Source organism: Pedobacter sp. GQ55 (assembly GCF_059758925.1).
The window spans coordinates 403,701-461,371 of record NZ_JCAXEI010000004.1; the positions used below are offsets into that span (position 1 = coordinate 403,701).

The following is a 57,671-nucleotide window of genomic DNA, read 5'->3' on the forward strand; positions in this document are numbered from 1 at the left end:
CCCGCACCGATACCAATTACAATATTTATATCTGCCTGATCGTCTTTTTCAAGTGTTAAAAATTCATCAATTTTAAAGAAATCTTTAAGGTTAAGGTCAGTTTTAAATCCCCATACATCTTCGGCCCCGCCTAAAAATGGCTTAACCATTTTCTCAACTTCGGCTTCACTTTTAAAATAATCTGCTGTAAAATGCCATTTTACAGAAAAACCGTTCTCTTCAAGTCTTTTCTGTACCTCTTGTTGGATGTCGGTAAAAAACACCCCCCCATACCCATCGATGAGTACATTTTTCTGTTCAATGATCCACGCCACTAAACTACCGAAGCCGCTATATATTTTACCTTTTCCTAATTTGTGATAAGGTATCGAATTGTAATTATTGTCTTCTTTGGAACGCTCATATACGTGTTGCTGCAACAACGGTTGCATACTATTTCTCCATTTATACTCACTCATACTTTTGCCAGTTTGTATTTTTTCATTTTCTGTAGCCCCAGAAGCTTCAATCATAATTTCAACCACCCTTTATTTATTAACAATTAAACACATGTACAAACATAAAAAACCAACCAAAACAACTTAAAAACATCATAAAAGCTGAATAATGGTAAATAACCCTAAACACAAGAATCAAACATGTACAAACATAGTGATTTAATAACCCATTGCAAATATATTTTCATATTATTGCACTTAAGAAAAACAGAATTAAAGGCAACCTTAAAGCCGCATGTAATATGAAATTAGCACTCAACCATAAAAGCCCTATCCCTCTGCATATTCAGGCAGAAGAGTTACTGCGTAAAATGATAGCAGACCCTCAATTTCAAAACGGCAAATTGTTACCGAATGAAATTGATCTTGCCAATCAGCTGGCTATTTCCCGCACTACGCTTCGCCAGGCATTAAACAAGCTTGTTTATGAAGGTTTGTTAATTCGCAAGAAAGGAGTTGGAACCAAGGTAGCGGATGCAATGATCAGCTCCAAATCTGTGAACTGGCTTAGTTTCTCGCAAGAAATGAAAGCCAGAGGCATTCCAATTAAGAACTTTGAGCTACATGTAAGCTGGATTTACCCTGAAGAAATAGTTGCCAATTTTTTCAACATCAAAACCGATCAAAAAATATTAAAACTTGAACGTTTAAGGGGCAAACCTGAAGGGCCTTTTGTATATTTTGTTTCTTATTTTCATCCCCGCACAGGATTAACTGGCGAGGAAGATTTTAAAAGGCCTTTATATGACATATTAGAAGCTGATTACAACATCATTTCAGAATTATCGAAGGAAGAGATCAGCGCAAAAGCCGCCGATAAATTCATTGCATCTAAACTGGAAACAGAACCTGGAAGCCCTATATTATTTCGAAAACGATATGTTTTCGATCAGGCCGACCGTCCTATTGAATACAACCTGGGTTACTATAAAGCCGACAGCTTTGTATATACAGTAGAAAGTAGAAGAAGCTCTTAATTTGGTATTGGAGCCATATATAATTCAAGTACTCCTCCTTTAACTATATCATTAAAACTGATAAAGTTATCTTTCAATAGATTTCCGTTTAGCCTGGCAGATTGGATATAAATATTCACTGCTGAATTATTATGCGTTTTAATTACGAACTCCTTTCCTTTGTAATAAGCGGAGTTTAGTTTAATCTTAACTTCACTAAATATCGGACTGGTCAAATCTATTCTTAAATCCGGCGATGTGCCGCCATTCATTTCAAAAAGACCAATGGAACTTGTAACAAACCAGGCTCCCATTTGGCCTTCATCTTCGTCGCCGTTCCAGCCAACGTATGGAGAATCATCATAAAATGTATTTAACAATTTCCTGGTATAATATTGAGTAAGACTAGGCTTACCCGCATAGTTAAACAAATATGCCGCCTGCATATTTACCTCATTTCCATGATTAATGTAGTATTCAGCTGACTGCCCTTCGGTACGGTCTAATGCATGTGCTGCAAATCTTAAAGGTTCTGATTTTTCAAAACCAGTCTTAATCCTACTGAGGAAATTATCTTTATTAATCAGCTTTACCAGTCCAGGAATATCGTGGGGCACATATAAAGAGTACTGCCAGGAGTTCCCCTCTACAAAGTGTTTTACTGAAAAAAGATCAAAATCAAGATCAAAAGTACCATCCTGTTTTCTTGGTTTTACATATTTAGTAATGGGATCAAATACATTTCTCCAGTTGCCAGACCGCTTCATAAAAAAATTATGGTCTTTCTCTTTTTTAAGAAACTTTGCCATCTGGGCAACGCACCAATCATCGTAAGCATAATCGAGGGTCTTAGAAGTAGCTCCCCTTTCCAGAGGCACATACCCAAATTTTGCATAATCACTTATTCTTGGATTACCCGGATACCCACCACATTGTCCTTCAGGCTCAACTTCTACATTCTTTTTCATTGCCCTAAAAGCAATATCTGCATCTTTTTTAACTATACCTTTTAAATAGGCACTTGTTATTAATGCCATTTCATGAGACCCTTCCATAATTCCGGAGTACTCTATACCCGCTGGTCCTTTTGATAACCATCCGGTTTTTTCATACATTTCGAGCTGTGTATCTACCATTTGACTTACTACATCGGGAGCGCATAATGTCCATAATAAATTTAGGTTCCAGAATGTATTCCAATATGCATCTCCTCCAATCATTGCTTTTCTCGTTCCTGACAGCTGCTGTACATTTTCACAGGCATCGGTATATTTGCCGTTATTGTCGCTCATGATCATCTTACCTGTAAAACACCTATAAAAATTAGTGTAGAATTTTATATGATCTGTTTCTGTTCCACCTTTAACCTCTATTGTCTTTAACACGTTATTCCAGATCGTCCTATTTTCTTTAACCAGTTTATCAAAGTCCCAACCAAAGTCAGAGGATTCTGTGATCAAATTATCTCTTGCCTGATCAATACTTACAAAAGATATCCCTGTTTTAATGACTATCTGCTCTTCCTTTACGGTTGGAAAAGAAAGATATGCTCCTACATCCTTACTCCCCTTCACCACGCCATCACTACCAATTTCTTTGCCATTAACCCACCCATGAAATTTTTGAAAAGGTTTGCTAAACTGCATAACGAAATGAAGCGTATAATCATTGAAATTTGCCGATGCCGATTTCGCATATCCTTGTATTTCTGATTCATTAACCTTCATAATTACTGCGTCTGTTAGGTCATAACCATATTCTGCAGGAATGTTCAGGCTCACCATTACCCTGTTAGTGCTATCTTTTTGAAAAGTATATCGCTGGTAACCAACTCTTTCGGTAGAGGTGAGTTCTGCTTTTACTTTAGGATCTAAAAGGAACACCGAATAATAACCTGGTGAGGAGTGTTCGTCTTCATGCCGAAACCTGGAATGATAGCCTGCTCCAGCCCCCTTAAAAGGATCGTCAGGCAAACCAGCACTTAATGTTAGGTCGCCATTAGCGGGCATGGTAAGTAAACCTGCCATCGTCCATCCATGCAAATGGCTAAAACCATGTATGCTTCCTATTGAATATTCATAACCTCCCTGCCACACTCCCCGCTGATTATCCGGACTTAATTTAACCATCCCATTTGGTCTGGTAACACCAGGAAAAAGCATCCATCTGGAGTTGGATGTACCAATAAATGGGTTCACATAATCCACAGGCTCCTTTTCCTGCGCATATGCTGATACAGAAAAAGCAATCAGCATACCCAACACCTTAAACAATCGACATTTCATACAATGCTAAAGTCCCCAGCTTTTATTTGGTTGAGCGCCCATTTTCAACACCAGCTTACCGCCCTTTAGCAGTTCACTAGCTGGGAATTTAAATGATTCCAATGTTTTTCCATTGAGTGTAGCACTTTGTACATATTTATTTGCCCTGGAAACATTTGGAGCCTCTATAGTAAAACTTTTCCCTCTACCGTATTGTCCACCTAAATCAATGGTTACACTAGAAAAAAGTGGGCTTCCTATTTCATATACGGGATCTACACTGCAGCCTCCATCTGTCTGAAAGAGGCCTAGCGAGACCATAATAAACCAGGCACTCATTTGCCCCTGATCTTCATCTCCCAGATATGCATTTGCCAGTTCATAACCATAATAGCGATCTATTATTGACCTACTCCAATACTGCGTAAGCCATGGTTTCTTTACCCAATTAAAAAGGAAAGCGAAATGCATAGATTGCTGGTTGCCTTGAATCACAGGATAATCCCAATATTGATCGCCCGGCGCGTTATAACGTAGCTTACTACTTTCGCCGAAACCCCATGACAAACGGTCTATAAATTTATCTTCGCCAATTTCTTTGGCCAGGGCAGGCACATCCTGAGGAACAAAATAAGTTAATTGCCATGCATTACCTTCTACATAATGCTTATTCGCTCCAGATTTAAAAGGGTCGAAATCTGGAAACCAACTACCGTCAGACTTGCGAAGACGCGCATATCCTGTTTCTTTATCTATCACATTTCTCCAATAGTTAGACCGTAAGGTAAACTCATCTGCTATATCCTTTTTCCCTAATGCCTTTGCAAATTGTGCAACTGTCCAGTCATCGTACGAATATTCCAGTGTATTAGAGAACCTCCCCTCATCGTAAGGCACGTACTTGTGTTTTAAATAAGTTACCAAATCTCTGTTACCTGCAAAACCAAGTCCTACCTTTTGCGCTGGTGTAGTTTGCATTTTGTATACTGCACTAAAGGCTTTTTGGGCATCGAAATCACGAATTCCCATCTGATACGCTCCAATAATAAGTGGAATCTCGTGCTCAGCTACCATAACGGGCACATAATTCATTCCTGCGGGTCCTTTTGCCAGCCAGCCATTAGCATCATACATTGCCAGCTGAGATTTCACCCATTTGGAAGACCATTCTGGTGTTACCAGATTCCAGAATTGGTTCAGATTCCAAAAGGTGTTCCAAAAGGCATCGCAGCCCAAAGCCAATGCTTCAGGGTCCTTTAACTGTTGAATCTTTTGAGTAGCATCAACCCAACGTCCATCGGTATCACTCCATGTATTGCGACTTGCTAATGCCCTATACATATTACTATAAAACCTTACCTTTTCGCGTCGGTCATTTGTACTGATGGTTAATCTACCCATTAACTTATTCCAGGCATCACGCTGTCCATTGCGCACCCTATCAAAACTCCATCCATATGGCTTAACCACTTCATTTTCCAAATTCTTTGATGCATTTTCTATACTTACCAAAGAGATTCCTGTACGTACCTGCACCACTTGATTAGTTCTGGTATCGAACTCCACATAGGCACCAGCGTCTTTAACCGGGCCAGCATCTATAATGTCTTTGTCGCCTATATTATCATTAAGCCAGCTTCCGAACTTTTTAATTGGCTGATCAAATTCAATAACAAAATGAATCTTATAATCCTGATTAACATCGCCAGACCATGCGTTTGGAGTAAACTGCCTTGTAACACCCTCAATGCGATGATCATTAACCTTTCGGAGGGTAACATCTTTTAATTGATAACCATATTCGGCAGGGATCTGCAAATCAATCATTACTCTCGAATTGGTTGCTTTCGGATAAGTATAGCGTTGAAAACCGCACCTTGTAGTAGCTGTCAATTCTGCTTTAATGTTGTAATCAGTTAACATTACCTTATAATAACCAAGAGGTGCTTCTTCCGTTGATTTATCGATTTGGGAACGATAGCCATCCCCTTTTTTGCGTTGGTCTCCAACCTTAATTTTCAAGGGGCCATTTACAGGCAACATTCCCAACCCTGCCATTGTCCACTCATGAATATGGCTAAAAACACCAACGCTTTCAAAGGTAGGATCATAACCACCTGACCATCCCGCATTCTGATTATCAGGACTTAATTTCACCATACTAAAAGGCATCCATGGGCCGGGCGCTATCATCCATCGTGAATGCGCGGTCCCCATTTTAGTATCTACATAATCAACCGATGTAAACAATTTATGCATAGCTCTGTTAACCGTGCCACGCTCCAATAATATATTATCGCTAAAAATTTCATAGGTACTTGTCTTTTCTGCCTTTACCGCGGGCATGGGCACTTCAAATTGATATCTTGCAGTATCCAAACGTTCCTTAAAAATTTGTTCTCCATCTAACTTAACAGTAAGCACAGGTTGTCCCGATAGATGTTGCGCATCCACCAGCAAGGGCTGAACTCTTTTAGTTCCGTTTTCTATCTCATAATCTGCTGCTTTTACATTTCTTAAAAAAACGTGATTCCCTGAAGTCACTTTTACACTATTTGGCCCCTCTAGTTTAACTTGATCAAACACCATCCATGAACCATCAAGTGAGGTCATAAGAATCTCATTCCCTCCTTTACGTAATATCGTTGATTTAAGTGGAATTTCAATTTTATACTCTTTTGCTGCTTTTAGATCTCCATAAACAACACTGCTTGTCTCATCTTTTGGCAACTGCCTGATAAAGGATTTCCCATTTATAGTAACTTTAAATAGCGGCGGAACATCTCCTTGGTAGCCAACAAGATCGACTACAAATTTCCAGTCGCCTTGTTTGGGCACCTGTTCTAAACCAAAAAGGATATTTGCATTGTTAGTTCTTAGACCGGATGTCCCCCCCGTTCCACCCCAAGCATCTTTGGCTCCGGGTAAAACATAAGGCCAATCTTTTTCAGGACTAGAGAAGCCTACCAGATAGAACCGATCCTCCCATCCAAAATCCTGATCCAGAAAATGTTTGTAACCAGATGGGGCAAGTGCCATTCCCTCGCTTTTGTTATCAGCTTTGCCGATTTCCCAAATCACTTTCCTTTGTGCATTAGCAGCTGTAATTATAAAACAAAGCACAGTTGCCAGAGAACCTTTAATTATTTTCAGTTTATTTATCTTCATATCCATTTTAATTGCATTCACGGAATTAAACCTTGATTTACTTATTGGTTTTATGTTCTAATTCTGTAATGGCCGACCATAAAACCCCTGCCTCCCCTCTAAAACTTGACGACCCTTTAGGTTGGTTATCCGGCGTATACCATTCGTAGAATCCTTTGTTCTTTAACACCCTTTTTAGCATTGGTTCTATCGCCTCTTTTGCTTCATCTAAAAGGTCATACCGGATAAGCTGCGAAACCATTCTTCCGCCAAACCACGTCCAGTCTCCTCCATTCTGATAAGAATATGGCCCCATGCCCCCATTCTTAAAAAAACCTTGCGGATATACAGGATAAAGGGTTAATCCAATTGTAGATGCATTAGCTCTTTTAACATTATCCTGCATCTTATCGTAAGCGGCTTTAACTTCTTTTTTACTTAAAAGGCCAGCTTCAATTGCAATGGCAGTTCCACCATGATAATAAATCTCAGATTCATTAAATGATGCAGGAAACGGAGAGCCATTTAAATAAATATGCGGTATAAATTTCTGCTGCTTAACGTCCCAAAGGTATTTTCTAATATTTTCCACAAAACTGCTTCTAACGCCTTTCCAATACTTTTGATCTTTCGCAGATAAGCTGGCCATATTCAGAAAATCGTTAATGGCAATTACAAACATTGCATTATCATAAATATCTATTGTTCTATGAGAATTGGAATCTAGCACTACTCCCCAATCGTGCTCAGGCTGAACATCTCCCCAGTCTGCAGTCGTGGCACCCCATAACAATCCATATTTCTTTTCAAAGCGCTGTTTAAGCAGAAAATCCATAGCTTGTTCTAAACGTTTTTGAACAGTTACACCATCAATTATTTCAGCAAGTATTGTCTTATCACCAGTGCCCCGAATATATTTAGCTATGGCCTGAATCAACGAGCTTTCCTGATCTGTCTCAACCGTGTTTTTGTGCCCGGCATAGTCAGGAGCTAACTTAGAATGGTAGTAGTTATAGGGTATATTTCCATTTTTAACAGGCACATAACCATCCAAAATGCCCCCATCTGGTTGTTGAAATTGAAAAAAGGTAAGTATGTGTTTTTTGATGATCGTTTTATCATTGACTTTGCAAGACACATCCATAAATGTATTAAAATCACGAATCCATACTTCTCCGTAACCATCGCCGGCGGTAAAACCAGTCTTAATTAAGTTTTCGGCCATTGTCTTTACAGAATCTGCTATTATTTTGACAGACTGGACCTTGCTTATGTTTTGTTTCTTTGACAACTGCTGGCCATATGTATATGGACAACTCATTAAACCTGCAAAGCATATTATTACTATTTTTCTTAAATTCATTAGTAACGGATTTATTATTTGTGTGTAGTATTTAAAGTGTTCAATTTAGTTAGAAATTAATGTTCTTTGGTGTAAAATGTAAATTCACCCAGGGCCTGAAACGGACCATTACCCCAATTTGAAAGCACTTTAATGCGTATAAAGCGAGTTTTTGGAGTTCCATCAGGCATAATAAATTCCTGTCCTACAGCCGCCGCCTCCACATCTTCGTCTGTATTTGTGCCTATCGGTGATCCCGAGGGCTTAATGCTTTCGCAAGTCCTCAGTAATGTCCAGCTTGCCCAACTGCCATCAGCGGCAGGATTGTTACTTCCCCAAATTTCGAATGACTTAACAGCCTCCAAATTAAAAATTCTATCCTGGGGCATCCAATAGCTAAATCTGTTTATTCGGTTAGAAACTCCGGTATCAAACGTAAACCACACAGGTAATGGTTTGCCAGGCTGAGTCGCGAAACCATTGCCGGTATAGGTATCATTCCATAAAGAAGGCATTAGCCAACCAAATCCTCCTTCAAGAACATCTGTTGGAAGAATTTTTTCGGAGAACCCTGATTTTTGCAATTGTCTTTCGTATTCTGGAAGGTCTATGGTTGAGTAATCCTGGGTAAACGTATCGAAAGCACTACTATCTGGCAAAAAAACCGATCGCCATAAAAGCGTGGTCTTACCTTTATAATCAATAATTTCGGTACTCATTGCATTTCCTGAAACCTTCTGCGTTACATCGTCACCTTTACTGTTTTTATATTTCAGTTCTATTTCCTTTTCGCCACTAAGCGGTGAAAGCCAGTTAATCAACACATTTCCATTAGCTGCCTGAGTTAAAGTCTGAATGGTACGGTTAGACAAAGTACTGGCATAATTTTCTCCATAAACATTTCCTGAGCCATGCTTAACTACTGATACGTTATTTTTACTGTTATAAGTATAAACGTCAAAATTATACACACCCTCATTCAGGTTTTCGATAATCATGTCAACAGTATCTACAGGTTGCGTTCTGGTAACGGTTGACTCAGCAGAATCAGCTCGATTATTCCAAAACACTTTCACTCTTGTTATCGAAGGGTCACTCCCCAATGCCAATCTTAGCCGTACCCGCTGATCTCCGGGTTGAACAATTACGGAATCGATTCTTGCCGGATAAGTAATTTCGCCACCCACCGTATATTTCTTATAGTCATCTTCTTTGGTACATGAAATAATAAAGAGACATGTGGCAGCAAAAAAAATACTGGTAAAATATTTTATAGTTTTCATAATTTCCTTAATCATTATTTATAGTTCTGTTCCACCTGCTATTCGGGCGCCCCCCACATATATATCTCATTAAAATTCACATATGTACCATCAGACCAATTCCTTAAAGTTTTAAACCTGATATATCTCACTTTTGGCACCTCTAATGGAAATGTAATTGTTTCCCCTGCAGCCGCAGCTTCATTATCTGCATTTGAAAGCTGTCCATTGGGTAATCCTGATGGTTTTATCTGTTCGTGCGTAGCTATCAACTCCCAGTTACTGAAACTCCCATCCGGACTTGGATTATTTGATCCCCATATCTCCACTTTCCTTGGATTATGCAAATTATAATAGAAGCCTTGCCTCATAAACCAACTCATCCTGCTCAATTTAACAGCTACCCCCATATCATAAGTGAACCACTGAGGCATTTTTGCAGCATCACCCGTATGATAGTACCCCCCATTACCAAGGTCTCCATCGAATAAATAGGAAATAGCTCCGCTATACCCCAAAGGTGCATCCGTAGGCAAACTCACACCTTTCATCTTTGTTCTGTCTAATTTCACCTCGAACAGTGGCTTTAGAGTGGTTATTAATGTGTCTGACACATTGCCCCATCTGTCGCGTATGTAGATGCCGAATTTTGTATCTACCGACTTCAAATCCCTTACACTAAAACTGCTCTGTTTTAAATTCGTATAATTTGTATTTATTGGCGTAAAGTTTCCAAGTGAATCATTCGCAAGAACTACAATCGCAATGTTGTTCTCGGTTTGATTTTTAAAGGACACACTGATACCGCCAAAATCCGACACAACTTGAATACTGTCACGAACAATCAAAAATGGTGCTTTTTTAGGCTCAACGGTAACAGATAGTGGCAGCGACACATTCTCTCCTCTGTCAACCGCATACAATTTTACTTCATAGGCACTGGTATCACCAAATCCCTCAACAGTAAGGTTATTATTATAATAACTGACCTTCGTTTCTCTTACAGCTCCTTGTTTGGACGTATATAAAGCTTTTACATAAAGCAAATCCTGATCTGGAGGTAATTTGTAGGTTATTTTGGCCGCACCGCTGAGATTTTCAACCACAGCATTTGTAATAGGGCCAGGAGCAACACCATCGCTAACAAGTGTGGTAAGCTCAGTTTGTTTGCACCCGGGAACGAAGAAGAAAATCGCTCCTGCAAACCATATGTATATGAATCTTTTCATTAGCTTAACTCTATTTTAAAGTGATCATTTCAATTATTACCACCCAAGGTTTTGTACCAGCTTGGGATTTGCAAGAAAATTGTTTTCGCTAATTGGCCAGAAGTAATCCCTAGGACTAACAAAAGATTGATTAAACAGTAACACCCTCCTGTTATAATCCTCATAACTTGCCCGGATGATATCCCAGCCATATATTGGCTGATTTAACACCTGAGATGCTTTTTTCCATCGTTTTAAATCCCAGAAACGACTACCTTCAAATGCCATTTCGATTAATCGTTCCTGCTGAATGATGTCTCTAAGTCCATTCTTTGTGGTATACTTTGTAGGGTTTTTCGAAAAATTAGCCCAGGAACGCTCAACAGATTTCAGACCCGCCCTCTCTCTGATCAGGTTCATATAATTTAATGCCGTTGTTGGATCATCTGTTTCATTTGCAGCTTCGGCATAAAGCATATAAAGATCCCCTAACCTCATCACCGGCCACGGGTAAGATTCAACATTTACAGCTGTCTGTGTTTCTACCAAATTCCAGTTAACCAGCTTTTTTGTATAGTATCCTGTTACAGAATAAAGCCTGCTTTGTTTTTTACCAGTAGGCTGGTCCGATTTACTCTGAATAAGGTGCATGCCATCCTGCATAAACCATTTTGAGCCATCAAAGGCCATATCTGCATAAAAACGTGGTTCTCTGTCGAAATGCAGACCTACTGTCTGATAATTCTCCTGCAGTGCTTTATCATTTGCAGTGGTTGACCTTAAGTTAAACCTGTTCGCATAATCCCAGGTTTTGTCCTCAGTTATCGGAACTCCATTTTTTGTATAGAACAATTCTGCCATCTTCATCGTGGGCGCCAATTGCCCTTTCAGGCTTAAATTCACGAAGTTGGCTTGCAATTGAGGGCAGGCATATAATTGTAATGAGTTTGTTGGTGTGCCATAAGCGGTATTACCCCAAATCAATTCACTATTCCATTTCTCACATACGGCATTCCTGATGTTCATCTCAATTTTAGTCTCCTCGTCTACAGAAATTGCTCCTGGGACAAACCGATATAAACTAACGCCCGCCGTATTGGAAGCCTCAATTGCTGCTTTACAGGCAGTGGCAGCTTTAACCCATTTATTTTGGTCGAAAGTGGTATTAAACAAAGATGTGCCATCAATATTCTTGAAATTACTAAAATCACTGTTCCCATTAAATAAAGGACTAGCCGCCGTAACTAATAACCTGGCTTTAATGGCAAGTGCTGCAGGTCTGGTTACTCTACCTAATTCCGTCGCCAAACTTGTAATTTTATCAGGCAAGCCTGTATTACCATCGCCTGCAGCCTCGTCCAATAGATTAGAAATATAGTTTACAACAGAATCAACCGGCTGACGCATTACTTTTACTTCATCTATTGAAGCAGTAATTGGTAAATTCTTATCGATTATAGGAATAGGTCCATACATCCTGAATAAATACCAGTGGAAGTATGCTTTAAGGAATTTAGCCTCAGCTATCCATCTTGATTTCACATAAGGTTCAAGATCTACAGGCTTGTCAATATTCTCCAATAGAATATTACAGTTCCTAATTCCCTGCCACATAGACTTACCGTCAAAAGAATCCCAATAATTCATGTTTGGCGACACTTTATTTTGAAGCCCCCGTGCAATATTATACGGATCAAGTGACCAAAAATCCTCACCGCTTATTGGCCAGTAGATCCAAAACTCATCACCTGTATTCATGGCCGGATTAGTTTCCGGATGGCCCTCCTGGGGCAAATTGTTATAAATGGTAAAGAGAAATTTTTCTGCCTCGTTTCGATTGGCAAACGCATTATCAATTGTTGCCACATTATCAGGTACCACATCCAGAAAACTTTTCTTACATGAAGGCACTACAACCATTAAAGCTGCAACTGATAGAATAAGATATATCTTAAATATTTTCATATTGATTCCTTTTAAATTAGAACTGTACATTGAGCCCAAAATTGAATACCTTTTGTACAGGATATCCTAAGCCATTACTTCCCTGTTCCGGATCCCAAAGTTTAAAGCTGCTTTTAACAAACAGATTGCTTCCATTGGCGTACAACCTAATGCCACCAATATGCAACCTACGCAACGCTTTTTCTTGTATGTTATAGCCAATCTCCACAGTTTTCAATCTCAGGAAAGATCCGTTTCTCATCCACCAGTTAGAGACTTGCGTATTATTTAAACTTATATTTTGATCTAACCTTGGCCAGAATGCCTGTATATTTCTGTTATCTTCAGACCAATGATCGTTAGCAATTACTTCCAGCAGCCCATTTTGTGCGCCCGCATTAAAAGCAAATGGAGTAATTTTAGCAGGATCTACCCAAAATGATGACCTTCCGGACCCTTGAAAAAATCCACTGATATCAAAATTTTTATAGCCCATGGATAAACCGAAACCAAAAATAATTTCAGGCGTAGTAGGCAACCCTAACGGCACAACATCCAGAGATGTGATTTGGCCATCGCCATTTACATCGCGATATTTAATATCTCCTCCTTTAACCTCTCCGAAATTTTGATAGGGCGAGTTTTTCACTTCTTCATCATCAACAAACAGACGCTCAGCTATTAAACCGTAAACCTGACTAATTGGGTTTCCTACTTTAGACAAGTAAGAAAGGTTAGCTGAATATTTTGGTTCCTCGTTTACAATAACCTTACTTGTAGCATAAGTAAATGTACCCCGCCCCTGTAACCACATATCACCAAAATTCTTGTTGTAATCTAAGGAAACGTCAATTCCCTGGCCCTTTACCTCTCCAACATTTGCCTGGATACCGGCACTTAAACCCATTGTATTGGGAATATATGCTCTTGTCATTAATATATTTGTGCGGTGCTGTCTATAAACATCTACAATGAGGTTCATACTATTAAACAATCCCACATCCATTCCTAAATTGGTTGTTTTCGCCTGTTCCCAGGTAATGTCATTATTCGCATAACGTGAAATAGAGATCCCATTTCTGTTATAGCCATAATTGGTACCAAACCAGGCTCCCCTGGTTAGATCACTGAGGTTTACATTGGATAAGTAGAAGAACCTGGAGCCGTTGTCTCCGATCTGGTCGTTACCAACCAAACCATAGGTTGCTCTGAATTTAAGCCTGGAAACCACTTTGCTGATTGAAGTCATGAATTTCTCATTAGAAACATTCCATGCTAATCCAATAGAAGGGAAGAAACCATATCTGTGATTGCTGGCAAAACGTTCAGAACCATTGTAACCAAAATTTGCTTCAAGAATATATCTGTCATCATACCCATAGGTAAACCTGCCGGACAGCCCTTGATTTCTAAAAGGGAGTGATTGTTGTAAATCTCCGGCATTGGCATTAAGATAGTTTCTTAAAAGGGTTACTAAAAGGCCTGTAATTGCATGTTTTTGCCCGATTGTTTTACTATAATTTACCGCAGCTTCCATATAGGTTGTTGTATTCAGGACTTTATTTCCTTCACGGTAGTTCAGATACTCGGTTGCATCTTCTTCATTCAGCAAACTGACACTGTAATTTTTACCATCGGCGCTTGTTGGACTTGCGGAATAATAGAAAGGATTATATGCCCTGCTTACATCAAAATAAGAATACCTCTGCGTATAAGCCATTAACCTTGCACTAAGGCCAGAGGTTAAAAACTTAAGATCCTGCTTCACCTCTAATTGTACATTAAGCGTGGAAGTGTTGTACTGCTGAAAACCCGAAACCATTCTTGCATATGGGTTTACATAGCCAGGACCTTCTCCTGAAAGCGTTGCATTACCAAATAATGGGTGGTTTACTTTCGACAAGGCTGATGACGGAAAGATTGCAGGAAAAGATACCGGATTTGAGGCCAGAGCACTTGCAAAAACTACCGAACCACCATTAATCCTGTTGCCTTTTTGGTCATAACCACCAACTGGCCCATTATAGTCATCAAAACTTCCCGATGTCCTCACTATTCCTTCTGTGGTAGGGGTCAATTTTACATTTACATTTGAACGTACTTCATAACTTTTCAGATTTACATTGTTATCAAAATTATTCCCGCTTTCCGATTTCAGTACACCGTTATCCTGATTAAATGTTCCTGCGATATAATATTGGGCAACCTTCCCCCCACCAGTCATGTTCATATTAAACCGTTGGTTCATGGTATAATCCTTTATTAACATATCTATCCAATTGTTACTGGGATACAACATCGGATTCATGCCAGCTGCAGTTCGATCAATTTTGGTTTGAGAATATGGGAGTACCCCCAGAGGGTTCCTTGTCAATACGGCCTCATTGGCCAAATTCATATAAGTAATGTTGTCCGCAAGCTTAAAATTTTGGGTATTGGTAGATAGCGAGTTTTCAAACCTGACATTAAATTTTGTAGAACCATCAATACCAGATTTTGTGGTAACCAGAACCACCCCATTTGCCCCTCTTGCTCCGTATAGTGATGACGCCGCAGCGTCTTTTAGAACAGAAAACCCAGCTATGTCATCCGGCTGTAGCCTGGCTAAGGCATTGGATGTAGATTCCATTCCATCAATCAAAATCAAGGGATCAACCTTGCCAGAACCAAAAGTGGTAATTCCGCGGATAAAAAACTGTGCATTATCAGCACCTGGCTCTCCGCTTCTTTGGTAGGCAACAACACCTGATAATCGTCCTGCAAGCATTGTTGTTAAATTACTGGTTGGGCCTTTTAGCTCTTTCGGATTGATGGCAGTAATAGAACTAACCATACTTTCTTTTTTCTGCTGGCCATATGCCACAACAACAACATCGTCCAAAACGTTGTTGTCTTCCACAAGTGTAACGTTAATTGTTTTTCTTCCATTAATATTAACCTCCTGTTTCTTGTATCCCACAAAAGAGAAAACAAGAATACCCTTTCCTTCATTAACGTTAACAGCGAACACTCCATCTGCTGAAGTTACAACACCATTATTGCTCCCCTTTAACACAACACTTACGCCTGGTAGCGCCCCACCTCCTGCATCTGTTACTTTACCTGTTATCCTTACCACTGATTGCGCCATAGATGAGAAAGTCGCAATTATTAACAATAAGGAACAACAAAGGTATTTCACTTTTAAATAAGTAAAAATTCTTTGATACATAGTAATTGGTTTAGTTTGACTGGTTTTATTTGGTTAAGTATGTTATTTAATACAATGATCAGCATAACACTTGTACATACATAGTTACATATTAATTTTATATAATCAAATTTTTTAAAAAAAAATCTGAAAATCAGGCCAATAGTCTTTAAAAAAGCACAAAAACTGAGATTTGGAACTAGTAAAAACCAAAACGCCACCCACAATGTTAATACATACTTAAAATAAAAAATACATTTTCAAGGAATAAGAGCACGCATAAGTAAATAAAATCAAAAAAAAAATCGTTCCAGGATTCCGAAGTAAACTCAGAATCCTGGAACGATTTTTTTGCTAACCTATTTGATCTATTTCTTCCCCAAAGTGATTTCGGGCCAGTTATCAGTTCTGAATGGCGACGCCGGAAGGTCCGCACCATTTACAAAATTACACTGCGGGTTATCAGCCCAGGCATATCTTACCGAGACAGGGTTAGGTACTTCAGCACTACTAACAATAACCTGATTTCCTTTTATTACAGCCTTAGCCCAATAGAATTTCTGATCGGAACCGGCTACAGCAAAACCCTTTAACTCTGCTCCATCGCTAGCTTTTAAACCGCCATCGGTAGATCCAAAGGTCAGTTCTATTGCATTACCCTCAATTTTTTGTGATTGGTATACTGGGCCGCTATAAGGAATTTTAACTCCATAATCTTTAGCAAGTGCTATAAATGCTAACCGCTTACCAACATCCTGTTTGTTTTTTGGATGAATATCGACGGCATCTCCTATGTCAATAGAGACGGCCATCCCGGTATTTGGAAGCGAAAGTGTTTCACGCTGTGCATCTCTTAACTCTGCCCATTCAGAAGGCTTCGGCTCCCTTACTGCCTGCATAAAATTAGCAAGTTGAACAAAGTAAAACGGAAAGTTTGGTTGATTCCAGCTTTTTCTCCAATCTTTAATCATTGCAGGAAAGAGTTTACGATATTGATTTGCCCGGCCGGCATTACTTTCACCCTGGTACCAAATAGCCCCCTTAATCGGGAATTGCAAATAAGGATTGATCATCGCATTATACAGTACCGTTACTCTGTTAGGGCCATCATTTGAAGCGGGCATAGGTGCCACGTCTTTTAAATTTAACCCCAACTTGTATTGCCAATCTCCATCAAGCGATAAACGCTCTCCATTTGCAGACACCAATGATAATGCATTTTTATCGCCGTAAAGACCACCATCACCGGCACCATCAAACACCCTTACTACCAGAGCAAACGTTCCTGCTTTTACTTTATTTGCAGGGATAGTATAAGTACGTGGCACATTAAATCCTTCTGTTTGACCGATTTTTTCTCCATCAAAAAAAGTAACGTCATTATCATCTATAGTACCCAAATTAATCTTTACCCCTTTACCCGCCCATGATTGAGGGATCGTTATATTTTTTCTAAACCAAACAACTCCATCAAAGTCAGGCATCCCACTCTTCTCCCACAACGAGGGTAAAGCCATGCTTTTCCATGATGCAACGTCAAGTGAAGCATCCAACCATACAGGCTTGCCCTGAGCTATACCAGCGTCTTTATCTAATACCAGCTTTTGCCAGACCTCCAATTTCTGCTTAAAGCTAGAAGCATCATTATCTTTACCGGAAGTTTCAATCTTGTTAACTGCTTCCACAAAATCCGGTATAGTTTTAAGTGTACCTGCGCTAGTCCAGGCCTCCGCAATAGTACCACCCCATGAGGTATTTATCAATCCAATAGGGACACCTGTTTTTTTATTGATCTCGCGGGCAAAAAAGTAGGCTACTGATGAAAAGTTCGCAACATATTTTGGTGTACATGCTTGCCACCCATCATTATACACCTTAGCATCTTCTAACGGCGAATTGCTGGTTACCTGAACAGTGTGCAACAATCTGATATTCGGATAATTTGCATCATTTATTTCCTGTTCATAATTATTGACTTTTCCCCATCCTGCCAATGGCATTTCCATGTTAGATTGCCCTGAGCAAATCCAAACATCACCAATAAGCACATTGCTTAACTTTGTGACGTCTCCATCAGAAATATTAATGTTATATGGACCGCCATAGGAAGGAGTCGGCAACAAAACCTTAAACTTTCCATCACTACCCGCTTTAGCGGTATAAGTTTTATTATTCCAGGTAGCGGTAACTTTGACAGTCTTTCCTGCATCAGTATTTCCCCAGATGGCAACATTGGTTTTTTGTTGAAACACCATGTTATCACTAAATACAGCAGGCAAAGTTACCTTTGCCTGCACTACAGCGCTTAAAAATAATGAGGCAAGCAATAAGCCGCCTTTAAAGAATTTAACGGAATTGAGGTTCAAGATGTTCATTTGTCTAATTTGGATACATAATGCAATACCAGATCGCTATAAACTATTAGAACCGGATACCGCTGTGCACAAACATATTAAATATTAATATATTTTCATTTAACAAAAAGCATCTATTAATCTATGCCACCCACTACCCCCATCTGCTCTAGTTTAGCCTCAGTACCAGAAACATAACGGGAATCTGATTTCTTTTCAGGAGAGAATTCCATCATTAATGACTCTGCAACATGAACCATATGTTCTGAGCCTATAAATATAGCTGTGCGCTGATGCAGTTCTGTTGGTTCTATTTCTAATATCCTGTTAAAACCATCCGAGGCAACTCCTCCGGCTTGTTCAACTATAAAAGCCATTGGATTACATTCATACAATAACCGCAATTTTCCGTTAGGGGATCTGGCAGTTGTGGGATAAATATATATACCCCCCTTTATTAAATTCCGATGAATGTCGCCTACCATCGACCCAATATACCTCGAGGTGTATGGTCTATTGGTAGCCGCATCTTCAACCTGAACATATTTTAGATATTTTTTTACTCCTTCCGGAAAATGGACATAGTTCCCTTCATTTAAGGAATAAATATTTCCATTTGGGGGTATCTTCATATTTGGGTGAGACAAGCAAAACTCTCCGATGGAAGGATCTAAGGTAAAGCCGTTTACCCCTTTACCTGTTGTATACACCAACATGGTTGAGGATCCATAAATTACATAACCAGCGGCCACCTGTTCTGTTCCTTTTTGCAAAACGTCTTGCAAAGTAGCCTCTCCGTTTATTGATTTTCTTCTGTAAATCGAGAAAATAGTTCCTACAGCAACATTACAGTCAATATTAGAAGAACCATCGAGCGGGTCAATGCACACGATGTATTTGGCATTTTTAGATACCGGTGAATCGATTTTCACAAACTCATCCTCTTCTTCGGTTGCAACAATACAACATTCACCACCACTGGTTAGCGCACTTATAAATTGCGTATTGGCATACACATCAAGCTTTTGTTGCCCTTCGCCCTGAATGTTCATGGTTCCGGCAGCTCCCAGTATATCCACCAGACCTGCTTTATTCACCTCCCGGTTAACTATTTTGGAGGCAATACCAATATCCCGCAGCAATCTTGAAAGCTCTCCTTTTGCATAGGGGAAATCGGCCTGTTTTTCTATTATAAATTGACCCAGTGTTTTTATACCTGACATATACTTAGTGTATTTAATACGTTATCTAACGCCTATTTCTATGGCCTCTAAGTTATGTATTTTTTCTTCTGAAACAGAAAATCTGATTAAAGTTTTAACCTTATGCCAGCCCGAATTTCCTGCTGCACCGGGATTTATATGTAAACAATCGATTTTCTTGTCGTACATCACCTTTAAAATATGTGAATGCCCGGTAATAAATAATTTTGGAGGCTTAGTGTATATTTCACTCTTTACCTGCGGAGCATATTTTCCCGGATAACCACCAATATGTGTTATCCATACATCAAGGTTTTCGCAATTAAAACGCAAATGCTCAGGATAAAGGGCTCTAATCTCTTTACCATCAATATTTCCGTAAACACCACGCAGTGGTTTAAAGGCTGCAAGCTCTTCGGCTACATTGGACCCAAAATCTCCCGCATGCCATATTTCATCGCAATCGGCAAAGTGTTTAAAAACCGCTGGATCCAAAAATCCATGTGTATCAGAAATCAGGCCTATCTTAGTCAAAGTATATGTTCTTAATAAGTATCAAACAAAGCTATGCATAATGATATTTATACGACTAAAAAGCCAGCAAGAAATCTTTAAGTAATCTCTTATAGGCTTCGGTATAAATTTTTTCAGATCTGTAAATGAAGAAATCACTAATCTTTGGCGCAACCACTTTCCGTTGAAGACAAATGATATGACGAAAAACAGGTTTGCTTTCATCAGAACAAACATTTATTCTTTCGCCCAGCACCAGATTAAATGCTGCCGCCCGCGCAACCACAAACTCTGCTTGCTTAACCGGGAGTATTAACCAAATACATCCCTCATCAGTTAATAGCCCCGAAGTTTTCATTAACAGCAACTCAAAAAAGTCCTGATCAGCATGTCTTGCAATCCCTTTTCTTTGTTCCGGATTTTTAAGGTCATTAACAAAATAAGGGGGGTTGGAAACAATTAAGTCGTATTTAATATCGGTATTATATGATGCTATAGCACAATGGTGGGCTTTAACTCTTGCAGAAAAATTAGAATTATTAAAATTAGCAGCCGCTGCTAATGCCGCCGATTCATCTATTTCTACAGCATCAACAAGTGCATCCGGAAAACGCTGTGCCAGCATTAAAGCAATAACACCCGTACCGGTTCCAATATCGAGTATTTGTTTAGTGTCATTTTTTTGAACAATAGCACCTAATAACACTCCGTCAGTATTAATTTTCATGGCACAACCCGACTGGTTTACCTCAAACTGCTTAAATTTAAAAATACTTCCCATACGCTTCTGCGAATATATTACATTCTAACCTCGCGGTTTTAAAATTTTAACGCTAAATTTGCGGCTCAAAACACTACAATGATTTATTTCTTCTCCAATCAATCCAATACAGTTTTCGCTTTACAAACCGCGCAAAACTTATCCGATACTGATATTACAAAACTAGAATGGCTGTTTGGCGGTGCAAAATTAAAGCAGGAAACCGTATTAACAGATTTTTTTGTCGGACCTCGAGCAGCAATGATAACTCCATGGAGTACAAATGCGGTAGAGATTACCCAGAATATGGCCATCGAAGGAATCATCAGGATTGAAGAATTTCATAAAGTAGAAGAAGGTTTTTCTGACTTCGATCCAATGTTATCTCAAAAATACAAGGAACTTAATCAGGATATCTATACCATTAATATACAACCGGAACCGATTATTGAGGTTAGCGATATTGCTGCCTATAACAAACAAGAAGGTTTATCACTAAGTGATGAAGAAGTAGAATACCTAAATGGTCTTTCTCAAAGACTTGGAAGAGCACTTACTGATTCAGAAGTATTCGGTTTTTCTCAGGTAAATTCAGAACACTGTCGTCACAAAATCTTTAACGGTAAATTCGTTATTGATGGCGTGGAACACCCAACATCTCTTTTCAAACTGATCCGTAAAACATCAGAAGAAAATCCAAATGATATTGTTTCTGCATACAAAGACAATGTTGCCTTTATTAAAGGCCCGGTAGTTCAGCAGTTTGCACCTAAACGTGCAGATGAGCCTGACTATTATGCAATCAGCGACTTTGAATCGGTAATTTCAGTAAAAGCAGAAACACACAATTTCCCAACAACTGTAGAACCATTTAATGGTGCAGCAACCGGATCAGGCGGTGAAATCAGAGACAGGCTTGCAGGTGGACAAGGCTCACTACCTTTGGCTGGTACTGCAGTTTATATGACTGCCTTATCAAGATTGGAAGAAAATCGCCCTTGGGAAAACGGTGTTGAAGAAAGAAAATGGTTATACCAAACTCCAATGGACATCCTAATCAAAGCTTCTAATGGAGCAACTGATTTTGGAAATAAATTTGGCCAACCGCTAATCACCGGTTCTGTTCTTACATTCGAACATGAAGAAGGCGGACGCAAACTTGGTTTCGATAAAGTAATCATGCTTGCCGGTGGTGTTGGTTATGGTAAGGCCAGCCAGGCTAAAAAGCAAAAACCTTCTGAAGGCGATAAAATTGTTGTCCTTGGAGGAGAAAATTATAGAATTGGTATGGGTGGCGCTGCAGTATCATCTGCAGATACCGGTGCTCTTGGGAGTGGAATTGAATTAAATGCCATTCAGAGATCTAATCCTGAAATGCAAAAAAGGGCAGCCAACGCTGTACGTGGCATGGTAGAGAGCGATCATAACAGCATCGTATCAATACATGATCATGGTGCCGGTGGTCACTTAAACTGCCTTTCTGAACTGGTTGAAGAGACCGGTGGAAAAATAGACCTTGATAAATTACCTGTCGGTGATCCTACCCTTTCAGCTAAAGAGATTATTGGCAACGAATCTCAGGAGCGTATGGGTCTGGTAATCGGACAAGAACATATAGAAACGCTTCAAAAAATTGCGGATCGTGAGCGTTCTCCAATGTACACTGTAGGTACAGTTACAGGCAATCACCGCTTTACATTTGAATCTGCAACTACCGGCGCTAAACCTATGGACCTTGAACTGAAAGACATGTTCGGCAGTTCTCCAAAGGTGATCATGGAAGACAAAACCATCGATAGAAAATACGAGCCGGTTACCTACGATAAAACCCAGTTAAATGTTTATCTGGAACAAGTATTACAACTTGAAGCGGTTGCCTCTAAAGACTGGTTAACCAACAAGGTTGACCGTTGTGTGGGTGGCCGCGTTGCCAAACAACAATGTGCAGGCCCACTACAATTGCCACTTAACAACTGTGGTGTTATGGCATTAGATTTTCAGGGAAAAGAAGGTATTGCAACTTCAGTAGGCCACGCTCCTCTCTCTGCATTAATTGATCCGGCAGCCGGAAGTCGTATTGCTATTGCCGAATCTCTTTCTAATATTCTGTGGGCACCATTAAAAGATGGGCTTAAAAGCGTTTCTCTTTCAGCCAACTGGATGTGGGCATGTAAAAACGAAGGTGAAGATGCCAGATTATACGAAGCTGTAAAAGCTTGTTCTGATTTTGCAATCAGCTTAGGAATCAATATCCCAACAGGTAAAGATTCCCTGTCGATGAAACAAAAATATAAGGGCGATGAGGTGATTGCACCTGGTACTGTGATTATCTCTGCAGCAGGAAATTGCAACGACATCACTAAAGTTGTTGAGCCGGTTTTACAAAAAGATGGTGGTTCAATTTACTACATCAACCTATCTAACGACTCGTATAAACTTGGGGGTTCTTCATTTGCACAGATCTTAAACAGAATTGGCAATGAAACACCTGATGTTAAAAATGCAGATCAACTTAAAAATGCTTTCAACACACTTCAGGAATTAATAAAAGCGGACAAAATACAAGCAGGACATGATATAGGTAGCGGCGGTTTAATAACTACTTTACTGGAACTTTGCTTTGCTGATCGTAATCTTGGCGCATCATTAGATCTTTCTTCTTTAGGTGAGCAAGACATTATTAAGTTACTTTTTGCTGAAAACATAGGTATTGTATTCCAGGCAACCGAGGATGTTGAGGCTACCCTTTCTGCAAATGGCGTTACTTATCATAAACTTGGTGAAGTTACTTCAACTGCCAGCTTACAAGTAAAAAATAATTCAGATACATTATCTTTTGACATTGATCACTTACGTGATGTATGGTTCAAAACTTCTTATCTGCTAGATAAAAGACAAAGTGGACCTGTAAAAGCAAAAGAACGCTTTGACAACTACAAAAACCACGTACTTAAATACAACTTCCCTGCTCAGTTTGACGGAAAGAAACCGGTTATTGATGTTTCAAAACCAAGACCAAAGGCAGCTGTTATTCGTGAAAAAGGAAGCAACTCTGAACGCGAACTTGCTAATGCCATGTACCTTGCAGGTTTTGACGTAAAAGATGTTCACATGACCGACCTTATTGCAGGCAGAGAGACTTTAGAAGATATACAGTTCATTGGCGCGGTTGGTGGTTTCTCTAACTCCGATGTTTTAGGATCAGCCAAAGGATGGGCAGGAGCTTTTATGTACAATGAAAAGGCTAAAATTGCACTTGAAAACTTCTTTAGCAGACCAGATACATTATCTGTAGGAATCTGTAATGGCTGTCAGCTTTTTGTTGAGCTTGGCTTAATCAATAAAGACCATGCAGAAAAACCAAAAATGCTGCATAACGAAAGTGGCAAACACGAAAGTATATTCACCTCGTTAACCCTACAAGAAAACAGTTCAGTTATGCTTTCTACATTGGCAGGAACTACATTGGGTGTATGGGTTTCCCATGGTGAAGGCAGGTTCCAGTTGCCTTACTCAGAAGACAAATATCAAATCATAGCAAAGTATGCTTATGAAACTTATCCTGCAAGTCCGAACGGTTCAGATTACAACACAGCAATGATGTGCGATGAGTCTGGTCGTCACCTGGTGATGATGCCACACATTGAGCGTTCATTATTCCAATGGCATTGGGCAAATTATCCTAAAGAACGTAAAGATGAAGTTACACCTTGGATGGAAGCCTTTGTAAACGCCCGTAAATGGGTTGAAACGCATAAAGGATAAGAGCTCAGCCCCTTCCATTATTGCATTTATCTAAAAAATAATTAGATTTGGTTACAACAGATGTGTAGCAATAGCTTGCATCCTTCTTAACCAAATCTAATCCAATGTTTAGATAACCATGTTATCCTACCAATCTTATACCGATAATGAATTGGTTCTTTTATTTAAAAAGGATGACCACGCTGCCTTCACGGAAATATATATTCGCTATTCCTCTGCATTATATAATAGTGCGTACAAAATACTTCAAGATAGAGATGAGGTTAAAGATTTAGTCCATGATGTATTTACCACGCTCTGGAACAGGAGATCGGATTTCACCTTAAATACAAATCTTGCCGGATACTTGTATGTAGCAGTTCGTAACAAGGCCCTAAAGATTATCTCCCACCAACAGGTTAAATCAAAATATTCTACGCGCTTACAACAGAACAACGTAACTGAAATGCAAATAGTTACAGACCATGCAATCAGAGAAAAACAACTTGTAGAAATCATTGATAGCCATATCAATGAGCTTCCTGCCAAAATGCGGCAGATCCTGAATATGAGCCGAAAATCTTACCTCACACATAAAGAGATAGCCAGTGAGCTAAACCTGTCGGAGAGTACTGTAAAAAAACAGGTGAATAATGCCCTAAAAATTTTAAGACTTAAACTAGAGGCCTTTCTTGTGCTATTTACATTGCTAATATTAATGCTTCTTTAAGCTACCCAAACAAATTTTCATTTTTTTCTACGCCCTGGACATTTCTTAAAGGTCTTTAGATTAATAAGGACAATTATACGATCCGTCAGTATGGAAAAAAAGAAAATAGAAGAGCTATTGAATAGGTATCAGACAGGACAATGTACTGAGGAAGAAATAGCCTGGATAGAATCTGTCTATAATAAAATTCAAAAAGAAGCTAAAGTTGAACTGACAGACGATATCATAACAAAAGACCTTTATGATGTCTACCATACCTTGCCACAGCCACATAAAACAAAAACCACACACCTATGGCAGCGGATTGCCGCTTCTGTAATCCTTGTATTGTCAGCATCTGCTGCCTTGTATTTCTATTTTAAAAAGCCTGCCCCAGCTAATTATATAGCACAGGCTCCAGCAAAAACCAGTCAAAAAGATTTCGCGCCAGGTATCAATAAAACCTTTTTGACTTTAGCAGATGGTTCTAAAATATATCTGGAAACCGCACCCATTGGAAAAGTAACTGATCAGGGAGGCATGAGAATTACCAAAATCAAAGAAGGCGTAATTTCATACTCCCGAATTTCTAATCAAACCAACCAAATAAATCCCAAAAATATAAATACCATAACAACTTCAAAAGGCGGACAATATCAAATTATCCTTCCTGATGGTTCACATGTTTGGTTAAATGCACTTTCATCCTTAAAGTTCCCTACGTCCTTCAATGGAAAAAAAAGAGAAGTCGAATTAAAAGGAGAAGGATACTTTGAGGTTGCAAAAAATAAAGTCCTCCCATTTAAAGTATTAACCCAGGATCAGGAAGTGGAGGTAATTGGAACTCATTTCAATATCAATAGCTATGAAGACGAGCCTACTACTGAAACAACGCTACTAGAAGGAAGTGTCAGGATCTTACATCGTAAAGGCAACAAATCAGCCCTACTTAAACCAGGCCAGCAATCTAACTTAAAAGACAATGGTATTATACAAGTTAATCGCGTTAAAACAGAAAACGTTATCGCCTGGAAAAACGGGTTATTCCAATTTCAAAATTCCGACATCAAGAATGTGATCCGTCAAATGGCACGCTGGTACGATGTTGACTTCGAGTTTAAGGGCCCAATACCAAACATCAAACTTTGGGGTGAAATTCATCGAAACACAAACGCATTAAATGCTTTAGAAATTCTGAGCTATTTCGATCTGAAGTATACCATTGTAAACGCACAAAACAGAAAAAAAATAATTATAACTAAATAGAAACCTTAAATAACCAATGAAAAGGTTTAACATATAGAAACCTTTAATCATCCCTTTTCCGAAAATCGGAACCGCAGTTTTTTACTACTAACCAAGTATTAACTTAATCCAAATGAAGCTAAACCAGTATGAAACGGTATTTACTATACCGCTACTTAAATTTTCAGTAAATTTTAGTGCTATCTTAACAATTCTCTTTCTTTTCCTCACCTGTTTGCAAGCATCTGCAAAACCAATACAAAGAATTACTATAGCTAAAAAAAACTCACCAATAGTACAGATTTTTGATGCTATTAAACAACAATCGGGATATTCCGTAGTGTACAACAGTGATGACCTAAAAGAAAAAAGCGTCAGTTTAAATGTAAAAAATTCTACAATTGAAGAGGCAATGGAGGAAAGTCTCAAAGACAGCCCATATGCATTTAAAATTGTAAATAAAAACATCCTTATCAAAAAGAAGGAAAGGCGGTCCGGACTTCCTCCTTCTACAATTAAGCCCCAGGCTAAAGAAATAAAAGGAAAAGTTGTAGATAAACAGAATATCTCCATCCCCGGCGTAAGTATTAAACTAAAAGGAACCTCCATAGGAACCGTTACGAATGGAGAAGGGCTGTATGCCATTTCAATACCAGACAACACTGGCACGCTTGTCTTTAGCATGGTTGGTTATACAACTAAAGAAGTAACTATTGGTAGTAATCAAACCATAAACGTGACCCTGCTAGAAGAAACTTCGGCACTTAACGAGGTAGTCGTTATCGGCTATGGTACCCAGAAAAAATCAGACGTTACTACCGCAGTATCATCTGTCTCAGCAGAAAGCATAAAAGAGCGGCCGGCTTTAAACTTTGGCGAGGCCATTGCAGGTCAAATGGCGGGCGTTCAGGTTCAGCAAACCGGTGGTGCCCCCGGTGGAGAAGGACTAGCTATAAGAGTTAGAGGAGTTGGCTCAATTACTCAATCTAATGACCCTTTATATGTTGTAGATGGCTATCCGATGGAAGGTAATGCTTTCAGGTTATTGAACACTTCAGATATTGAGAGTATTCAGGTTTTAAAAGACGCCTCATCTACAGCCATTTATGGTTCAAGAGGTGCAAACGGTGTTGTTATTGTAACCACCAAGAAGGGAAAAGTTGGCCCGCCAGCAATAAATGCCAGCACTTTTATAGGATTTCAGGAACTGGGTAAAGAAATGGAGATGATGAACAGAGATCAATACATCCAGTGGTTTATTGATGGCAGAAACCAGGCTTGGTTAGATGCACAAGTTATCACATCAGATCCAAACCAACAAGCCCATTCCATTACAGACCCCAACTCACGTCGTAGCCTGTACTCTGGCGCAAACACTCAATATATGATTCCTGATGGTACAGGAGGATATAAATACAACTTTATGGACCCGACCTCAGTAGCACAAATGCCCGATAACAATTGGCAAGATCTTTTATACAGAAAAGCTTTAACTCAAAAAAGTGAACTATCGGTTTCGGGAGGAACAGAACATACCCAATATATGTTTTCCGGAAGTTATGCCAAGCAGGAAGGTATAGTTCTAGGCACAAACTATGACCGTTTTAACTTTCGCTCCGCCATCAACTCTAAGGTCACCAAGAGCCTGAGCCTTGGAATGAATATATTAGCCTTCTCAGCAAAAGGCAGAGAGCAGGAAAGCGGCAAATACTCCCCGGTAATGTTTGCACTGCAGTTGCCTCCAATTTTTCCGGTAAGAAATGATGATGGAACATATGGCTCGATGGTTCGAAATCCGGAAATTCTTGCCGGTGATGTTGCCAGCCCAATCGGTGTGGCAGAGCAGGTTCAAAATTCCAGAAATCGATACGGTTGGCTGGGTACCGTTTTTGCCGAATGGGAAATTATTAAGGATTTAAAATATAAGATCAATATTAATGGAGGAATTCAGGACAACCAGCAAAAGATCTTTGAAGCTTCTTTTATAGACTTTGACGCTTCTAAAGGCCCACGCCCCGCTAAAGGTATAAATCAGCGGGCATCAGATTATGACTGGGTAATTGAAAACACCTTAAACTACTCCCGTACTTTTTCTGATAAGCATGTATTATCTGCCCTTGTAGGTTATACCACCCAAAAACATAATCTGAAAAACATGTACGGTGAAGCCCGTGGTTTTGCTAACGACCAGATTACAACGCTCAATGCAGGCACTATGTACGCGCTATCTAGCGATGAGTCAGAATATTCGATGATTTCCTACCTGGGCAGGATCAACTATGCATACGATAATAAATACTTATTTACAGCCACCTTTCGTGGTGATGGCTCTTCCCGTTTTGGTATGAACAAAAAATGGGGAACCTTCCCTTCTCTGTCTGCAGGATGGAAAGTTTCTGAAGAGAAATTTATGGAGAACATAAAGGCCATAAGCGACCTTAAGATTCGTGCAGGTTTCGGTATTTCAGGTAACAACAGAATTGGCGATTACTCCGCAATTGGACTCCTAACATCAGGCTTCTATCCAACCGGGGGAACACTTCAAAATACTACAAACCCAAGTACAATGTCGAATGTTGATCTAGGATGGGAAAAAACAAGACAATATAACCTTGGGTTTGAACTTGGATTAATAAATGACAGGATAAGAATTGAAGGTGATTTTTACGACAGCCAGTCTATTGACCTCTTGCTAAATGTTCCTGTCCCGGTAATTACAGGATATTCTACCCAGATTCAGAACATCGGAAAAGTGCAAAACAGGGGTATGGAATTCTTGGTTACTACCAGAAACCTGCTGGGCGACTTTAAGTGGAATACTAATTTTAATATTTCGTTTAATAAAAATAAAGTATTGGAAGTTGGAGCAGATAACCGTCCTATTTATGGTAGCGCTCCTAATGCAAATAATGCATTCATTACAACTGTTGGCTCTCCTATTGCGAGTTTTTATGGATACAAATATGAAGGCGTATTCCTTACCCAGGACGAATTAAACAAATATCCGCACTTAAGTGCAGATAAAATAGGCGATGGCAGATACGCTGACATCAATAAGGATGGCATTTTAGATCAAAATGATAAAACAATTTTGGGCAACAATAATCCCGATTTTACCACCGGTCTAACCAATAACTTTTCATATAAGAATTTCTCTTTGGGGGTTCAGTTTACGGCATCATATGGAGCAGAATTGTTTAGTTTCTATAAAAGAATGGTTGGAATATATCATGGGGATAGAAATGGGATGATAGAACAGGTTGGTAGATGGAGATCCGCAGATGAACCCGGAGATGGGATTCACTTTAAAGCAACGAGAACTCCTTCGGGTTGGCAAAGGGACCCTTCATCGGCATGGGTTCAGGATGCATCCTATTTAAGACTTAGGAATGTAAATTTTGCATATAATTTCAGTGAAGATTTTACCAAAAAGATTAAGGTAAAGGCTTTAAGTGTCTACGTAACCGGAAGCAATTTATTTACAATAACCAATTATTCAGGATATGATCCGGAAACGAGCAGCGAAGGAGCCGGACTTACTAAAGGTGGTGATTACCTGGGCTATCCAACTGCAAGGACATTTATCCTTGGACTTAATTTGACATTTTAACATTCATTAATGCTTATATTTTAAATATATGAAAAAGATAAATTTATTATTCATTGCAGTCTTCTTTCTGGCATCATGCAGTGATGACTTTATTGACCTGAATCCGAAATCAAATTTAAATGCAAATTCGTTCTATAAAACACAACAGGACATCAATCAGGCAACCCTTTCTGCTTATGGCAACTTGCGTTCACTATACAATTCAACATATGTAAGGCTTGGCGAAATCCGTTCAGACAATACTACCTATTCCTGGCTGTCTGGAAACCCTGCAAATGAAAAAGGTATAGATGAATTTGCCTCTCCCTTACTTCCTGAAAACAACTTTATAACAGACATGTGGGATGACAGCTACAAAACAATACTAAGATGTAACATTGTTCTTGGTCGCAGCGATGCAGCCACCTTCAGTGATGAAAAATTAAGAAGTCAGTATAAAGCAGAAGCCAGTTTCTTAAGGGCACTTGTTTATTTCTGGCTCAATAGGGCGTTTGGTGGGCCAGCTCTAAATGGCCAGCTTTTAGGAGTAATCAAAGCAGATAAAGAACTAACTCAAACTGAAGCATATGCACTTGGGCGCGCACCTTTGCAAGAAATGTATGATTTCATCATTGCAGACCTAAAATATGCCGAAGCTAATCTTCCTCAGTCATACGGAGGAACAGACAAAGGTAGGGTAACCAAGGCCGGAGCCTCAGCGTTGCTTGGTAAAGTTTATTTAACCATGGCAGGCTATCCGCTTAATAAGGGAGGCGAATATTACAATCTTGCCAGTCAAAAACTTGCAGAAGTAGTAAATAATTCTGCTTATTCCTTAGTTCCAAGCTATAAAGACCTGTTTGATGTGTCTAAAAAGAATAGCACTGAATCCCTTTTTGAAGTTCAGTATATGAAAGGTGCACCAAATGGAGCAACAGGCAGTCCATGGAATAACAATTTCGCTCCAAGGTTTTCAGATAAAGAGGTTGTTTTGGTGGGCGACAAAGGAGGCGAAAACTCCCCTACTCAATACATGTCAAATGCTTATGAAACCGGGGATCCCAGAAAATTTGTATCCATGCGAGATGGCTGGATCAATGCTAAAACCGGAGCCTTACAAACAGAGAAATATGTGCGTAAATATTATGATGTTTCCACAAGCGGTTCAGACAACGGCAACAATTGGATAGAATTACGCCTTGGGGATGTGTATTTACTTTATGCTGAGGCGCTGATTCGTGGCGGTGGCGACAAAGGAACTGCCTTAACTTATTTAAACAAAATTCGTGAACGGGCAAGAAAAACGCCTGGCGATCCGAACATTCAGCCAGCACCGAATTTATTACACGAGTATCAATTGGGTGAATTCAGCGGCGATCAGGCCTTCCTATTAGCTATTGAAAATGAGCGCCGTGTTGAGCTGGCATTTGAGAATCATCGTTGGTTTGACCTAGTAAGGACAGGACGAGCAAAAGATGTGATGATTGCAGAGCAAAAGTTTGATGGCTACAATAGCTTTACCTGGAGCGATAATGCATTAACTTATCCAATCCCAATGACAGTGATGCAATCAAATCCACAAAAGATAATACAAAACAAAGGATATACTCAGATGTAACATGTTTATACATGTTGCATTAATCAACTATCGTTAACAATTGTTTCGTTAAATTTATTTATTATGAACTCAAAAATAAGCACTGTTTTACTTATGATGTTCCTTCTTACAGGGACGTCATTCGCTCAGAACAAAGACAATTCCCTTACCAAACAGGAAATCAAACAAGGCTGGAAACTTCTTTTTGATGGTCAAAGCCTTAACGGCTGGACATCTGTTGGGAAAGATAGGCCACCAGCAACAGGATGGAAAATAGAAAATGGCATTTTATCGGCAAAAAAGGAAGGAGACAAAGGAGGTGGTGATATTATTACAAAAGATGAATATGCTGATTTTGATCTCTCTGTTGACTTTAAGCTTTCCGAAGGAGGAAACAGTGGAATAAAATATTTCTTCACTAAGTATACTAAAGGCGGTTGGCTCGGATTAGAATACCAGATATTGGACAATGCAAAACACCCTGATGCCAAACTAGGACGAAATGGCAACCGTTTACAAGCCGGTCTGTACGACATGTTACCTTTAGATGCTGTGCAAGAGAATAGAACCGGCGAGTGGAACCGCGCAAGAATCGTAGCCAAGGGCACTAAAGTAACTCATTATTTAAATGGGAAAAAAACACTTTCCTTTGACCGCAGCAGTGATTCCTACAAAGAAGCCTGGAAGCTAAGTAAGTTTAAAGAGTCAGATCCACCGTTTGGCCAGGTAAAAAAGGGCCATATTCTGCTTCAAGACCATGGTGATGAAGTTTCATTCAAAAACGTTAAAATCAGAATTTTATAGAATTCAAAAACAAACAACCAAAAACCAAATTATGAGCAACAATTCAAGAAGAAATTTTATAAAAAAAATAGGTATCGGAACAGCAGCTTTATCTGTTGGAAATAGCGTATTTGGCGGAACTGCCTCTGGGTTTAGTGCCAAAAGCTATAGAAATATTATCGGAGCAAATGACAGAATAAACATCGCAACTATTGGTGTTAATAGTCGTGGGAATAGCATGGGAGGCACTATTGCCAAACAAAAAAACACGCAAATAGTTACAGTTTGCGATGTAGATTCAAGGGCCATTCCTAAGGCAATAAACACTATTGTAAAAGCAGGTCAAGCAACCGCGCCAAAATCTGAAAAAGACCTACGTAAGGTTCTGGAAGATAAAACTATTGATGCAATATACACGGCAACTCCTGATCATTGGCACGCCCCGTTAACCATTATGGCTTGCCAGGCCGGGAAACATGTATATGTTGAAAAACCCTTAAGCCATAATCCAAGAGAAGGTGAAATGGCGGTGGCAGTCGCCAGAAAATACAATCGAATAGTACAAATGGGCGCGCAGCGCCGGTCTGCTCCTACGCTAACCAAAGGAATCCAGCTACTCCATGAAGGGGTAATTGGTCGTGTATATATGGCAAAAACATGGTATACGAACACGAGGAAAGAAACCTTTTTAAAGCCAGGAAATGTACCCGACTGGTTGGATTATGATTTATGGCAGGGACCAGCACCACGTGTTAAATATAAAGATGGCTTAATCCATTACAATTGGCACTGGTTCTGGAACTGGGGAACCGGCGAAGCGCTAAATAATGGAACGCACGAGGTAGATGTAGCCCGTTGGGGTCTGGGAGTAGATTTCCCAACTCGCGTTAGCTCTTCTGGTGGAAGATATCATTTTAATGATGACTGGGAAACCCCAGACACACAGGTAGTAACAATAGATTACCCTGGCAAAGTTACCTTGCTTTGGGAAAACAGAAGCTGTAACGGAAGAAAAGTTGAAGGACAGGAAAGAGGAATTATCTTTTATGGTGAAAAAGGAAGTCTGGATACCGGAGATGATGCTTATAAAATATATGATCTTCAAGGAAAGCTAATTCAAGATGTGACACCAAAATCTGGCGGAGAGTCTTTAGAGGGAAGAAATACAGCGAGCCCAAGTTTAGGGATGGATAGTTTGCATATGGCAGATTTTCTTGATGCGATTAGAAATAACAGGCGTCCGAACTGCGATGTTGAACTCGGTTACAAAAGCTGTGTAGCCATGCAGTTAGGCAATATATCATGGAGAGTTGGCCGCGACTTAAAAATTGATCCTAAAAACGGTCACATTGTTGGCGACAAAGAAGCTCAGAAACTATGGGGCCGTTCGTATGAAAAGGGCTGGGAACCGAAAATTTAAAAATAAACTTTTATGAATATATCCAGATTATGCTTCAATATTATATTACTGCAGGGAATATGCATTTTTGGTGCCATTGCTCAATCTCCTAATACCTTAACCAGGCAAGAGAAAGCATTAGGATGGAGTTTGCTTTTTGATGGAAAAACATTTAACGGATGGAAAAAAATAGCAGATGGAGGATGGGAAATTAAAAATGGGGAGTTGCTTGCAGTAAAACCGTCAAATGGCAAGCAAATGGATATTATAACCAATGCTCAATTCGACAACTTTGAACTTACCTTTGAATTTAAAATCTCGAAAGAAACAAACAGCGGGGTTAAATATCTGGTAACAAATGATTACGAAGCACAAAAAGGTACTTTCTTAGGCCTTGAATATCAAATATTAGATGATGTTAATTTTAAATATCCTGAGCGAGGTGAACTTCGTTCACTTGCATCATTGTATGATCTGATAGCTGCTGATAAGAAAAATCCAGTATTGCTTGAACACTGGAATACAGCCAGAATCATTGTAAACAAGAATCATATTCAGCATTGGTTAAATGGACAGAAAGCTGTAGCGTATGACAGGAATGCCGAATCTTTTGAATCTCTGGTACAGAAAAGCAAGTATAAATCCCTTAAAAATTTCGGACAATCGAAAAAGGGATTTATACTGTTGCAAAATGAAGGTTCGCCTATTGCATTCCGTAGTATAAAGATCAAGCGTATTTAATCAGCTGTTAAAGCCACTTTACATCTTTCATCCTTAAGTGTAATCAAACAACTCTCATTATTGTAGTTTTCTTTCAGGCTTGCTTCGTTCTTTTTATATTCGGTTTTAAGATTCTTTCTATTTAATCCCTGTGCAAATCGTCTAACATCTTCTTCACTTTTCAATATCAATCCTGGCACCTGTTTAGGCCTGTGATTATCGCCTATGGCTACCATTGTAAAATAACTGGTGTTGGTATGCTTGATTGTCTGCGTTTTAAAATTTTCTGAAACCACCTTTATTCCTATTATCATAGAGGTGTTACCAACATAGTTTACTGATGCCATCAAAGAAACCAGTTCCCCCACTTCAACGGGTGCCAAAAAATCAACAACATCAATTGAAGCTGTGATACAGTAGCCATCAGAATGTTTTGCCGCACATACATAAGCAACTTTATCCATTAAGCTTAAAATAATACCTCCATGTATTTTTCCTCCAAAATTAGAGTAAGAAGGAATCATAAGTTCAGTTAGGGTAGTTTGAGAATATTCTACTGGTTTAAAATCTTGCATAAATTGGTCTTTTTATGTGCAATTTAGTTTTTTATCATAAAAATAGCACAAAAAAGAGGCTATAAACTTAATTACAGCCTCTAACCCTATCACAAAACCCGAGAGCGTACCGAATATCTACGAAAACTACTTGTTTATTGTAAAAGAAAGCGGCATGTTATACCTAACCCTAACGTTTTGATCGTTTTGCCTGCCGGGTTTCCATTTAGGCGACTTACTAATTACCCTTACAGCCTCTTCATCACATCCATACCCTATACCTTTCAAAACCGTAACATTAGAAACAGAACCATCTTTCTCTATTACAAAGCTAATAAACACCTTACCCTGGGCGTCAACTTCTTGTGCCGCATTCGGATATCTTAGATTCCTCTGTATAAATTTAGCCCAGGCTTTCATTCCCCCTTCAAATTCAGGATAGGCTTGTATGTCTCCTATTTCATGAATCCCTGTATCTTCCGTCTCACCATCTCCTACACCATTGCCTGTAGCTATTCCATTACCATTGCCCTCAACAGGAACCGAGCCAAGTGAGGTTTCCACTCCCGACTGCGTCACAGGCCCTACTGCCGCATGATCCATTTGCTCTAAAGTCGGCGGATCGGTAATCAATGGCCTATCCACAACTATTGGATTTGAAACGGGTTTTACAGTTTTAATTTTTTCTTTTATTGGTTCGGTTTTGGGCATTTCTGTCTTTTCCTGAAGTTTTGGTTTCTCTATAGGCTGATCAGCAATAATTATGATCCGATCAGGTTTCAAAGGTTCACTCAGCGCATCAGCGTCTTTACTAATAAAATGTTTGTAAATCATTGGACCAGCAAAAAACAGAACAAAAAGCGGAGCAGCAATAAATAGAGCACGTGCTGTAGTACCTGATGATTGAGATCTTAGTGCATAAGCACCATAATTTTTATTTCTGTTTCTAAACACAAGGTCGAGCCACTCTGTCTTGTGTAAATTGGATGAGATGTTAAACATAATTTTAAGTATTAGTTTTAAACAGGATGTAAAACATCCATATATTCCATAACACTTTAAAAAAAACTTAAATCAAGATGCTTTTTCATCAAAACAGAGAAAAACGCTTTCTGCACCAAAAATTATAAAAAATGGCGATTTTATAGATTTTTATCACTTTTACAACGAAAATGAGAAAATTTTCAGACAAAAAACAGTAAAAACAAAAAAATAGCACCAAAAAATATAAAAATAAATGAACAAACTGTATATTTACTCTTCGAGAGACAGACTTAACCTTCCAACTAAACAAGCCGCCTCTTCAACTTATTTTTCTTCTTAAAAACTGGTTTTCATCTAAAAAGCGTAAATTTTATGTTTAAATTTGCTAACATTTGTATTTTTACACACAATTTGATGGAAATTATTAATTAAATATCCTATTTTTGATAAAATTTTAAACAAATAAATGAAAAGCTTAAGAACAATTGCATTAAAAGAAGCACAGACAAGAATTTCACCAGAGGTAAAGTCACCTTCGACTAAAATTTCTGATTTTTTTGGCGTTAATGTTTTTGACAAAAGAAAAATGAAAGATTTCTTGTCAAAAGAGGTTTATCAGAAATTAGTGGCGTCCATTGAATCGGGCGAACTAATTAATCATGAAGATGCCAACCACATCGCAACGGCTATGAAAGGCTGGGCAATGGCTAAAGGCGCTACTCACTATACCCACTGGTTTCAACCATTAACCGGTACTACAGCTGAGAAACATGATTCATTTTTTGAGCCTAGCAGCGATGGCGCAATTGAGAATTTCGCAGGGAGCGCACTAGTTCAACAAGAACCGGATGCATCAAGCTTCCCTAATGGTGGTATCCGTAATACTTTCGAAGCACGCGGATATACTGCATGGGATCCTTCTTCTCCAGCATTCATTATGGAAAGCAAAGCTGGTAAAACGCTTTGTATCCCAACTGTATTTGTTTCTTATACCGGTGAAGCATTAGATTACAAAGCTCCTTTATTAAAAGCACTTGCTGCTATGGATAAAGCTGCTGTTGACGTTTGTCAGTATTTCGATAAAAGCATCACTAAAGTAAATGCATCTTTAGGTATTGAACAAGAATATTTCCTTGTTGACCTTGCATTATATAATGCTCGTCCGGATTTAGCATTAACTGGCCGTACTTTATTCGGCCATATGTCTGCAAAAGGACAGCAACTAGAAGATCATTATTTCGGATCTATTCCTGAGCGTGTATTCACTTACATGGTTGATTTCGAAAATGAAGCTTTAAAATTAGGTATTCCTTTGAAAACCCGTCATAATGAGGTTGCTCCTTCTCAATTTGAATGTGCTCCTATTTATGAAGAAATCAACCTTGCAATTGATCATAACCAATTGTTAATGGACTTAATGGAGAAAGTTGCTTTAAGACATAACTTTAAAGTTCTTTTACATGAAAAACCATATGCTGGTATCAATGGATCAGGTAAACACAACAACTGGTCATTAATTACTGACACGGGTAAAAACTTATTATCTCCAGGAAAAACTCCAAAAAACAACTTGATGTTCTTAACATTCTTTGTTAACACCATCAAAGCTGTTCATGAGCATGCTGATTTATTAAGAGCAAGTATTGCTTCAGTAAGCAACGATCACCGTTTAGGTGCTAACGAAGCTCCGCCTGCAATCATCTCTATCTTCCTTGGTTCTCAATTAGCGGAGGTATTAGACGAGATCGAATCGTCAAGAAGCATCATTAAAAAAGTTAAAAATGAAGATTCTTTGTGGTTAGGTATTCCTAAGATCCCTCAGATCTTGTTAGACAATACTGACCGTAACCGTACTTCTCCTTTTGCCTTCACAGGCAATAAATTTGAGTTAAGAGCGGTAGGTTCTTCTGCTAACTCTTCTGCTCCTATGACTGTGTTAAACACAATCGTAGCTGATCAATTGACCAAATTCAAAATTGAAGTTGATAAACTGATCAAAAAAGGCGAGAAAAAAGATGTTGCATTGTTAACCATTCTTAAAAAATACATCAAAGAATCCAAAGATATCCGTTTTGAAGGAAATGGTTACAGTGAGGAGTGGGCTGAAGAAGCTGCTAAACGCGGTTTATCAAACATCAAAACTACTCCAGTTGCTCTGGACGCTTATGTAAGTGAAAAATCTACTGAGTTATTTACTAAACTCAATATCTTTAATGAGCGTGAGTTACATGCCCGTCATGAGATCTTGTTAGAAAGCTATTACAAAAAACTTCAAATCGAAGCTAGAGTAATGGGTGAAGTAACAAACAGTATGATCATTCCTGCTGCTATTGCTTACCAAAATTCATTAATCGAAAATGCTAAAGGATTAAAAGAACTTGGCTTATCAGGTGATGCATTAGCAACTCCACTTTCTATCATTAACAAAGTATCTGAGCACTTAAATATCGTTAAAACCAGCATTGACGCAATGCTTGAGCAACGTAAAAAAGTAAATGCAATTGAAGATTCACGTGAGAAAGCGATCAGTTATGATGAGAAAGTAAAATCTTACTTCGATACTATTCGTTACCATACAGATAAATTAGAACAAATTGTAGATGACAGCGTATGGCCTCTACCTAAGTTCAGGGAATTATTGTTTATAAAATAAACTAAACTCCTAATAACCAACTATTTTTTAGTTTTATAACCTCCGCTTTAATTAGTGGGGGTTATTTTTTTATTAGTTAGCGCGTTTTTTTTCTACATTAAAGTTTTAACATTAAGGGGTTTCCCTATCTTTGCAACAACATGAGTGATAACAGGTACAACCAGCGCGGCGTTTCTGCCTCGAAAGAAGATGTGCACCAAGCCATCAAAAACATAGATAAAGGTATTTTTCCGCAGGCTTTCTGTAAGATCATCCCTGATATTTTAGGCAACGATGAGGCTTTTTGCAACATAATGCATGCTGATGGCGCAGGTACAAAATCTTCATTGGCTTATGTTTACTGGAAAGAAACCGGTGATATTTCTGTTTGGAAAGGCATTGCTCAGGATGCAATCATTATGAATATTGATGATTTGATCTGTGTTGGAGCTACCGACAACATTTTATTGTCATCAACAATTGGTCGTAATAAAAACCTGATCCCTGGTGAAGTAATTGCTGCCATTATTAATGGCACTGAAGAAATCTTGGCTGAGCTTAGGTCTCAGGGCATCTCTATCTACTCAACTGGCGGTGAAACTGCCGATGTAGGCGACCTGGTACGTACAATTATTGTTGATTCAACAGTAACATGTCGTATTGAACGTGAAAAAATTATTAGCAACGACAAAATACAGGCAGGTGATGTAATCGTTGGTCTATCTTCATATGGACAAGCCAGCTATGAAACAGAATATAATGGTGGTATGGGCTCTAACGGACTGACTTCTGCTCGTCATGATGTATTCGATAAGTCTGTAGCAAACAGTTACCCTGAAAGTTTTGACCCTGCTGTTCCTTTTGATCTGGTATTTTCCGGTGGAAAGAAATTAACCGATCCGGTTAAAATTGATGAGCAAACGGAAGTAACTGCAGGCAAGTTGGTATTATCACCTACGCGTACTTATGCTCCTGTTATAAAAAAGGTATTAGAAAGTCACAGATCTCAAATTCATGGTATCGTTCATTGCAGTGGTGGCGCACAAACTAAAGTGCTTCACTTTGTTAATAACGATGTTCACATTATAAAAGATAATTTATTCCCAATTCCTCCCCTGTTCCGTTTAATACAGGAACAGTCCGGTACAGATTGGAAAGAAATGTATAAGGTATTTAATATGGGGCATCGCATGGAATTATATGTTCCGGCTGAAATAGCTGAAGATATCATTGCCATCTCTAAACGCTTTAATATTGATGCTCAGATTATTGGTCACGTGGAGGGTTCTACCCAAAAACAAGTAACAATTGTTTCGGAAAATGGCGAGTTTGTTTATAATTAACTGAATAATCGACTTAGAACAAGAATCAAACAATTCAATTACCGTAAGTTTTGTAAAACTGATTATTAAAAACTTCTTGCGGATCATAAGTTTTTTTGAACTGAAAAAATGCTGATGCTTGGGGGTATGCCTCAAGCATTTGTGATTTTGTAGCATGTAAACGATAAGGTAGGTAGTAAGCCCCATTTAGAGAAACAGCAACATCAATTAATTCACGAGTTAAGTTCCTCATTTCAGCTTCGGCAGCCTTATTTCTTCCTTGATTAAACAACATCACAAAACCAAATACTTCTGTTTTAGCATAATTTAAATAGGTATCATTATCCTTTTTCACATTCCTGACCGTGATATTTAACAGGTCGACTTCATGTTTCGGTATTATTTGCTGAACCCTACTAATAAAGGCAGGAACGGCTTCTTTTGGTATAAAATATTCATGAAGAATGTCCGTAAACTCAGTGTTGGTATTTTCAAAGACCTCTACCCCCTCATTTAACAACCTGTTTCTGGTAAATTGTTTTCCGTTGACAACATTTACTACACCCTTTTCCATCTGCCACCGCAGATTCTTACCATAATTACTATTAGCCGATCCTCTAAACAAAGTTCTTCTAAAAGCGGAGTAAGTGTTTTCTTTTTTAAGCTTTGTTGGCGCTCCTTCGTCGATAAAATATGCGGAAAGAATTGCTTCTTCCATAAAGTGATCAGGATTAATATTTATCCGACCATAGGCCAAACCAATATTACCATTATTCTTGGTTAGTTTTTCAAATTCAACAACATAATCTTTGCTTTTTATAACGGATTGCTGTGCTATGTAAGTTTTATTATCAACCACCTTTAATTTTAAGTCCAATATCACTCCGAATAGGCCATACCCTCCTAAAACAAGTGAGAAAAGCTCCTTATTCTCCGTTCTGCTGCAGTTAATAACTTCACCGTTTGCATTGATCAACCTTAAAGAGATCACTGTTGAGGATATTGGCGGGGAATTTAGTTGCCAACCATGGCAATTAACACTAACAGAGCCTCCAACGGAGAAAGAATTGTTTGATTGCATTACTGACACAGACTTCCCGTAATGATCTAAATAAGGTATAATTTTCTCCCATAGTGATCCGGAGCCAACTAATAACTCATTACTTGAGCTACCAATTCCATATAATTAAAAGACTTCATATCTAACAATATTCCATTTGGATAAATGGTATGTCCACCCATACTATGCTGGGCTCCTGCAATCGAAATCCTCTTTCCTGAAGCTTTTGCTTGTTTTATTAGTTTTGATATCTGGTCAATGGCTTCATTAATTTGTTTAGAAGGCTTTACAACAGTATCAATCTTTGTTTCATTAAGGTTACTTGCATCTCTGGTTGCCCCTACATATACATTTAGCAAGGGTTTTTTATCCTCAAAATATGTATATGTAAGAAAACCAATTGGCCTGGCAATTAATATCATTAGGATTATAAAAATCGTAAGGACAAACCTCTTAAAAGTAAACCTGAGTTTCATGACGAATAATTGCCGGTAAAACTATTAGGCTTATTTCTTTTGCTTTAGCGCTTTTGCAATAGCTTGCTCAACGAGCGGCTCCATAATAGCGTATCCAGCTTTATTAGGATGAATACCATCTTTAGCTAAGCTTTTCGGCAAGCCATTTCTTTCATCTTTCATCGCAGAGAAGTAATCTACATAAATGAATTCATTTTTTTCAGCATAAGCTTTAATCCATTTATTCAATGCAATTACTTTATCAGCAGGCTCCACTCCCGGTTTCCATGGGAAGGCGAAAGCAGGTAACACAGAAGAAAGTACCACCTTAATCTTATTTGCTCGTGCAATTTCGGCCATAGCGGTGATGTTGTCTTCAATCATTTCCAGTGTCGATGGACCGGTATTACCTGCGATGTCATTGATTCCACAGAGCATCACAACTACTTTAGGTTTTAGCGCAACCACATCCTGATGAAACCTGACAAGCATCTGTGGTGTAGTCTGTCCACTAATCCCACGACCAATATAAGGTCTGCTGGAAAAAAAATCAGGACGATTGTTCTTCCATCCCTCAGTAATAGAATTACCCATAAAAACGACTCTATTTTCATTTTTAGCGGGTTCGCTGAGTTTCGAATTCTCTTCCTGATACCTTTTTAGATTAGCCCAGTCTTGTCCCTGAGAAAATTGAACGGAGAGTAAAATGGCTGGAATGATCAGCCATTTTTTAGAAATTATTTTCATACTTTTCATTTGGTTAAAATTATTTTCTAGTGTTTTACCTTATAGAATTTATAAGCAAACATAAAGATCACAATATAACAGATTATTGGTGTATAATATGCATGTGCTATTCCTGCACTGTCAGCCACTGCTCCCATTATAAAAGGAAAAAATGCACCACCAACAACTCCCATTGATATAAATGAAGAAGCTTGTTGTGTACGTGCACCAAGATTTTTAAGGCCAAGACTAAAAATAGTAGGGAACATGATACTAAAGAAAAAGTTGATCATAAGAAGCGCAACAAAAGATACCCATCCAAAGCTTTGAGCAACGATAACGCACATTAGAATATTACCTATAGCAAATATTGCAAGCAACTTATTAGGTGCAATTATTCGCATTAAAAAAGTACCCAAAATACGACCTGTAAGCATCATCCCCATAAATACTACCATATAATAACCTGCTTCAGAATCTGTAAAGCCCATTTTTTCGTGTCCGTAATTAATAAAGAACGCCCATGTTCCGGCCTGAGCTGCAACATTAAAAAATTGTGCTATTACTGCCCAAACAAAATGTTTATGATCAAATAGCTTCTTATCAGGAGCGGTATCAACATTTACAGCATTCTCATCTACTGCGGTAACATGTGGATCGATTAAAGCTGGTATTTTAACAAAAGAGAACGCAACTGCAACAAGTAGAATAACAGTTCCAATAACAGCATATAATATTTTTACCGAGGTAAGATCTGTACTACCCTCAACATTATTACTGAGTAAAAAGTAACTCCCTATTGCTGGGCCCAACATAGTCCCAACGGCATTAAACGTTTGGGCAAAATTGATACGAAGATCACTTGTACGTTGATCTCCTAGAGAAGCAACAAATGGGTGGGCAACTGTTTCTAGTGTAGATAAACCGCAGCCCACAATGAATAAGGCAATACCAAAGAAAGCAAAGGAAGAAATATTAGCTGCAGGCACAAACAAGAAAGCTCCTGCCGCGAAAAGAGATAACCCTAAAAGCACTCCTTTCTTATATCCGAAACGTTTCATAAACAATCCTGCAGGTATCCCCATCACTGCATATGCACCAAATACAGCAAACTGCACAAAGGCAGACTGAAACTTGGAAAGACTCATCGTATGCTGAAAATGTTTATTCAACACATCAGCCATTGTAATTGCAATACCCCAGAACATAAAAAGGGAGGTTACAAATATTATTGTCACCAGGAATTTCTTCTCAGTAAAGGCTGCTTTAACTTTTAATTCGCTCATAATTTTGTTATAAATGGTTAATTTATTGTTTTTTATCTACTCCCCAGGTCTTGTTTGGCTTAGGTCCCATTTCAAGTTCCAATTTGCCGCCCGCAACTAACTGCTCGTGAGTAAACCATGGTGTATTTAGCACTTGTCCGTTGAACTTAGCACTTTGAATATATTTATTTACAACCGAGCAGTTGTTTGCTATCAGCTGAAATTTCTTTCCGTTAGAAAGGTCTATTGTAACATTCTGAAATACCGGACTTCCGATTGTATATACGGGAATACCTGGCGTAACAGGATAAAATCCCATCGACGAGAATACCACAAAAGCGGTCATACCACCACCATCTTCATCACCAGGAATACCGAACACATTATCTTTAAACCAGGTGTCTAAAAGAAACCTGATGCGTTTTTGAGTTTTCCATGGCGAAGCCGTGTAATTAAATAAATAAGGAATATGAAAGCTTGGCTCATTACCCATAGAGAACTGACCAACCATGCCCGTTGCATCCGGGAACTTAGCCCAGTTTTCATATTTACTTCTGCCAAGCGGTTCTCTATAAAGCTGATCTAATTTATTCTCGAAGCTTTTTGCACCACCAAACAATCCTATAAGGCCTTTAACATCTTGTTGCACTTGCCATAAATAAGTCCAGCCATTATTTTCATCATAGTAGTCTCTGCCGCCCATACCGCCATCAAACTTAGGATCTATATCTACCCAGTTACCATCTTTGTCCTTTGGCAAAAACATATGAGTTTTGCTATCCCATAAGTTCTTATAGTTACTACTTCTGGCAATAAACTTGGTGTAATCCTGATCCTTTCCAAGCTCTTTGGCCATTTGCGCAACTGCCCAGTCATCATAGCTATGCCCTAAGGTTACCGCTACTGCCTGCCGTTTTTCCCAACTATGCACATTAGCAACAGTTTCTTTTTCATCTTTTTTCAGGGATGGAAAATATCCTTTTTCATAATAAAAATCTTCGAGTTCACCTTTTGGACCATTTTTCCATGGTAGCATTGTTGCTTCATTTGCATTTTTAAGCATTCCTTCATAAGCTTGATTAACATCAAAGCTTTTTATTCCTTTACGGTAAGCATCAAGAAAGGTAATTGAGGAGTGAAATCCATTCATACAGGGGTTATCGCCAAACAATAATGGAAATGTAGGTACCCATCCACTCTGCGTATACATGTTCACATAAGAATTCATCATGTCGCCTTCCTGTTCAGGGTTAAGGATTGTTCGAAGGGGGTGATGTGCAAGATAAGTGTCCCACGACCAGTCGTCTACATAAAACGGACGTGTAGTCTTGTGAACCTGCTTATCATAACCACTATAATATTGGCCATCCTCGGTAATATCAACCATACGCTCATAACAACGATATAAAGCAGTATAGAACGAACGCTTTTGCGCTTCTGTCCCTCCTACTGTTTTAATCTGGTTGATTACCTTCGACCACGCTTCTTCTCCCTTTTTAATTTGCTGCTCAAAGGTTGAGTTTTTCAACTCATTGTCGAAATTCTTCTTAGCCTGCTCTGCACTGACATAAGAAATGGCATATTTAAATTCAATATTTTTTGGTGCATTTTTCGGAAAACTGACCCATGCTTTTAAGTCCTTTTCATCTACCAAATTGGCCACTACAGCTTTGCGATCCTTCAAACCACCCAATACCACATCCGTATTAAAAGCGCCATACATGTACACTTTAATATTTCCATTGTAAGTTTCTATACCACTTATTTCTTTTTTTGAAATCGATTTATATTCATGTTCGCCACCATTGTATACACTAAGTAACAATCCCTTTTCACTGTTTTCAGGGTATTCAAATCTGAATATACCAGTCTTTTTTCCTGGGCTAAACTCAACTTTCACTTCTTCATCAATCAACCAGGTAGTATAATACCAGGGACGGTTTATCTCCAGATCATGATCGTAAGTCATCTTTTTGTTCCAATCAGATGCCTCTATAACCTTTACAGTTGGTTTAATCGCAAAAACCTGCCCCATTCTATGTGAAACAACATTTAAAGGAAAACTGGAAATCTGATCCGACATGTAATCAGGTCTTTGAGCAAACATCCTTATCATTTGATTAGGAAGTTGTACGGTTGGTCTGGTAGGTTCTAAAAGTTGACCTACGTTACCAATTATTGGATCCACATATTTTAGGTTACCAGTTCCCTCATACTGGTTCGTCTGGGCCATGGCAATACCCTGACCAAAAAACAAAGCTGCTGAAAAAGCAATCTTGAGTTTGGACGTAATTGTTCTATTAAAGGTTAAGGACATAATACTGATTAGTTTATAAGTTTGGTTCTTAAGTTTTCACAATGTGTGCAATGCTAAAGATATAAAACTCATTCCATAAAAAACAGCATTATTTATGTTACTAAACCCTTATAGCAAACCAATAAACCGCAATTAAAAAGGGCCGGTTGCAAATGCAAACCGACCCTTTTTAAGAAAATCTCTTCCCTAACCCACTTCCCTGATCCTCTTTGAACACATGCGAATTTTTACCCTTCAGCAAAGATTCTAGGAGGAAAAGAGTGTATCATTTTTTCCTGTTACTTTTTCAAATCTAATTCTTCAATCAAATTCTTAGCACCGCCAAGCACATCAATACACCATAAAACATAGCGTACATCCACACATATGGTACGTTTGAACTGTTTATCAAAAGCGATATCACCGCTCATGGCTTCCCAATTACCATCAAAGGCTAAACCGATCAATTCACCATTACCATTAATAACAGGCGACCCCGAATTACCTCCGGTGATGTCGTTATTGGTAATAAAACCAACGGTTAAAGTTCCGTCATTACCATACTGACCAAAGTTCTTTTTATTATAATTCTCGATCAGGTTAGCTGGCAAATCAAACTCACTATCGCCAGGAATATATTTTTGCATAACCCCGTCAATGGTAGTCGTGGTTTTATATACAATACCATCTTTTGGAGAATAGTCCTGTACATTACCATAGCTAAGGCGCATGGTCGAATTTGCATCAGGGTACATTATTTTACCTGCATTTTTCTCTAAAATCGCTTTCAGATATAGGTTATCCAATTCCTCTTTTTTACTTTCAAAATCAGCAACTACCGACCCAAAGTTGGCCTTAACATAGTCTGCCGGATAAAGGTTTACTGCATACTTGTACCCAGGATCATTTTTAATGGCATCAAGGGAAGGATTAGAGGCCATAAATGCCTTTAATTTCTCTGGCTTAATAAAATTACTATTCTCCCAAAGGTAATCCGCGTACTTCTGGAAAGTAGCTTCCGGATTTCCCGCCCAGTATTTCTCAGCAATTTCGCTAAAGAACTTTGGCTGTGATTTTACTGGAACATCACTATAAAAAGACGCAAGAATTTGTGCAAAAATCTTCTTATCTGCAGTTTCATTATAGGTTTCCTGATAAGTTCCAATAGCTTTGTCAACTCCTCCTTTTACCTGAGTTGCAAAAGCATCATCACCTTTCTTTTGATCCATTGCATTCCATGCTCTGCCAATTGAAATGGCATTTGGAACCCACCCAGAGGCTAAGAAACCCTCATTGATATAAGTACGTTGAACAGCTATCGGATCAATACTTTTATAAATCTGATCATATTGCTCCATTAAACCGGCAAATTCAGTTTTCTGGGCTGCCCATTCAGTAAATGCCTTTTCTTCTTTTCTCTTAGATTCGGAAACTTTTAAGCGCTTTAACTGCTCAGTCTGGCCGATATAATATTTCCAATAGTTTGCAATATTGGCATATTTAGAAGACAGCTTTAAGCGTGTTTCAACACTTTTATCCATCTCCGCTTTCCATGCTTTCAAACGAATATCACGTAGCTTCACAATAGTGGGACTTACTTTTTCGGTAGCCAGATCAACTCCATAAGAAGTTAAGTACCTGTCTGTACGACCAGGGTATCCGTAAACAATGGAAAAATCACCATTCTTTACCCCTTTAATAGATACCGGCAAGAATTTCTTTGGTTTAAAAGGAACATTCTCTGCTGAATATTTTGCAGGAGCATTATCTTTAGCAGCATATACTCTGAAAACAGAAAAGTCTCCTGTTTGGCGGGGCCATTCCCAATTGTCAGTATCACCACCATATTTACCAATATTTTGAGGTGGTGCACCTACTAAACGAACATCATCAAAACGTTCGTAAACAAAAAGAATGAACTGATTAGATTTATAAAAATCCTTTACATTAGCTTCTATTGTTGGCCCAGTAATAGCTGCTTTTGAAATGGTATTGAATACCTCAAGCATTTTAGCAGCTTTCTCTGCTCCTTTTAAGCCTTTTGTTGCTTCATTAACCTGAGGAGTTACATCTTCCATTCTTTGAAGAAAACGCACAAACAAACCATCAATTGGTTTCTCTTCACCATAGTTTTTGGCGTAAAACCCGTTATCAAGGATATTGTTTTGAGCAGTTGAGTTCGATGCAATGGCATCATAACCACAGTGGTGATTGGTAAAGATCAAACCTTTATCAGATACGATCTCACCTGTACAGAAACCACCAAAATGAACAATGGCGTCCTTTAAACTCGATCCATTTGCATTATACAGGTCTTTTGCTGTTAATTTAAAGCCCTGTTTCTTCATTTGCTCATAGTTTTTACCTATCAGCATAGGGATCCACATCCCTTCATCTGCTTTTACGGTGTTTACAAAGGAAAATACCATTGCACACAACAGCAGATATACTGTTTTCTTCATGATGAAATAATTAGTTAGTTATGCTGTAAAGTTAATGAATAACTGGGTTAATCAATAAAGAAAAAACCCACTGAATAAGTTTTAGCCGTTCCGCTAATCAATACCCTGTCTCCCGCATTTACACATTGAAGTTTTCCTATTCTATCTGACAACTGCAGGGCGTTCATCTCTGTTTTCTCCAATTTTTCGGCCCAATAAGGAATTAATGAACAATGTGCTGATCCGGTTACCGGATCTTCAAATATACTTGCCTGAGGAACAAAGAAACGGGATACAAAGTCTGCCTTATCACCTTTTGCCGTTACAATTATTCCCCCTGGCTCAAGGTTTATTTTATTCAGAATCTCTCTATCGGGCGCTAAATCCCTAATATCCTGCTCACGATCATACACCAATACATAGTCTCTTGATTTAAGTACTTCCTTAGGCTGTTTATTTAAAGACTTGGAAATGATTTCAGGTAACGCTGCCGGCTCGGGCTTTCTTGATGGAAAATTTAACGTGTACTGATCATCAACTATCGTAACCTCCAATGGTCCGCTTTTAGAATTGAAGATAATCTTGTCGTTCGGGTAATTCAGTATCGTTTTTAAAACATGGACGCTAGCCAGAGTTGCATGACCACACAAATCCATCTCATGCTCTGGGGTAAACCACCTTAAACTGAAGGCCTCTCCATCTGGCACAAAAAAGGCAGTTTCAGGAACGGCATTTTCTTTAGTAATCTTTAAAAGGAGGCTATCCGGCAGCCACGACTCAAGAGGAACCACACATGCAGGATTACCACCAAAAAGCTGGTCGGTAAATGCATCGATCTGATAAAGTTCTATTTTTTTCATCTTATGTTTAGGTTTAGATTTACAATTTAATTTCGAACAGGTTAAGGCTCCCACCCCTGTAATGAACCGGCAATTCTTCTTCAAACCCAATCAGCGTAATCCCCTTATCAGCAAAACCACAGTTAAAATAATAGTTATTTAACTTGTCGTTACCACTGGTAGTATCCATTCTTATAAATTCCTTACCGGTTTCTTTTGCATGTGCTTTAGCCCATTCTACAATCTGCTTCACGAAAGAACTGCCCCTAAACGCCGGATTGGTTGCAATACGATGGATGTAAATAGAGGGATCTGCATTTCTTTCTTTCCAGATCAGCGGATCATCATAATTGATCACAAAAACACAAGCTATTTCACCATTCTCCATAATTTTATACTGTCTCCTTTCTTCAATCTCTTTTTTAACAAGTGATCTTTCGAAGCCTTTCCAATAATTAATGGTTTGTTTCTTTTGATACTCAGTAGCATCATCATAAATTTTAAAAATAGAATCTAGGTCTTCCTGGGTGCTATGTAAAATGGTCATATCGGTACTGTTAAAATAATAGCACAAAATTCAACAATATAATTACACCAACACAGATACAATTTTATTAAATTTGACCAATACAGTTTTAAACTATGGAATTAAAGCAAGCCCCCAGATCAGCGCCATACTTATATCTTCAAATTGCAGCCCGCATCGAAAAGCAAATTATGAACGAGGTGTTAAAAGCAGGAGATAAGCTGCCGTCCGTAAGAATGCTCTGCAGAGAACTGGGCCATAATATGAGTACCGTTACTCAGGCTTATTACGAATTGGAAAGCAGATCCCTTATTGAAACAAGACCGAGGTCAGGGTATTATGTTTGCGTACCTCCTAAAAAACGTTTGGCTGTACCGGAAACAAGTAAGCCTTCTTCCGGATCAGCCCTTCATAGCCAGGACGATCTTATTACCCGCGTTCACCAGGACAGTGCAAACCCAAAAATAACACTGCTTTCGTTAGGGGTGCCTCATAAAAGCCTTCTCCCTATCGCAAAATTAAACAAGGGGATGATACAAGCCATGAGAACACTGGATGGCAGTGGCACAGCTTACGATCAGGTACAAGGAAATGATAAGCTTAGAAGAGAGGTTGCCAAATGGTCTCTTTCATGGGGTGGCGATTTAGATGATACAGAGATTATAACAACCGCCGGCTGTATGAATGCTGTTGCTTACTGTTTACTGGCCACAACCAAGCCCGGAGATACGGTAGCAATTGAAAGTCCCGCTTATTTCGGCATCCTTCAGCTCACCCAAACCATGGGGTTAAATGTACTGGAACTCCCTACAAATGCCACTACCGGGATAGAACTTGAAGCTTTAAAAAAAGCGCTCACGATGAACAAAATCAAGGTTTGTCTATTGGTTAGCAACTTTAACAACCCTTGCGGCTCTTCTATGCCTGCCGAGCATAAAAAAGAGGTGGTTAAATTACTGGAGCACTTTAATGTACCTTTAATTGAAGACGATCTGTATGGCGATCTTTACTTTGGAGCCAACAGACCAACTACCTGCAAAACATACGACGAGAGTGGATTAGTGCTTTATTGTAATTCTGTTTCCAAAACGCTTGCGCCAGGCTATAGAGTAGGCTGGGTTGCCCCCGGAAAATTTAAAGACCAGGTGATGAAGTTAAAGTCAAGTCACGCACTTTCCTCTACCACAATCACTTCAGAAGTTGTTGCAGATTTTCTAAAGAATGGACGTTACGAGAATCATTTAAGAAAGATACGCCAGATACTTTATAACAACAGCCTGAAGTATAGTAGCGCTATAGCCAATTATTTCCCCGAAAACACACGGGTAAGCAGACCAGATGGCGGATATTTCCTATGGGTAGAACTGAATAAAGATGTAAGTACACTCGATTTGTATGAACGCGCAATAAAACACAACGTAAGTATTGCTCCCGGTCGGATGTTTAGTTTAAAACAACAATTCGACAATTGCTTAAGATTAGGCTTTAGTCTCCAATGGAGTGACGAGGTGGAAAAGAAAATCAAGCTGTTGGGGATGCTGGTCAATAAGGGTTAAATCGAGTATTACGACGAAATGGTTTGTCCTTCAAGCCAGGCCTTAAAACCATTTACCCTTTCCCTGCTTATAATTGCTTCAACCTCAACAGCGGGCAACAACTGCAAAATAAACCGGCTATTGTAATAGGTCGTAATTTTTTTTATCGCATCAATATGAATAATCAGTTTCCTGTTGATTCTGAAAAACAGGTTCTTATCAAGTAATTTCTCAATCTGATCTAAAGAATAGTCCAACGGGATCTTTTGATCAGTCATGGTAGTGGCCCAGGTTAACCCATCAGCAAAGTAAATATGGGCAATATCCTTAGCCTTCACATAAATAAGCTGATTGTTAATTTTGCCTATAAAACGTGTATTTTCCCGCTTAGAAAACTCCTCGGCAATTTTAGAAATGTTAACTCCTGAGTTTGCCGGAAGCTTAAAGTATTCATACTTTTCTATTGCCCGCTTAAGGTCTTTTACATCAATTGGTTTCATCAAATAATCAACACTATAAACCTTAAATGCCTGCAAAGCAAAACTGTCGTACGCCGTTGTAAAAATAATAGGAATTTGAACATCCCTCCTTTCAAACAGTTCAAAGCAATTGCCATCCGATAGCTGGATATCCATAAATATCAAATCAGCGGTATTAGCCTGATTATCGAACCATTTAACCCCATCCTCAACAGATTCAATAATAGCTGCCACATCAATCACAGGCAAACATTTTTGCAGCAGCTGAATCAACCTTTCGGCATTATGCCTTTCATCCTCAAATATTATAATCTTCATAACTATGTATTATTGGTACACGTACTGTAAATGTATTATCTGTTTCGGTTATGGTAATTCTTTTATCACTTGTTAACTCATACCTTTTACTGATGTTATCCAAACCAACACCAATAGAATTCTGAACACTTGCACGTTTTCTCAGGTCGTTTGCAATAATAAGATATTCACCTTCATCTTTTATACAAATGCGTAGAGGATCATTGGCCGAAAAGCGATTATGTTTTACTGCATTTTCGACCAGCATTTGCAAAGTTGCCGGCGGTACCATGCCTGTACATTTTACCTCTTCACTAATGTTTATATGGAATTCTATGCTGCTCTGATGTCTTATCCTGATCAGGAAAGAATAAGATTCTAAAAACTCCAGTTCTGTTTTAATGGTTACCAGATTTTCAAATTTCTTATCCAGTATATACCTGTAACTCTTAGCCAACTGCGTAATATACTCTGCCGATAAATCCGGACTTTTATACACCAGATTAGTAAGCACGCTTAGTGAGTTAAAGAAAAAATGAGGGTCTATCTGACTTTTGAGCACATCATACTTTGCCTGGATATTCTCACGCATTAACCGTTCTGCATTCAGCTGCGATTCCTTCCAGTTCTTATAATAAAGAACCACACCATTGTAGGCAAGTATTAAAAGGTAGAAAATGAAAGTGCCAAAATTTAAATCATAGCTGAAAGCCACAAAATGATTCCAGGCTTCATACTGTTTAAACAATACAATATCAAATACAGAATAGCATAACCCAAACAAATAAGCTATAAGCAAACCATATAGCAAAAGGCTAACGCATAAAAGCAGCAGCTTAGATGAAACACTATTATTAAAAATATTCTTATCTATATATTTCGATAGCCTGGCCGCCCCCTCCCACGAAATTAAGCCGAAAATGATATACAGCAAACTAAAAGCCTGCCCCCTTAATAAGAATGAACCAACTTCGTGCGGAAACGTAAGATCAAAAGATTTAAATATCAAGCTAAAAACATATAGCACCAATACCCTTAAACCGTATTTAAAATATTTGTTCTGAAAAATCTGTTCAACTTTGGCAGGATTCATCCTTATCAGCATTATTAAAAAACCAATCAACATAGTACTCAACAGTAATTATTTTCTTTGAACCATGTTAATGCACTACCTATGGCCTTGTCTATCGGAGTGTATTTTACCAATAGTTCCCGTTCAGATTTTTTGCCCGAATAGTAGTTGTATAAACACAGCATATAGGCCGAAGAATACGTCAGCTTACCAGATGTTTTGCTAAATACTCCAACCAATGTACCCATTATTCCTATCATTTTTAAAACGAATTGAGGGATGCGTACCATTGCAGGATCCTGCCCGGCTACCCCATTCAATAATTTAAAGAACTCTTTATAAGTTAAATTTTCTCCGGCTAACAAGTAGCAATCGCCTATTTTCCCTATCTCTAATGCATTCGCAATACCTGTGCATACATCATTAATGTGTACAAAATTCTTACCCCCTGGGGGATAGAAAACCAATCGCTTATTTATACCATGCAGTATGATTTTACCCGAACTGGGTTTTACATCAAATTGCCCGATCATGAATGTTGGATTTACAATTATTGCCTGAAGGTTTTTACGTTCTACCTGTTCCAAAACATATTGCTGGGCAATGTATTTACTATTGATGTAACCAGAATTTACATGCAGCAGCGTAAAAGAGTTCAATTCATTAGCAGGCCTAATTTTATTACCCGGTCCAATAGTATTTGCAGTACTAATGTGGATTAGTTTTTTAACATTATGTTCCAGACAAGCATTAACTACATTTATAGTCCCTCTAACATTAATTAACTCATACTCTTTAAAAGTTACCGCCCACTGTTGGGTTATAGATGCCGTATGCACTACATAATCGCAACCCTTTACAGCCATAGATACCTCATCCTGATTACTGATATCTCCGTGATAGATTTCGCATGGCACATCAGAAATTACGGTAGCATCCGAGGTGCCCCTCATCATCAGCTTAACCTCATAACCTCGTCTGAATAATTCACGAGCAACATTAGAGCCTAAAAAGCCATTACCACCGGTTATTAAAACTTTCATTATTCTTTTGGATATTATTTAATTGCAATTTCTTTCTTTACCGCACGCGATACGATTCTAAGCTTCATCTCCATGGGTAAAAGCCCCATTAACCTATGATTTATCTTATTCCATAAACCCGGAATAATTACCGCTTTATTAAGCATGGTTTGCTTTAGCGAAATGCGAACAATCTCTGAGGTTGTCAATAAGCCAATCCTTCCTTTTGTGCCCTGCCCCATTATCCTTATGGACACCCCTGAATTTGTCATTATTGGCCCCGGATAAACCACACTAACCGACAAATTGGTATCATGCAGTTCCTCTCTTAACCCCAAGGAAAATGAAGAAATAAACGCTTTTGAGGCAGGGTATACTGTTTTATAAGCTATCGGTGTAAAAGCAGCCATACTGGAGATATTCATGATATGGCTTTTTTGGTGTTTTAACAAATGAGGCAATAGCATTTGAGTAATTGAAACCATACTTCTGATGTTTACCTGCAAAATTCTATCCATTGCTTCTAACGAACTTTCTGTTATAGAAGCCGTACCACCAATGCCAGCGTTATTAATTAAAAAGTCGACCTCAAAATTTTCTATAATGTAATTCAACCTTTCTATGAGCAATATGCTGTCGGTTATATCAAATTCAAACACTTTAGCTTCTATTTGATATTCAAGTGCAAGGTTTTCGGCAATAGAGGTCATATTGCTTCCCGGAAGGGCAACCATAATAATATTCATTCCCATAGCTGCACACTGAATAGAAAACTCTTTCCCTAAACCTGAACTGGCGCCGGTAATTAATGTATATCTAATGCTTTTCATAGGTATGTTTTCTATTTATTATGCAGTCAAACCTTTTAATGAATTGTTTAATGTTCACGCATAAAAATTCCTGTTCTATATAATTATTAAGCCCTAAATACTCCTGCTCGTTTGCAGGCGAGATTGTTTTTCCGATAATATATTCAAGAAGGAGCATATTGATTTCGTCCAGTTCATCCGTTACCACATAGCCAGATAATAGCCTTAGCAGGCGACTGACGATTAGCAACTCTGTCCATGAGCTTTCAAAACCATCAGAAATAGTCTGATTTCTATGAATTGTTTTTTCAATGTTCTCCAAAAAATCTACAAGTAGATTGGAAACGTTGGTATCCTTGAGTTCATAATCAACTATTACCACTGTTATTTTGCGCACAGTTTTGTGCAGCGAAATCAAATCCGAAGTACCTCCTAGTATCCTGACACCTACTCTATTTTCAAAAAGACATCCTGTTAACATATCACTATTAGCTTATTTCTTGTACAAAGCTGTAGATCTGTTAAACAGGAAAAGACAAATAGTTGATGAAGCGTAGATATTTCGCTTTGAATTGTACTTATTTACTGCCGAGCCAAATTAAGCTGTTCATGACCAGTTTGTTTTGAACTTCGTTATCAAAAGTAAATGATAAATCTCTGTTATGCGGAGGGTGTTCATAGTCAATATCATTATGGCCCATATTCATATATACCATTTTATAGTTCTTATTTGCCCACGCTACAGGATAATAGCCACTATGCCATATTTCGTAAGGCTTAGGCCCTGTACCCAGAGGGAAACTGCTGGTGTCAATTGACAATAGTATTTGAATATTAGGGTTCTTTGTTAGGTCATTTGTCCATTTATACCACTCATTGGGAGCCGATTTAAATGTGCCAGGTAAGTTTTTTGTGGTGGGATGCTTTTTATCTTCGACCTTGAGAATGGCAGACGTTGGTCGCCAGGTATTGCTTCCATAAGATCCGGAACCAAGAAATTCATTATGATACCAATCCCAGTTTTGTGGAAAGTCTGACGGAGTTAATGCAAAGGCCGAAAAGTGAAAGCCTATCCACGCCCCGCCATGTTTCATATAATTTTCAAATGCTTGCCTTTGTGCTGGTTTATCTGGTCTTGTATCCAAGAAAATTACAACCTGGTATTTAGAAAGAAAGTTTGCATTAAGATTGTCCCAGTTACTGGTTGAATCATACGTGAAATTATGCCCCGTTGCCATTTTTGGGAACCATCTATTGGCTTCATGAATAAAGCTAATGTGAGCCTGATCATTTTTACCGGTATAAAATGCAATTACTTTAAATTTGCGATGCTTATTTTGAGCATTAGCAGCGGAAAAAAGAAAACAAAACACACCACATATCAGCAGGCATTTTAATAAGACTTCGGTAAGTAAAAAGGCATGTATTCGATTCACAGTCTGGAGGCGTTCGTTCTTACCTTTATTGAAAAGAACAAGCTTGTAAATCCAAATTACTAATTTTAATTACAAATAACTATCAGCGGATGATATCCCTAATTGCTTTCTTCAATTTTCTCGAAGAACTGTTTTAATTCGTCAAAAAATATTAGTGTTTTAAGTCGCTCTTCAGTTTCAACCTGAACAGCGGCATGACCTGCCCATCCACTATACAACCTATCGAGCATTTCATGGATTTCTTCAAAAGAATGTTCATTCAAAAACTCTTTTGTAGTCATTTGCAGTTTTTCTGATTCTATTGTTTCTAAAGGCATTGTTAACTCCTCCTAATATTTGTTGCTCCCTACTGTAACTTAATTGTTATATAACGTATAAAAAAGAGAAATGATATAATCAAATGTCATTTGATTGAAATTTAACTATTAGCCCAAAGTGGCTGCTATCTAAAAGCAAAAATTTAAATCATCTGTAAATCATGATGTTTAAAAAAGCTATAGTTTATTTTTTATAAACAGGGAGATAACAGGGATTAAATCCTTTTGAAATCCTTTTAACATTCCTGTTTAGTTTGAATAAAATCTTGATATAAAAAATATTAATAGATTATTTATCAGTTTTTTCACCAATTACAGGTTATGGCAATTATAAAAAATGGAATTTTGGGAGAATTAAAGAGATTGGCATATAAAGCGTTATTAGACAAAAAAGGCTCCCAAATTGGAAGCCTTTTTTGTTTATGATTATAATTCTTAGTTAAAAGAATAACGTACACCAACTTGTACCTGATATCTAGATGCTATAGAAGTATTGTCTCTAAATGTTTTAGATAAAGTCTTATCTACAGTGTATTTCGGTACACCATTAGTTACTGAACGAAGTTGCATAAAGTTGTTTAAGTTAGGTGTTTTTGTAAGTCCCCAATCTTTGTTAAGCAAGTTTCCGAAGTTTACAAAATCAACAGAGATTTGGAAACGGCTTTTGTTTTCTTCTTGCCATTTGGTAAAGAAATCCTGAGTAATTCTTAAGTCAAAACGATTGGACCATGCATATTCTGCACCATTACGTTCAGCATACTGTCCTCTTCTTGTACTTAAATATTTGTCCTGACTGATGTAAGCATCTAATCTTGCCCATTGTGAATCCGCGCTTTCAGCAGCAAAGACTACAGCACCTCTGCTTAGAACATCTCCAGTTTCAAAATTGATATCGTTCTTATCTTTAGGAACATAGATAAGGTCATTATTAGTACCATTATCGTTGTTTATGTTACCAGACGCAACATAAGAGAAACGTGTATTTCCGAAACTATCACCATAAGGAGAGCCTTCATAAATAACACCTATTGAAGTTGGTAATTTTGGCGCTATTTCGAAATTGAAGTTAACTGCCGCAACGATTCTGTTTTTAACAACATAACTGCTATAAGCAAGAATTGGGTTATTTGGATCATTAACAATTTGATTTCCTGTAAACGCAGAGTTAGCTTGTGAACC

Annotated in this window: 42 protein-coding genes (2 of these 42 cut by a window edge); 12 read left to right on the plus strand and 30 right to left on the minus strand. The window is 38.5% G+C overall.

Features of this window, described 5'->3' with window-relative positions:
- On the minus strand, nucleotides 1–512 hold the start of the coding sequence (locus AC6CH7_RS14345; RefSeq protein ID WP_498263400.1) for a class I mannose-6-phosphate isomerase. Its footprint begins 1,333 nt before the window's first position; 512 of the gene's 1,845 nt are visible here — the first part of the coding sequence; its start codon is at nucleotides 510–512; its stop codon lies off the left edge, out of view.
- Nucleotides 513–739: 227 nt separating this feature from the next.
- On the opposite strand from AC6CH7_RS14345, the gene AC6CH7_RS14350 reads away from it, so the two are divergent.
- Nucleotides 740–1,474 carry a GntR family transcriptional regulator gene (locus AC6CH7_RS14350; RefSeq protein ID WP_498263401.1) on the plus strand — a complete coding sequence of 245 codons (735 nt, stop codon included), beginning with the start codon at nucleotides 740–742 and terminating at the stop codon, nucleotides 1,472–1,474.
- Here the strand turns inward: AC6CH7_RS14350 and AC6CH7_RS14355 are convergent.
- The 11 genes from AC6CH7_RS14355 to AC6CH7_RS14405 form a co-directional block, all read right to left on the minus strand.
- Nucleotides 1,471–3,708, minus strand: a complete 2,238-nt coding sequence (locus AC6CH7_RS14355; RefSeq protein ID WP_498263402.1) for a GH92 family glycosyl hydrolase — start codon at nucleotides 3,706–3,708, stop codon at nucleotides 1,471–1,473. The two genes, AC6CH7_RS14350 and AC6CH7_RS14355, sit on opposite strands and share 4 nt — an antisense overlap.
- Nucleotides 3,709–3,744: 36 nt before the next feature.
- On the minus strand, nucleotides 3,745–6,885 hold the full coding sequence (locus AC6CH7_RS14360; RefSeq protein ID WP_498263403.1) for a GH92 family glycosyl hydrolase: 3,141 nt from the start codon (nucleotides 6,883–6,885) through the stop codon (nucleotides 3,745–3,747).
- Nucleotides 6,886–6,922: 37 nt separating this feature from the next.
- Nucleotides 6,923–8,227, minus strand: coding sequence for a GH36-type glycosyl hydrolase domain-containing protein (locus tag AC6CH7_RS14365; protein ID WP_498263404.1), 1,305 nt, complete (start codon nucleotides 8,225–8,227; stop codon nucleotides 6,923–6,925).
- 56 nt (nucleotides 8,228–8,283) lie between these two features.
- Nucleotides 8,284–9,489, minus strand: a complete 1,206-nt coding sequence (locus AC6CH7_RS14370; protein ID WP_498263405.1) for a DUF4998 domain-containing protein — start codon at nucleotides 9,487–9,489, stop codon at nucleotides 8,284–8,286.
- A gap of 38 nt (nucleotides 9,490–9,527) precedes the next feature.
- A complete protein-coding gene (locus AC6CH7_RS14375) occupies nucleotides 9,528–10,697 on the minus strand; it encodes a DUF5000 domain-containing lipoprotein (RefSeq protein ID WP_498263406.1) in 1,170 nt (389 codons plus the stop codon).
- Between the two features lie 36 nt (nucleotides 10,698–10,733).
- Nucleotides 10,734–12,641: a RagB/SusD family nutrient uptake outer membrane protein gene (locus AC6CH7_RS14380; protein WP_498263407.1), complete on the minus strand. Its 1,908-nt coding sequence runs from the start codon at nucleotides 12,639–12,641 to the stop codon at nucleotides 10,734–10,736.
- Nucleotides 12,642–12,657: 16 nt separating this feature from the next.
- On the minus strand, nucleotides 12,658–15,831 hold the full coding sequence (locus AC6CH7_RS14385; protein ID WP_498263408.1) for a SusC/RagA family TonB-linked outer membrane protein: 3,174 nt from the start codon (nucleotides 15,829–15,831) through the stop codon (nucleotides 12,658–12,660).
- Between the two features lie 347 nt (nucleotides 15,832–16,178).
- Nucleotides 16,179–18,185: a sialate O-acetylesterase gene (locus tag AC6CH7_RS14390; RefSeq protein WP_498263409.1), complete on the minus strand. Its 2,007-nt coding sequence runs from the start codon at nucleotides 18,183–18,185 to the stop codon at nucleotides 16,179–16,181.
- A gap of 116 nt (nucleotides 18,186–18,301) precedes the next feature.
- Entirely contained in the window at nucleotides 18,302–19,387 is a 1,086-nt protein-coding gene (gene fbp, locus AC6CH7_RS14395) for a class 1 fructose-bisphosphatase (RefSeq protein WP_498263410.1), read from the minus strand.
- A 21-nt stretch (nucleotides 19,388–19,408) separates the two neighbouring features.
- Nucleotides 19,409–19,900 carry a metallophosphoesterase family protein gene (locus tag AC6CH7_RS14400; RefSeq protein ID WP_498263411.1) on the minus strand — a complete coding sequence of 164 codons (492 nt, stop codon included), beginning with the start codon at nucleotides 19,898–19,900 and terminating at the stop codon, nucleotides 19,409–19,411.
- Nucleotides 19,901–19,955: 55 nt separating this feature from the next.
- A complete protein-coding gene (locus tag AC6CH7_RS14405; RefSeq protein ID WP_498263412.1) occupies nucleotides 19,956–20,660 on the minus strand; it encodes a tRNA1(Val) (adenine(37)-N6)-methyltransferase in 705 nt (234 codons plus the stop codon).
- A gap of 78 nt (nucleotides 20,661–20,738) precedes the next feature.
- Here AC6CH7_RS14405 and purL point away from each other — a divergent pair, with 78 nt between their 5' ends.
- From purL to AC6CH7_RS14445, 8 genes are all read left to right on the plus strand, one after another.
- Nucleotides 20,739–24,404 (plus strand): phosphoribosylformylglycinamidine synthase, encoded by a 3,666-nt coding sequence (gene purL, locus AC6CH7_RS14410; protein ID WP_498263413.1) that lies wholly within the window; start codon nucleotides 20,739–20,741, stop codon nucleotides 24,402–24,404.
- A 118-nt stretch (nucleotides 24,405–24,522) separates the two neighbouring features.
- Nucleotides 24,523–25,113: an RNA polymerase sigma-70 factor gene (locus AC6CH7_RS14415; protein WP_498263414.1), complete on the plus strand. Its 591-nt coding sequence runs from the start codon at nucleotides 24,523–24,525 to the stop codon at nucleotides 25,111–25,113.
- 90 nt (nucleotides 25,114–25,203) lie between these two features.
- Nucleotides 25,204–26,358: a FecR family protein gene (locus tag AC6CH7_RS14420; protein WP_498263415.1), complete on the plus strand. Its 1,155-nt coding sequence runs from the start codon at nucleotides 25,204–25,206 to the stop codon at nucleotides 26,356–26,358.
- A 112-nt stretch (nucleotides 26,359–26,470) separates the two neighbouring features.
- Complete coding sequence (locus tag AC6CH7_RS14425; protein ID WP_498263416.1) at nucleotides 26,471–29,947, plus strand: TonB-dependent receptor; 3,477 nt, start codon at nucleotides 26,471–26,473, stop codon at nucleotides 29,945–29,947.
- Between the two features lie 28 nt (nucleotides 29,948–29,975).
- On the plus strand, nucleotides 29,976–31,544 hold the full coding sequence (locus AC6CH7_RS14430) for a RagB/SusD family nutrient uptake outer membrane protein (RefSeq protein WP_498263417.1): 1,569 nt from the start codon (nucleotides 29,976–29,978) through the stop codon (nucleotides 31,542–31,544).
- Between the two features lie 63 nt (nucleotides 31,545–31,607).
- Complete coding sequence (locus tag AC6CH7_RS14435; protein WP_498263418.1) at nucleotides 31,608–32,327, plus strand: 3-keto-disaccharide hydrolase; 720 nt, start codon at nucleotides 31,608–31,610, stop codon at nucleotides 32,325–32,327.
- Nucleotides 32,328–32,358: 31 nt separating this feature from the next.
- On the plus strand, nucleotides 32,359–33,726 hold the full coding sequence (locus tag AC6CH7_RS14440; protein WP_498263419.1) for a Gfo/Idh/MocA family protein: 1,368 nt from the start codon (nucleotides 32,359–32,361) through the stop codon (nucleotides 33,724–33,726).
- A gap of 12 nt (nucleotides 33,727–33,738) precedes the next feature.
- The gene (locus AC6CH7_RS14445) at nucleotides 33,739–34,446 is read left to right on the plus strand and encodes a 3-keto-disaccharide hydrolase (protein ID WP_498263420.1); all 708 of its coding nucleotides are present in this window, start codon (nucleotides 33,739–33,741) and stop codon (nucleotides 34,444–34,446) included.
- Here AC6CH7_RS14445 and AC6CH7_RS14450 read toward each other — a convergent pair.
- Together AC6CH7_RS14450 and AC6CH7_RS14455 are read right to left on the minus strand one after the other, a co-directional pair.
- Entirely contained in the window at nucleotides 34,443–35,000 is a 558-nt protein-coding gene (locus tag AC6CH7_RS14450; protein ID WP_498263421.1) for an acyl-CoA thioesterase, read from the minus strand. The genes AC6CH7_RS14445 and AC6CH7_RS14450 overlap by 4 nt on opposite strands.
- Before the next feature lie 126 nt (nucleotides 35,001–35,126).
- Nucleotides 35,127–35,981 (minus strand): energy transducer TonB, encoded by an 855-nt coding sequence (locus tag AC6CH7_RS14455; RefSeq protein WP_498263422.1) that lies wholly within the window; start codon nucleotides 35,979–35,981, stop codon nucleotides 35,127–35,129.
- Between the two features lie 448 nt (nucleotides 35,982–36,429).
- Between AC6CH7_RS14455 and AC6CH7_RS14460 the strand changes: the two genes are divergently transcribed.
- Nucleotides 36,430–38,616: a glutamine synthetase III family protein gene (locus tag AC6CH7_RS14460; protein WP_498263423.1), complete on the plus strand. Its 2,187-nt coding sequence runs from the start codon at nucleotides 36,430–36,432 to the stop codon at nucleotides 38,614–38,616.
- Nucleotides 38,617–38,756: 140 nt separating this feature from the next.
- Nucleotides 38,757–39,938, plus strand: a complete 1,182-nt coding sequence (locus AC6CH7_RS14465) for an AIR synthase related protein (RefSeq protein WP_498263424.1) — start codon at nucleotides 38,757–38,759, stop codon at nucleotides 39,936–39,938.
- 34 nt (nucleotides 39,939–39,972) lie between these two features.
- On the opposite strand, the gene AC6CH7_RS14470 is transcribed toward AC6CH7_RS14465, so the two are convergent.
- The 8 genes from AC6CH7_RS14470 to AC6CH7_RS14505 all read right to left on the minus strand — a co-directional run bounded on the left by AC6CH7_RS14470 (nucleotide 39,973) and on the right by AC6CH7_RS14505 (nucleotide 49,546).
- Nucleotides 39,973–41,094 carry a D-arabinono-1,4-lactone oxidase gene (locus AC6CH7_RS14470; protein WP_498263444.1) on the minus strand — a complete coding sequence of 374 codons (1,122 nt, stop codon included), beginning with the start codon at nucleotides 41,092–41,094 and terminating at the stop codon, nucleotides 39,973–39,975.
- Nucleotides 41,067–41,399, minus strand: a complete 333-nt coding sequence (locus AC6CH7_RS14475; protein ID WP_498263425.1) for a hypothetical protein — start codon at nucleotides 41,397–41,399, stop codon at nucleotides 41,067–41,069. The genes AC6CH7_RS14470 and AC6CH7_RS14475 overlap by 28 nt, the downstream gene beginning before the upstream one ends.
- An 84-nt stretch (nucleotides 41,400–41,483) precedes the next feature.
- Complete coding sequence (locus tag AC6CH7_RS14480) at nucleotides 41,484–42,179, minus strand: SGNH/GDSL hydrolase family protein (RefSeq protein ID WP_498263426.1); 696 nt, start codon at nucleotides 42,177–42,179, stop codon at nucleotides 41,484–41,486.
- Nucleotides 42,180–42,205: 26 nt separating this feature from the next.
- A complete protein-coding gene (fucP, locus tag AC6CH7_RS14485; protein WP_498263427.1) occupies nucleotides 42,206–43,444 on the minus strand; it encodes an L-fucose:H+ symporter permease in 1,239 nt (412 codons plus the stop codon).
- Nucleotides 43,445–43,466: 22 nt separating this feature from the next.
- Nucleotides 43,467–45,740, minus strand: a complete 2,274-nt coding sequence (locus tag AC6CH7_RS14490; RefSeq protein WP_498263428.1) for a GH92 family glycosyl hydrolase — start codon at nucleotides 45,738–45,740, stop codon at nucleotides 43,467–43,469.
- Between the two features lie 278 nt (nucleotides 45,741–46,018).
- The gene (locus tag AC6CH7_RS14495) at nucleotides 46,019–48,181 is read right to left on the minus strand and encodes a S46 family peptidase (RefSeq protein WP_498263429.1); all 2,163 of its coding nucleotides are present in this window, start codon (nucleotides 48,179–48,181) and stop codon (nucleotides 46,019–46,021) included.
- A 47-nt stretch (nucleotides 48,182–48,228) separates the two neighbouring features.
- The gene (locus AC6CH7_RS14500; RefSeq protein ID WP_498263430.1) at nucleotides 48,229–49,020 is read right to left on the minus strand and encodes a PhzF family phenazine biosynthesis protein; all 792 of its coding nucleotides are present in this window, start codon (nucleotides 49,018–49,020) and stop codon (nucleotides 48,229–48,231) included.
- A gap of 19 nt (nucleotides 49,021–49,039) precedes the next feature.
- Complete coding sequence (locus tag AC6CH7_RS14505) at nucleotides 49,040–49,546, minus strand: GNAT family N-acetyltransferase (RefSeq protein WP_498263431.1); 507 nt, start codon at nucleotides 49,544–49,546, stop codon at nucleotides 49,040–49,042.
- Between the two features lie 95 nt (nucleotides 49,547–49,641).
- On the opposite strand from AC6CH7_RS14505, the gene AC6CH7_RS14510 reads away from it, so the two are divergent.
- On the plus strand, nucleotides 49,642–51,081 hold the full coding sequence (locus AC6CH7_RS14510; RefSeq protein ID WP_498263432.1) for an aminotransferase-like domain-containing protein: 1,440 nt from the start codon (nucleotides 49,642–49,644) through the stop codon (nucleotides 51,079–51,081).
- A gap of 8 nt (nucleotides 51,082–51,089) precedes the next feature.
- On the opposite strand, the gene AC6CH7_RS14515 is transcribed toward AC6CH7_RS14510, so the two are convergent.
- From AC6CH7_RS14515 to AC6CH7_RS14550, 8 genes are all read right to left on the minus strand, one after another.
- Nucleotides 51,090–51,857 carry a LytR/AlgR family response regulator transcription factor gene (locus AC6CH7_RS14515; RefSeq protein WP_498263433.1) on the minus strand — a complete coding sequence of 256 codons (768 nt, stop codon included), beginning with the start codon at nucleotides 51,855–51,857 and terminating at the stop codon, nucleotides 51,090–51,092.
- Nucleotides 51,838–52,929: a sensor histidine kinase gene (locus tag AC6CH7_RS14520; protein ID WP_498263434.1), complete on the minus strand. Its 1,092-nt coding sequence runs from the start codon at nucleotides 52,927–52,929 to the stop codon at nucleotides 51,838–51,840. The genes AC6CH7_RS14515 and AC6CH7_RS14520 overlap by 20 nt, the downstream gene beginning before the upstream one ends.
- 38 nt (nucleotides 52,930–52,967) lie before the next feature.
- Nucleotides 52,968–53,951 (minus strand): NAD-dependent epimerase/dehydratase family protein, encoded by a 984-nt coding sequence (locus tag AC6CH7_RS14525; RefSeq protein WP_498263435.1) that lies wholly within the window; start codon nucleotides 53,949–53,951, stop codon nucleotides 52,968–52,970.
- 14 nt (nucleotides 53,952–53,965) lie between these two features.
- Nucleotides 53,966–54,760 (minus strand): SDR family NAD(P)-dependent oxidoreductase, encoded by a 795-nt coding sequence (locus AC6CH7_RS14530; RefSeq protein ID WP_498263436.1) that lies wholly within the window; start codon nucleotides 54,758–54,760, stop codon nucleotides 53,966–53,968.
- Nucleotides 54,747–55,220 (minus strand): hypothetical protein, encoded by a 474-nt coding sequence (locus AC6CH7_RS14535; RefSeq protein ID WP_498263437.1) that lies wholly within the window; start codon nucleotides 55,218–55,220, stop codon nucleotides 54,747–54,749. Before AC6CH7_RS14535 ends, AC6CH7_RS14530 begins: the two co-directional genes overlap by 14 nt.
- A 97-nt stretch (nucleotides 55,221–55,317) precedes the next feature.
- Nucleotides 55,318–56,175 (minus strand): ThuA domain-containing protein, encoded by an 858-nt coding sequence (locus AC6CH7_RS14540; protein WP_498263438.1) that lies wholly within the window; start codon nucleotides 56,173–56,175, stop codon nucleotides 55,318–55,320.
- Between the two features lie 98 nt (nucleotides 56,176–56,273).
- A complete protein-coding gene (locus AC6CH7_RS14545) occupies nucleotides 56,274–56,492 on the minus strand; it encodes a hypothetical protein (protein WP_498263439.1) in 219 nt (72 codons plus the stop codon).
- Between the two features lie 435 nt (nucleotides 56,493–56,927).
- A protein-coding gene (locus AC6CH7_RS14550) for a TonB-dependent receptor (protein ID WP_498263440.1) crosses the window boundary here: on the minus strand, nucleotides 56,928–57,671 show its final stretch. 2,514 nt of this gene lie beyond the right edge of the window; the window shows 744 of its 3,258 coding nt (coding positions 2,515–3,258); its start codon lies off the right edge, out of view; the stop codon is at nucleotides 56,928–56,930.

Excerpts from the sequence above, each read along its gene's own strand:
- AC6CH7_RS14350 (WP_498263401.1), top strand. The coding sequence starts at position 740 with ATGAAATTAGCACTCAACCATAAAAGCCCTATCCCTCTGCATATTCAG.
- AC6CH7_RS14355 (WP_498263402.1), bottom strand. The coding sequence starts at position 3,708 with ATGCTGATTGCTTTTTCTGTATCAGCATATGCGCAGGAAAAGGAGCCT.
- AC6CH7_RS14360 (WP_498263403.1), bottom strand. The coding sequence starts at position 6,885 with ATGAAGATAAATAAACTGAAAATAATTAAAGGTTCTCTGGCAACTGTG.
- AC6CH7_RS14365 (WP_498263404.1), bottom strand. The coding sequence starts at position 8,227 with ATGAATTTAAGAAAAATAGTAATAATATGCTTTGCAGGTTTAATGAGT.
- AC6CH7_RS14370 (WP_498263405.1), bottom strand. The coding sequence starts at position 9,489 with ATGAAAACTATAAAATATTTTACCAGTATTTTTTTTGCTGCCACATGT.
- AC6CH7_RS14375 (WP_498263406.1), bottom strand. The coding sequence starts at position 10,697 with ATGAAAAGATTCATATACATATGGTTTGCAGGAGCGATTTTCTTCTTC.
- AC6CH7_RS14380 (WP_498263407.1), bottom strand. The coding sequence starts at position 12,641 with ATGAAAATATTTAAGATATATCTTATTCTATCAGTTGCAGCTTTAATG.
- AC6CH7_RS14385 (WP_498263408.1), bottom strand. The coding sequence starts at position 15,831 with ATGTATCAAAGAATTTTTACTTATTTAAAAGTGAAATACCTTTGTTGT.
- AC6CH7_RS14390 (WP_498263409.1), bottom strand. The coding sequence starts at position 18,185 with ATGAACATCTTGAACCTCAATTCCGTTAAATTCTTTAAAGGCGGCTTA.
- fbp (WP_498263410.1), bottom strand. The coding sequence starts at position 19,387 with ATGTCAGGTATAAAAACACTGGGTCAATTTATAATAGAAAAACAGGCC.
- AC6CH7_RS14405 (WP_498263412.1), bottom strand. The coding sequence starts at position 20,660 with ATGGGAAGTATTTTTAAATTTAAGCAGTTTGAGGTAAACCAGTCGGGT.
- purL (WP_498263413.1), top strand. The coding sequence starts at position 20,739 with ATGATTTATTTCTTCTCCAATCAATCCAATACAGTTTTCGCTTTACAA.
- AC6CH7_RS14415 (WP_498263414.1), top strand. The coding sequence starts at position 24,523 with ATGTTATCCTACCAATCTTATACCGATAATGAATTGGTTCTTTTATTT.
- AC6CH7_RS14420 (WP_498263415.1), top strand. The coding sequence starts at position 25,204 with ATGGAAAAAAAGAAAATAGAAGAGCTATTGAATAGGTATCAGACAGGA.
- AC6CH7_RS14425 (WP_498263416.1), top strand. The coding sequence starts at position 26,471 with ATGAAGCTAAACCAGTATGAAACGGTATTTACTATACCGCTACTTAAA.
- AC6CH7_RS14430 (WP_498263417.1), top strand. The coding sequence starts at position 29,976 with ATGAAAAAGATAAATTTATTATTCATTGCAGTCTTCTTTCTGGCATCA.
- AC6CH7_RS14435 (WP_498263418.1), top strand. The coding sequence starts at position 31,608 with ATGAACTCAAAAATAAGCACTGTTTTACTTATGATGTTCCTTCTTACA.
- AC6CH7_RS14440 (WP_498263419.1), top strand. The coding sequence starts at position 32,359 with ATGAGCAACAATTCAAGAAGAAATTTTATAAAAAAAATAGGTATCGGA.
- AC6CH7_RS14445 (WP_498263420.1), top strand. The coding sequence starts at position 33,739 with ATGAATATATCCAGATTATGCTTCAATATTATATTACTGCAGGGAATA.
- AC6CH7_RS14450 (WP_498263421.1), bottom strand. The coding sequence starts at position 35,000 with ATGCAAGATTTTAAACCAGTAGAATATTCTCAAACTACCCTAACTGAA.
- AC6CH7_RS14455 (WP_498263422.1), bottom strand. The coding sequence starts at position 35,981 with ATGTTTAACATCTCATCCAATTTACACAAGACAGAGTGGCTCGACCTT.
- AC6CH7_RS14460 (WP_498263423.1), top strand. The coding sequence starts at position 36,430 with ATGAAAAGCTTAAGAACAATTGCATTAAAAGAAGCACAGACAAGAATT.
- AC6CH7_RS14465 (WP_498263424.1), top strand. The coding sequence starts at position 38,757 with ATGAGTGATAACAGGTACAACCAGCGCGGCGTTTCTGCCTCGAAAGAA.
- AC6CH7_RS14475 (WP_498263425.1), bottom strand. The coding sequence starts at position 41,399 with ATGATATTAATTGCCAGGCCAATTGGTTTTCTTACATATACATATTTT.
- AC6CH7_RS14480 (WP_498263426.1), bottom strand. The coding sequence starts at position 42,179 with ATGAAAATAATTTCTAAAAAATGGCTGATCATTCCAGCCATTTTACTC.
- fucP (WP_498263427.1), bottom strand. The coding sequence starts at position 43,444 with ATGAGCGAATTAAAAGTTAAAGCAGCCTTTACTGAGAAGAAATTCCTG.
- AC6CH7_RS14490 (WP_498263428.1), bottom strand. The coding sequence starts at position 45,740 with ATGTCCTTAACCTTTAATAGAACAATTACGTCCAAACTCAAGATTGCT.
- AC6CH7_RS14495 (WP_498263429.1), bottom strand. The coding sequence starts at position 48,181 with ATGAAGAAAACAGTATATCTGCTGTTGTGTGCAATGGTATTTTCCTTT.
- AC6CH7_RS14500 (WP_498263430.1), bottom strand. The coding sequence starts at position 49,020 with ATGAAAAAAATAGAACTTTATCAGATCGATGCATTTACCGACCAGCTT.
- AC6CH7_RS14505 (WP_498263431.1), bottom strand. The coding sequence starts at position 49,546 with ATGACCATTTTACATAGCACCCAGGAAGACCTAGATTCTATTTTTAAA.
- AC6CH7_RS14510 (WP_498263432.1), top strand. The coding sequence starts at position 49,642 with ATGGAATTAAAGCAAGCCCCCAGATCAGCGCCATACTTATATCTTCAA.
- AC6CH7_RS14515 (WP_498263433.1), bottom strand. The coding sequence starts at position 51,857 with ATGAAGATTATAATATTTGAGGATGAAAGGCATAATGCCGAAAGGTTG.
- AC6CH7_RS14520 (WP_498263434.1), bottom strand. The coding sequence starts at position 52,929 with ATGAATCCTGCCAAAGTTGAACAGATTTTTCAGAACAAATATTTTAAA.
- AC6CH7_RS14525 (WP_498263435.1), bottom strand. The coding sequence starts at position 53,951 with ATGAAAGTTTTAATAACCGGTGGTAATGGCTTTTTAGGCTCTAATGTT.
- AC6CH7_RS14530 (WP_498263436.1), bottom strand. The coding sequence starts at position 54,760 with ATGAAAAGCATTAGATATACATTAATTACCGGCGCCAGTTCAGGTTTA.
- AC6CH7_RS14535 (WP_498263437.1), bottom strand. The coding sequence starts at position 55,220 with ATGTTAACAGGATGTCTTTTTGAAAATAGAGTAGGTGTCAGGATACTA.
- AC6CH7_RS14545 (WP_498263439.1), bottom strand. The coding sequence starts at position 56,492 with ATGCCTTTAGAAACAATAGAATCAGAAAAACTGCAAATGACTACAAAA.